The 57,671-nt window shown below is 61.1% G+C and carries 47 protein-coding genes (2 of these 47 cut by a window edge); 23 read left to right on the top strand and 24 right to left on the bottom strand.

Translation table 11 applies throughout. The features are described from left to right. Positions 1 to 1,282: the 5' portion of a 1-deoxy-D-xylulose-5-phosphate synthase gene (dxs, locus tag AC1Q6J_RS10005; RefSeq protein WP_492279165.1), read on the bottom strand. 635 nt of this gene lie to the left of the window's left edge; only the first 1,282 of its 1,917 coding nucleotides appear in the window; it begins with the start codon at positions 1,280 to 1,282; its stop codon lies beyond the left edge, outside the window. A 213-nt stretch (positions 1,283 to 1,495) separates the two neighbouring features. Here dxs and hpnN point away from each other — a divergent pair, with 213 nt between their 5' ends. Beyond that, entirely contained in the window at positions 1,496 to 4,081 is a 2,586-nt protein-coding gene (gene hpnN, locus AC1Q6J_RS10000) for a hopanoid transporter HpnN (protein WP_492279164.1), read from the top strand. Between the two features lie 16 nt (positions 4,082 to 4,097). On the opposite strand, the gene AC1Q6J_RS09995 is transcribed toward hpnN, so the two are convergent. Continuing rightward, positions 4,098 to 4,781 (bottom strand): DUF2147 domain-containing protein, encoded by a 684-nt coding sequence (locus AC1Q6J_RS09995; protein WP_492279163.1) that lies wholly within the window; start codon positions 4,779 to 4,781, stop codon positions 4,098 to 4,100. Between the two features lie 48 nt (positions 4,782 to 4,829). On the opposite strand from AC1Q6J_RS09995, the gene hpnO reads away from it, so the two are divergent. Further along, positions 4,830 to 6,221 (top strand): aminobacteriohopanetriol synthase HpnO, encoded by a 1,392-nt coding sequence (gene hpnO / locus AC1Q6J_RS09990; RefSeq protein WP_492279219.1) that lies wholly within the window; start codon positions 4,830 to 4,832, stop codon positions 6,219 to 6,221. A gap of 48 nt (positions 6,222 to 6,269) precedes the next feature. Here the strand turns inward: hpnO and AC1Q6J_RS09985 are convergent, their stop codons facing one another. From AC1Q6J_RS09985 to AC1Q6J_RS09970, 4 genes are all read right to left on the bottom strand, one after another. Further along, positions 6,270 to 6,512 (bottom strand): hypothetical protein, encoded by a 243-nt coding sequence (locus AC1Q6J_RS09985; protein ID WP_492279162.1) that lies wholly within the window; start codon positions 6,510 to 6,512, stop codon positions 6,270 to 6,272. Positions 6,513 to 6,720: 208 nt separating this feature from the next. Next, a complete protein-coding gene (locus AC1Q6J_RS09980; RefSeq protein ID WP_492279161.1) occupies positions 6,721 to 8,829 on the bottom strand; it encodes a TRAP transporter permease in 2,109 nt (702 codons plus the stop codon). A gap of 54 nt (positions 8,830 to 8,883) precedes the next feature. Beyond that, on the bottom strand, positions 8,884 to 10,041 hold the full coding sequence (locus tag AC1Q6J_RS09975; RefSeq protein WP_492279160.1) for a TAXI family TRAP transporter solute-binding subunit: 1,158 nt from the start codon (positions 10,039 to 10,041) through the stop codon (positions 8,884 to 8,886). Between the two features lie 146 nt (positions 10,042 to 10,187). Then, positions 10,188 to 10,409: an acyl-CoA carboxylase biotin carboxyl carrier protein subunit gene (locus tag AC1Q6J_RS09970; RefSeq protein ID WP_492279159.1), complete on the bottom strand. Its 222-nt coding sequence runs from the start codon at positions 10,407 to 10,409 to the stop codon at positions 10,188 to 10,190. Positions 10,410 to 10,568: 159 nt separating this feature from the next. Between AC1Q6J_RS09970 and AC1Q6J_RS09965 the strand changes: the two genes are divergently transcribed. Further along, positions 10,569 to 12,125, top strand: coding sequence for an acyl-CoA carboxylase subunit beta (locus AC1Q6J_RS09965; protein WP_492279158.1), 1,557 nt, complete (start codon positions 10,569 to 10,571; stop codon positions 12,123 to 12,125). Between the two features lie 149 nt (positions 12,126 to 12,274). Here the strand turns inward: AC1Q6J_RS09965 and AC1Q6J_RS09960 are convergent, their stop codons facing one another. After that, positions 12,275 to 13,894: a GMC family oxidoreductase gene (locus AC1Q6J_RS09960; RefSeq protein WP_492279157.1), complete on the bottom strand. Its 1,620-nt coding sequence runs from the start codon at positions 13,892 to 13,894 to the stop codon at positions 12,275 to 12,277. 166 nt (positions 13,895 to 14,060) lie between these two features. On the opposite strand from AC1Q6J_RS09960, the gene AC1Q6J_RS09955 reads away from it, so the two are divergent. Continuing rightward, positions 14,061 to 15,236 (top strand): M20 aminoacylase family protein, encoded by a 1,176-nt coding sequence (locus AC1Q6J_RS09955; RefSeq protein ID WP_492279156.1) that lies wholly within the window; start codon positions 14,061 to 14,063, stop codon positions 15,234 to 15,236. Positions 15,237 to 15,351: 115 nt separating this feature from the next. After that, a complete protein-coding gene (locus AC1Q6J_RS09950; protein WP_492279155.1) occupies positions 15,352 to 15,855 on the top strand; it encodes a YciE/YciF ferroxidase family protein in 504 nt (167 codons plus the stop codon). Between the two features lie 65 nt (positions 15,856 to 15,920). Here the strand turns inward: AC1Q6J_RS09950 and AC1Q6J_RS09945 are convergent, their stop codons facing one another. Further along, entirely contained in the window at positions 15,921 to 16,574 is a 654-nt protein-coding gene (locus AC1Q6J_RS09945) for a flavin reductase family protein (protein ID WP_492279154.1), read from the bottom strand. A 331-nt stretch (positions 16,575 to 16,905) separates the two neighbouring features. Between AC1Q6J_RS09945 and AC1Q6J_RS09940 the strand changes: the two genes are divergently transcribed. The 6 genes from AC1Q6J_RS09940 (at position 16,906) to AC1Q6J_RS09915 (ending at position 28,571) form a co-directional block, all read left to right on the top strand. After that, positions 16,906 to 17,691 (top strand): ImuA family protein, encoded by a 786-nt coding sequence (locus tag AC1Q6J_RS09940; RefSeq protein ID WP_492279153.1) that lies wholly within the window; start codon positions 16,906 to 16,908, stop codon positions 17,689 to 17,691. Then, the gene (locus AC1Q6J_RS09935) at positions 17,582 to 19,177 is read left to right on the top strand and encodes a Y-family DNA polymerase (protein ID WP_492279152.1); all 1,596 of its coding nucleotides are present in this window, start codon (positions 17,582 to 17,584) and stop codon (positions 19,175 to 19,177) included. Before AC1Q6J_RS09940 ends, AC1Q6J_RS09935 begins: the two co-directional genes overlap by 110 nt. Then, positions 19,174 to 22,554: an error-prone DNA polymerase gene (locus AC1Q6J_RS09930; RefSeq protein ID WP_492279151.1), complete on the top strand. Its 3,381-nt coding sequence runs from the start codon at positions 19,174 to 19,176 to the stop codon at positions 22,552 to 22,554. Before AC1Q6J_RS09935 ends, AC1Q6J_RS09930 begins: the two co-directional genes overlap by 4 nt. Before the next feature lie 69 nt (positions 22,555 to 22,623). Then, positions 22,624 to 24,027 carry a CoA transferase gene (locus tag AC1Q6J_RS09925; protein ID WP_492279150.1) on the top strand — a complete coding sequence of 468 codons (1,404 nt, stop codon included), beginning with the start codon at positions 22,624 to 22,626 and terminating at the stop codon, positions 24,025 to 24,027. A 106-nt stretch (positions 24,028 to 24,133) separates the two neighbouring features. After that, the gene (locus tag AC1Q6J_RS09920) at positions 24,134 to 25,396 is read left to right on the top strand and encodes an efflux RND transporter periplasmic adaptor subunit (RefSeq protein ID WP_492279149.1); all 1,263 of its coding nucleotides are present in this window, start codon (positions 24,134 to 24,136) and stop codon (positions 25,394 to 25,396) included. A gap of 55 nt (positions 25,397 to 25,451) precedes the next feature. Next, positions 25,452 to 28,571: an efflux RND transporter permease subunit gene (locus AC1Q6J_RS09915; RefSeq protein WP_492279148.1), complete on the top strand. Its 3,120-nt coding sequence runs from the start codon at positions 25,452 to 25,454 to the stop codon at positions 28,569 to 28,571. A 5-nt stretch (positions 28,572 to 28,576) separates the two neighbouring features. On the opposite strand, the gene AC1Q6J_RS09910 is transcribed toward AC1Q6J_RS09915, so the two are convergent. Next, positions 28,577 to 29,992 (bottom strand): TolC family outer membrane protein, encoded by a 1,416-nt coding sequence (locus tag AC1Q6J_RS09910; RefSeq protein WP_492279147.1) that lies wholly within the window; start codon positions 29,990 to 29,992, stop codon positions 28,577 to 28,579. Positions 29,993 to 30,284: 292 nt separating this feature from the next. On the opposite strand from AC1Q6J_RS09910, the gene AC1Q6J_RS09905 reads away from it, so the two are divergent. Continuing rightward, positions 30,285 to 32,141: an acetyl-CoA hydrolase/transferase C-terminal domain-containing protein gene (locus AC1Q6J_RS09905; RefSeq protein WP_492279146.1), complete on the top strand. Its 1,857-nt coding sequence runs from the start codon at positions 30,285 to 30,287 to the stop codon at positions 32,139 to 32,141. A 121-nt stretch (positions 32,142 to 32,262) separates the two neighbouring features. On the opposite strand, the gene AC1Q6J_RS09900 is transcribed toward AC1Q6J_RS09905, so the two are convergent. Continuing rightward, positions 32,263 to 33,042 carry an enoyl-CoA hydratase gene (locus tag AC1Q6J_RS09900; protein WP_492279145.1) on the bottom strand — a complete coding sequence of 260 codons (780 nt, stop codon included), beginning with the start codon at positions 33,040 to 33,042 and terminating at the stop codon, positions 32,263 to 32,265. A gap of 181 nt (positions 33,043 to 33,223) precedes the next feature. Further along, positions 33,224 to 33,922, bottom strand: coding sequence for a hypothetical protein (locus AC1Q6J_RS09895; RefSeq protein ID WP_492279144.1), 699 nt, complete (start codon positions 33,920 to 33,922; stop codon positions 33,224 to 33,226). Between the two features lie 232 nt (positions 33,923 to 34,154). On the opposite strand from AC1Q6J_RS09895, the gene AC1Q6J_RS09890 reads away from it, so the two are divergent. Together AC1Q6J_RS09890 and AC1Q6J_RS09885 are read left to right on the top strand one after the other, a co-directional pair. After that, positions 34,155 to 34,700: a sigma-70 family RNA polymerase sigma factor gene (locus AC1Q6J_RS09890; RefSeq protein WP_492279143.1), complete on the top strand. Its 546-nt coding sequence runs from the start codon at positions 34,155 to 34,157 to the stop codon at positions 34,698 to 34,700. Between the two features lie 2 nt (positions 34,701 to 34,702). After that, positions 34,703 to 35,344 carry an NrsF family protein gene (locus AC1Q6J_RS09885; protein ID WP_492279142.1) on the top strand — a complete coding sequence of 214 codons (642 nt, stop codon included), beginning with the start codon at positions 34,703 to 34,705 and terminating at the stop codon, positions 35,342 to 35,344. A gap of 41 nt (positions 35,345 to 35,385) precedes the next feature. Here AC1Q6J_RS09885 and AC1Q6J_RS09880 read toward each other — a convergent pair whose 3' ends face one another. Then, positions 35,386 to 36,501, bottom strand: coding sequence for a DUF2336 domain-containing protein (locus AC1Q6J_RS09880; RefSeq protein ID WP_492279141.1), 1,116 nt, complete (start codon positions 36,499 to 36,501; stop codon positions 35,386 to 35,388). Positions 36,502 to 36,567: 66 nt separating this feature from the next. After that, positions 36,568 to 37,728: a GGDEF domain-containing protein gene (locus tag AC1Q6J_RS09875; RefSeq protein WP_492279140.1), complete on the bottom strand. Its 1,161-nt coding sequence runs from the start codon at positions 37,726 to 37,728 to the stop codon at positions 36,568 to 36,570. A 307-nt stretch (positions 37,729 to 38,035) separates the two neighbouring features. Between AC1Q6J_RS09875 and AC1Q6J_RS09870 the strand changes: the two genes are divergently transcribed. The 6 genes from AC1Q6J_RS09870 to AC1Q6J_RS09845 all read left to right on the top strand — a co-directional run bounded on the left by AC1Q6J_RS09870 (position 38,036) and on the right by AC1Q6J_RS09845 (position 44,583). Continuing rightward, complete coding sequence (locus AC1Q6J_RS09870) at positions 38,036 to 38,605, top strand: sigma-70 family RNA polymerase sigma factor (RefSeq protein WP_492279218.1); 570 nt, start codon at positions 38,036 to 38,038, stop codon at positions 38,603 to 38,605. Beyond that, positions 38,602 to 39,276: a hypothetical protein gene (locus AC1Q6J_RS09865; protein ID WP_492279139.1), complete on the top strand. Its 675-nt coding sequence runs from the start codon at positions 38,602 to 38,604 to the stop codon at positions 39,274 to 39,276. The genes AC1Q6J_RS09870 and AC1Q6J_RS09865 overlap by 4 nt, the downstream gene beginning before the upstream one ends. Positions 39,277 to 39,418: 142 nt before the next feature. Continuing rightward, positions 39,419 to 40,912 carry a S8 family serine peptidase gene (locus AC1Q6J_RS09860; protein WP_492279138.1) on the top strand — a complete coding sequence of 498 codons (1,494 nt, stop codon included), beginning with the start codon at positions 39,419 to 39,421 and terminating at the stop codon, positions 40,910 to 40,912. Positions 40,913 to 41,105: 193 nt separating this feature from the next. Beyond that, the gene (locus tag AC1Q6J_RS09855; RefSeq protein WP_492279137.1) at positions 41,106 to 41,729 is read left to right on the top strand and encodes an OmpA family protein; all 624 of its coding nucleotides are present in this window, start codon (positions 41,106 to 41,108) and stop codon (positions 41,727 to 41,729) included. 70 nt (positions 41,730 to 41,799) lie between these two features. Further along, positions 41,800 to 44,094, top strand: coding sequence for a DUF4384 domain-containing protein (locus tag AC1Q6J_RS09850; RefSeq protein WP_492279136.1), 2,295 nt, complete (start codon positions 41,800 to 41,802; stop codon positions 44,092 to 44,094). 159 nt (positions 44,095 to 44,253) lie between these two features. After that, entirely contained in the window at positions 44,254 to 44,583 is a 330-nt protein-coding gene (locus AC1Q6J_RS09845; RefSeq protein WP_492279135.1) for a TIGR03809 family protein, read from the top strand. Here the strand turns inward: AC1Q6J_RS09845 and AC1Q6J_RS09840 are convergent. Together AC1Q6J_RS09840 and AC1Q6J_RS09835 are read right to left on the bottom strand one after the other, a co-directional pair. Continuing rightward, positions 44,539 to 45,909 (bottom strand): TIGR03808 family TAT-translocated repetitive protein, encoded by a 1,371-nt coding sequence (locus AC1Q6J_RS09840; RefSeq protein ID WP_492279134.1) that lies wholly within the window; start codon positions 45,907 to 45,909, stop codon positions 44,539 to 44,541. The two genes, AC1Q6J_RS09845 and AC1Q6J_RS09840, sit on opposite strands and share 45 nt — an antisense overlap. Positions 45,910 to 46,067: 158 nt before the next feature. Further along, positions 46,068 to 47,315: a multidrug effflux MFS transporter gene (locus tag AC1Q6J_RS09835; RefSeq protein ID WP_492279133.1), complete on the bottom strand. Its 1,248-nt coding sequence runs from the start codon at positions 47,313 to 47,315 to the stop codon at positions 46,068 to 46,070. A 239-nt stretch (positions 47,316 to 47,554) separates the two neighbouring features. Between AC1Q6J_RS09835 and AC1Q6J_RS09830 the strand changes: the two genes are divergently transcribed. The 3 genes from AC1Q6J_RS09830 to AC1Q6J_RS09820 all read left to right on the top strand — a co-directional run bounded on the left by AC1Q6J_RS09830 (position 47,555) and on the right by AC1Q6J_RS09820 (position 49,017). Beyond that, a complete protein-coding gene (locus AC1Q6J_RS09830) occupies positions 47,555 to 48,136 on the top strand; it encodes a hypothetical protein (RefSeq protein ID WP_492279132.1) in 582 nt (193 codons plus the stop codon). 13 nt (positions 48,137 to 48,149) lie between these two features. Then, complete coding sequence (locus tag AC1Q6J_RS09825) at positions 48,150 to 48,548, top strand: hypothetical protein (protein WP_492279131.1); 399 nt, start codon at positions 48,150 to 48,152, stop codon at positions 48,546 to 48,548. Positions 48,549 to 48,618: 70 nt separating this feature from the next. After that, a complete protein-coding gene (locus AC1Q6J_RS09820; protein ID WP_492279130.1) occupies positions 48,619 to 49,017 on the top strand; it encodes a hypothetical protein in 399 nt (132 codons plus the stop codon). Here AC1Q6J_RS09820 and AC1Q6J_RS09815 read toward each other — a convergent pair. From AC1Q6J_RS09815 to AC1Q6J_RS09775, 9 genes are all read right to left on the bottom strand, one after another. Then, positions 49,014 to 49,667 carry a pyroglutamyl-peptidase I gene (locus AC1Q6J_RS09815; protein WP_492279129.1) on the bottom strand — a complete coding sequence of 218 codons (654 nt, stop codon included), beginning with the start codon at positions 49,665 to 49,667 and terminating at the stop codon, positions 49,014 to 49,016. The two genes, AC1Q6J_RS09820 and AC1Q6J_RS09815, sit on opposite strands and share 4 nt — an antisense overlap. A 162-nt stretch (positions 49,668 to 49,829) precedes the next feature. Beyond that, positions 49,830 to 50,813: a methylmalonyl Co-A mutase-associated GTPase MeaB gene (meaB, locus tag AC1Q6J_RS09810; protein WP_492279128.1), complete on the bottom strand. Its 984-nt coding sequence runs from the start codon at positions 50,811 to 50,813 to the stop codon at positions 49,830 to 49,832. 36 nt (positions 50,814 to 50,849) lie between these two features. Beyond that, the gene (gene scpA / locus AC1Q6J_RS09805) at positions 50,850 to 53,009 is read right to left on the bottom strand and encodes a methylmalonyl-CoA mutase (protein WP_492279127.1); all 2,160 of its coding nucleotides are present in this window, start codon (positions 53,007 to 53,009) and stop codon (positions 50,850 to 50,852) included. 41 nt (positions 53,010 to 53,050) lie between these two features. Beyond that, positions 53,051 to 53,515: a GFA family protein gene (locus tag AC1Q6J_RS09800; RefSeq protein WP_492279126.1), complete on the bottom strand. Its 465-nt coding sequence runs from the start codon at positions 53,513 to 53,515 to the stop codon at positions 53,051 to 53,053. 4 nt (positions 53,516 to 53,519) lie between these two features. Then, positions 53,520 to 55,385, bottom strand: coding sequence for a methylmalonyl-CoA mutase family protein (locus AC1Q6J_RS09795; protein ID WP_492279125.1), 1,866 nt, complete (start codon positions 55,383 to 55,385; stop codon positions 53,520 to 53,522). Between the two features lie 141 nt (positions 55,386 to 55,526). Continuing rightward, positions 55,527 to 56,018 (bottom strand): 2-amino-4-hydroxy-6-hydroxymethyldihydropteridine diphosphokinase, encoded by a 492-nt coding sequence (folK, locus tag AC1Q6J_RS09790; RefSeq protein ID WP_492279124.1) that lies wholly within the window; start codon positions 56,016 to 56,018, stop codon positions 55,527 to 55,529. Positions 56,019 to 56,025: 7 nt separating this feature from the next. Further along, positions 56,026 to 56,391 carry a dihydroneopterin aldolase gene (gene folB, locus AC1Q6J_RS09785; RefSeq protein WP_492279123.1) on the bottom strand — a complete coding sequence of 122 codons (366 nt, stop codon included), beginning with the start codon at positions 56,389 to 56,391 and terminating at the stop codon, positions 56,026 to 56,028. Next, on the bottom strand, positions 56,388 to 57,242 hold the full coding sequence (folP, locus tag AC1Q6J_RS09780; protein ID WP_492279122.1) for a dihydropteroate synthase: 855 nt from the start codon (positions 57,240 to 57,242) through the stop codon (positions 56,388 to 56,390). The genes folB and folP overlap by 4 nt, the downstream gene beginning before the upstream one ends. 106 nt (positions 57,243 to 57,348) lie before the next feature. Beyond that, positions 57,349 to 57,671, bottom strand: the 3' portion of a protein-coding gene (locus AC1Q6J_RS09775) for a DUF4332 domain-containing protein (RefSeq protein WP_492279121.1). The gene runs 100 nt beyond the window's last position; only the last 323 of its 423 coding nucleotides appear in the window; the start codon falls outside the window, past its right edge — the gene reads right to left on this strand; it ends in the stop codon at positions 57,349 to 57,351.

Raw genomic sequence — 57,671 nt, 5'->3', positions numbered from 1 at the left:
GTCCATCCGCGCCGACGAGACCCGCGCGGTCGATGATGAACCGAACCGGCAGACCTTGAATGGCGACGTCATGCACCACCTGGTCGTAGGCGCGTTGCAGGAACGTGGAGTAGATAGCAACGAACGGCTTCAGGCCCTCGGAAGCAAGACCGGCGGCGAAGGTCACGCCATGCTGCTCGGCGATACCCACGTCGAAGGTCCGCTCGGGGAAAGCCTTGCCGAAGATGTCGACGCCGGTGCCGGACGGCATGGCGGCGGTGATCGCGACGATCTTGTCGTCTTTCTCGGCTTCCTGGACCAGGCTCTGGCCGAACACCTTGGTGTAGGCGGGGGCATTGGCCTGAGCCTTCGCCTGCTTGCCGGTGGCGACATCGAACTTGACTACGCCGTGATACTTGTCGGCGGAGGTCTCGGCCGGGGTATAGCCCTTGCCCTTTTCGGTGACGACGTGGATCAGGGTCGGGCCGACCTTCGAATCCCGCACGTTCTTGAGGACGGGAAGCAGATGGTCGAGGTTGTGACCGTCGATCGGGCCGACGTAGAAGAAGCCGAGTTCCTCGAACAGGGTTCCGCCGGACAGGAAGCCGCGGGCGTATTCCTCGGCGCGCTGCGCGCCCTTTTCGATGAACTTCGGAAGACGCTTGGCGACCTGCTTGCCGATCTCGCGCAGTGAGCGGTAAGTGTTGCTGGACGTCAGGCGTGACAGGTAAGCAGACATGGCGCCAACCGGCGGCGCGATCGACATTTCGTTATCATTGAGAATGACAATCAGGCGCGAATCCATCGCCCCTGCATTGTTCATCGCCTCGTAGGCCATGCCGGCTGACATCGCGCCATCGCCGATGACAGCGACGATATTTCGCTCTTCGCCGGCGAGATCCCGCGCGACGGCCATGCCGAGGCCTGCTGAAATGGACGTCGACGAGTGCGCGGCGCCGAAACAGTCGTATTCGCTCTCCGCGCGCTTGGTGAAGCCGGACAAGCCGCCACCCTGACGCAGGGTGCGAATCCGGTCGCGCCGTTCCGTCAGGATCTTGTGGGGATAGGCCTGATGCCCGACGTCCCAGATGACGCGGTCGGAAGGCGTATTAAAAACATGATGTATTGCAACCGTCAGTTCAACGACACCAAGACCGGAGCCGAGATGCCCACCAGTAACCGCAACCGCGCTGATCGTTTCGGCGCGAAGTTCTGCCGCAACTTGAGGCAGATCGCTTTCCTTCATCTTCCGAAGGTCAGCGGGCGACTTGATTGCGTCGAGCAATGGGGTTGAAGAGGTCATACCAAGGCTTCCAATGCGACTGTGGAACAAGACGAGAACATTTTGCAGTGTAGCATTATTGCAGCTATGCAGCAGTAGTTCTGAGGAACTGCTGGTTAAAAGCCACTATTGTGTGACTTAAGGGCATCGTTTGAGGCATCAGTAAGTTAACGGCTTGCCTCCCCGGCAGTTGCCTTTACCCCAAGCTGGCCGCCAGAAATAGAAAGAAAACCTGTGCTGACAAGGACTATTGTATCGCTTGTTCGTTTTTGCACGCGCCATGCATGGCTGGTCCTCGTGGCCGGCTTGGCTCTGGCAGCCGCGGCAGGCGTCTATTCCCACCGGAACTTTGCCATCAATACCGATGTTGCAACGCTAATCTCCCCTAATCTGGACTGGCGAAAGCGCGAAATCGACTTCGAAAAGGCCTTTCCGGGCCGAAACGACTCGATTCTGGCCGTTGTAGAGGCGCCGACACCGGAACTTGCCCGGCAGGCCGGCGACGCCCTTGAGAAGAAGTTGCGGCCACAGACCGAAAGGTTCATTTCGATCCGGCGGCCGGGCGGCGGGGCCTTTTTTGACAATAACGGTCTTTTGTTCCTGCCCACCCCGGAGGTGGCCAAACAGACCGGGCAACTGGCCTCGGCAGCCCCGCTTTTCGAGATTCTGGTGGATGACCCAAGCCTGCGGGGCCTGACCGGCGTCCTGGAATTCGGTCTGGCCGGTTCCCAGCGGGGACAGTATTCGCGCGATTCCATGGCCCGGCCGCTGAACCTCGTGGCCGATACCGTCGAGAAAGTCGTGGCGAACAAGCCGGCGGCCTTCTCCTGGAAGGAACTCTCCAGCAACGAGCCGCTGACGCCTTCCGACACCCGCGCGCTGCTCCAGATACGGCCTGTACTCGACTTCAAGGCGCTGGAGCCGGGCGGAGCGGCCACCGACGCTATTCGTGCCGCAGCCAAGGATCTTCATCTTGCCGATACCTACGGTGCCCGCGTTCGCCTGACCGGGCCCGTTCCCATCGCGAACGACGAATTCGCGACAGTGCAGGAGGGGGCGCTCGTTACCCACACGGGTACGGTCCTGATCGTGCTGTTCATCCTGTGGTGCGCGCTGAAGTCATCCAAGATCATCGGCGCGGTTTTCATCACGCTCATCATCGGTCTGTCGATCACCACAGCCGTCGGTCTTATGCTCGTCGGTGCGTTCAATCTGATTTCGATTGCGTTCTTCGTGCTGTTTGTCGGTCTCGGGGTGGATTTCGGCATTCAGTACAGCGTGCGCTATCGCGCTGAACGTCACGAAATCGGTCAGCTCGATCCCGCGCTGGAGAAAGCCGCGGAGTATTCCGCCGTTCCGCTCACGCTTGCGGCGGTGGCTACCGCTGCCGGCTTCCTCTCATTTTTGCCAACCGACTACAAAGGCGTGTCGGAACTCGGAAAAATTGCCGGCGCGGGCATGATTATCGCATTCATCGCCGCCATCACCGTGCTGCCCGCGTTACTCAAGATTCTGAATCCTCCGGGCGAGGCCGAGCCGCTCGGCTTCAAGTTTCTGGCGCCGGTCGATCGTTTTCTGGAACGGCACCGTGTCGGCGTTGTTGCGGCGACACTCGGCGTCGCCGTTCTGGGCTTGCCGTTGCTGTACTTCCTGCAATTCGACTTCAATCCGATGAATCTGCGCAGCGCGAAGGTTGAGTCGGTTGCGACGTATCTGGATCTTCGACGCGATCCCAATACCGGCACCAATGCGGTCGAGGTCCTGGCTCCTTCCGCGACAGCGGCCAGGCAAATTCAGGAACGGCTTGCGAAGCTTCCCGAAGTCTCCCGGACGATCTCGCTGGATACCTTCATTCCTGACGACCAGCCGGCCAAGCTCGCGATCATTCGCAAGGCTGCCGCGTCGCTCAACCCGATTCTGAATGAGACATCGCGCGGCACGGCGCCGTCCGACGAGGAAAATATCGCTGCGCTGAAGGGTTCGGTGGAGAGTCTGCGCAAGACCGCGGGCGACGACAAGGGCCCGGGGGCGGTGGCTGCACGGCGGCTCGCGGATGCGCTGGACAAGCTTGCGCAGGCTGAGAAAGCCACGCGCGAGAAGGCGACCGTGACTTTCATCTCGCCGTTGAACGTGGCGCTGGATCAGGTTCGCGGTCTGCTCAAGGCTCAACCTGTGAGCGTGAAGACCCTTCCGCCGGACATCCTGCACGACTGGACGTCCGCCGACGGCAGAACGCGCGTCGAAGCGCAGCCGAAGGGCGATCCCAACGACAACGATACCTTGCGCGCTTTCGCAGGTGCTGTTCTGAAAGTTCAACCCGACGCCATCGGCGGCCCGATCTCGATTCTGAAATCCGGCGATACTATCGTCAGGGCGTTCATCCATGCCGGTTTCTGGGCGCTGCTGTCGATTGCGATCCTGCTCTGGATCGTACTCAAGCGGATCGGCGATGTGCTGTTGACGCTGGTCCCATTGGTTCTGGCAGGAGTGGTGACGCTCGAGATATGCGTCCTGATCGGACTGCCGATGAACTTCGCCAACATCATCGCGCTGCCGCTGCTGCTTGGCATCGGCGTCGCGTTCAAAATCTACTATGTGACGGCATGGCGGGCCGGACAGACCGATCTGCTGCAATCAAGCCTGACGCGCGCGATCTTCTTCAGCGCAATGACGACCGCGACGGCGTTCGGCAGCCTCTGGCTGTCGAGCCACCCCGGTACGTCGAGCATGGGAAAATTGCTGGCGCTGTCGCTGGTGACCACGCTCGCGGCGGCAGTGCTGTTTCAGCCGGCACTCATGGGCAAGCCGCGCGATCAATAGCGAGGCTCAACCCATTTCACTGGCGAGGCGCGTTCGCGATCTCAGGGAGGAGGCAGACTTCGGAAGTCGCTGGATCTGCTGATCCCGCCTTCGCCGTACCGCCCTTTGGCGCAGCCGGTTTCGGTGTGCCGATCGGCGTCGGGAATGGCTGCGCGGTTTTTGGGACACCGGCACTTGTAGCGCCAGTTTTGGCGCCGCCTGGGGCTGGTGCGCTTTCAACGACGCGGGTCCAGGTCTGGCCGCCGCACAGAATCATGGCCACGCAGCCCTCGATACGCAGCGCGTTGGCCGATTTGAGCTGGATCGAGGAGTCATAGGTTTTGCCGCTGGTGGCGTCGTAAACCTTGCCTTCCCACTTGTCCTTCTCGTCTTCGGCCTTCTTCATGTTCAGGAGAATCGGCATGCCCAGCAGGGGACGCGTCCGTTTCGCCTTGTCGGGATTGTTTTTGTCCAGGCCGCCGGGGATGGATTCAGAGGCAACGACACCCCACAGCCTCGAATTGCAATCGACGATTCGAATCGTTGCCTTGCCGTCTTCGTCGCGCCACTCGCCCAGCGGTTCGGCAGCAGAGGCAGCACCGGCAGCAGCGAGCAAGAACATTCCACTAAAGGCTAGTTTCTTCATGAATCCTCGCGTGCATTGCAACCAATTTAAACACAAACACGGTGCATTGTTCCAGAGATTGACAAAACGACGCATATACTAATTTCAGTTGACTAGAAGCCTGGCAAACGAAGTATGTATGACATCATGCAGCCAAATCTAGACATTTCAGAGATGTTCGCGGATCGTCAATTCCAGCGCAATGCTCTGCATACGCGATATCTCAACGAGCAACTCGTCCGGGTTCTCAAGACCATCGGTTACGACGTCGGCTTTCAGCGCGGACAGGGACAGTATCTGTTCGACCGCGATGGCGATCGTTATCTCGACCTGTTGAGCGGGTTCGGTGTCTTCGCACTTGGCCGCAATCATCCAACCGTCAAGGACGCCCTCAAGAGTGTCCTGGACAGCGATCTTCCAAATCTCGTTCAACTCGATCTGTCCACGCTGGCCGGCATTCTGGCCGAGCGCCTGATCGCGCATGTGCCATATCTGGACAAGGTATTTTTTGCCAATTCAGGGACGGAATGTGTCGAAGCTGCGATCAAGTTCGCGCGCGGTGCGACCGGCCGAACCGGCATCGTTTATTGCGACCATGCCTATCACGGCCTGTCCTACGGCTCGTTGTCGCTGACCGGGGACAAGAATTTCCGCGACGGTTTCGGCCCGCTGCTGCCGGACTGTTTCTCGATTCCGTTCAATGACCTTGCCGCGCTGGAAAAAGCGCTGGTGTCCCGCCAGATCGCGGCCTTTATCGTCGAGCCGATCCAGGGCAAGGGCGTTAACATGCCCGACGACGGATATCTCGCAGCGGCCGCGGCATTGTGCAAACGGTACGGCACGCTATTCGTGGCGGATGAGATCCAGACCGGCATGGGACGCACCGGACGTTTCCTCGCTGTCGAACACTGGAATGTCGAACCCGACATGGTGCTGCTGTCGAAATCGCTCTCCGGTGGTCATATCCCGGTCGGGGCTGTGCTCACGCGCAAGGCGATTTTCGACAAGATTTTCGATCGCATGGATCGCGCGGTGGTCCATGGCTCGACGTTCTCCAAGAACGATCTCGCCATGGCCGCAGGCATTGCGACGCTGGAGGTCCTCAAGCAGGAGAAGGTGATCGAGAACGCAGCGGCGCGGGGCGCTGAACTGCTTGCGGCGCTGTCAGCAATGATTCCGCGTTATGAACTCTTGAAGGACGTGCGCGGCAAGGGATTGATGATCGGTGTCGAATTCGGTCCGCCGAAATCGCTGGCGCTCAAGGCGTCCTGGACCATGCTGGAAACGGCGAGCAAGGGCCTGTTCTGTCAATTGATTACCATCCCGCTGTTCAAGGATCACAAGATCCTCAGCCAGGTGTCTGGCCATGCCAGCCACACGATCAAGCTGCTGCCGACGCTTACGATCACGCAGGAAGATTGCAACTGGATCACCGGCGCTTTCGATACAGTGATTGAAAGCAGCCATCGCGTGCCGGGTGCGATCTGGTCGCTTGGCAAAACGCTGGTCGATAACGCAGCAAGAAAATCAGCCTGACAAAGCAGGCTGATCCGTCTCAGTCATCATGTGGGGAAGCGTGGCCGTTTACTGACCGTGGCTACGCAGAACGGTGTCGCACTTCTTGCTGATCTTCGGACGATTGGCCTGAAGACAGCCCAGAACCACGAAGTCGCCATCGTTCATCACGGTGCGGCAATGACGCGAGACGTCGGGCGCGCAGGCTTTCTGTTCTTCCGGTGTGCCGCCGCGCTGAGGAGCAGGTGCCTGCGCAAAAGCGCCAACGGTTGCCGAGACAAGCAAGGTGGTCGCGAGAAGTACTTTGAACATCGTTATCCCTTATGAAGGTCTAGCGTTCGATTGACCTGACTATAGGTCGAACACATCGGAATGCCAGATACAAGCCTTCACGCAGCGACACCGGCATCGTATTTCGCCGGGTGTGGCGTGGATGCACGGCTTTTTCGCGCCACAGCATTGTGCCAGCTGAGAATGCCAACTATCGCCACAATTCGTCTTGGGGTTTAGCCTTCCCGATCTAGCGTGCCGAAAGTTTCGACGGTGTGCCGGGGTTCCGTTGCACAAGAGTGAACGCGACGATCAGCGTTGGAACCAGGATTGCCATTGCCAGCGAGATGATCTGCCATTGCGAGATCGGCAGGATGCCGCCACCCGGCGTTGCGAGAACAAACCCTCCAAGCACCAACAGTACGCGAAGCGGCCATTCCAGAACTCCCGTGCGCCGCAAGTCTCCGACGAAGGCCTGATAACCTTGAATGCCGCCGCAGATGAACAGCGTGCCGGTCCCGGCCAGCGCCATCAGGCCGACGGCCGTGAGATAGGGCGCATCGCCCTGCAGCACGAGCGCGGGGTTGAGTACGAAGAAGAACGGAATGAAGTAGATGATGCTGCCGACCCACATCGATTCCCAGCCGGTTTTCATCGCGGGCGCGCCGGCGATGCCGGCGGCCGCGAACGAAGCGATAGCCACGGGCGGCGTGATCGATGACAGCATGCCCCAGTAGAAGATGAACATATGCACGGCCATTTTGTTGAGGCCGACTTTCTCAAGCGCTGGCGCGACAAGAATGGCGAGAAAGATGTAGCAAGCCGTCGTGGTCAGGCCGAGCCCCAGCACCAGGCTGGTGAAAGCGCACATCACCAGCAGCAGGAATGCGTTGTCGCCGGCGATCGTCAGCAGATCGTTGGCGAGGCTGGAGATAACGCCGGTCATCGAAAATGCGCCGATCAGCAGGCCGCATCCTGCCAGAATGCCCACCAGTTCGACAAACGTGCGTCCGTTCACTTCCAGGAATTTGCCGATCGTCGTAAGCGTCCAGCGGGTGTCTTTCGAGAACAACTGGTTCAATACGAGCAGAAGGGCCGTCGCATAGAACGGTGCGTGGCTTTCGCGCTTGAAATGCAGCAGCATCACGATCAGCAACGCGATGACGAAGATATAGTACCAGCCTTCCTTGACAGTGTCCCATACGCGCGGCAGTTCCGAGCGTGGAATGCCGGCGAGGCCGTGACGCGCAGCGTAAGAGTCCACCTGCAAGAACAGGCCGAGGTAGTAAAGGGCCGCCGGAATGACCGCGGCGAGGGCCACATCGGCGTAGCTGACATTCAGGAATTGCGCGATGACGAACGCGGTCGCTCCCATCACCGGCGGCGCGAGCACCGCGCCCGTTGAAGCGCACGCCTCGATGGCTCCGGCGTATGACGCGCGGAAACCGCTCTTTTTCATAACGGGAATAGTCATTGTGCCGGCGGTCAGCACGTTGGAAATGATGGAGCCCGACATCATTCCCAGAAGACCGCTGGCGAAGATGCAGACCTTGGCCGCGCCGCCGCGGAATGTTCCGCACAGGGCGAATGCGATGTTGATGAAGAATTTTCCAGCGCCGGTCATCATCAGCGCCGTGCCGAACACCAGGAAGCCGATTACCGTGTCGGCGAACGCCTGGATCGGAATGCCGAGCAGGCTCTCGCCGGAGAGGGCATGATAGGCCGTTGCCTGCTCGATGGTGGACTGGGTGCCGCGAAATGGGCCCAGCCAGCTTGATTCCGCAAACAGCGGATAAACGGTGAATGGAAAGACACACAGCAACAGGCTCCAGCCTCCGGTGCGGCGCAGGGCTTCCATCAGCACGGCCCACATAATCAAGCCGCCTGCGATGACAGGTGCCGGTGCGCCTGCGAATTCCCACCCGAGCGCCGCGGCTGCGCGAATGTTCATCATCAGCCAGATGGCCGCGCCAAAGGTCGCGGTGAAAAGCACAAGATCGTACCAAGGGATGCGATCGAGCGGAGCCGTCTCGGTTCCTGGGAAGATCAGGAATGTGAAAGGCAGCATCAGCGCGATCAGAAGGTAGAAGTATTCGGTATTGAGCTGGGTGTAGCCGATAAAGAAGCGCAACGTGAACTGCTGGTTGATGCAGAGCAGGATCGTTGCTGCGGTCGCGGCGATCAGCGTCCAGCGCCATCCGCCGCGAAGGGTTCGCACGCGCGTGACTTCGGCTTCCTGCAAGCCGCCGACGCCCGCATGCGGATCGTCGAATACAACTCTTTTCTGCGCTGAGGCGATGGTGGCAGCCGCAACGGGAGCGGCTGCCGTGTTTTGAGTGTTATCGGACGAGGCTGACATTTGGGATACCGAAATAGGATGTTGACGACGTCCGCTTGGCCGGGATCGAAACCGTTATTCCTCGAAGCCGTTCGGCATGTTTGCCTTCGCAAGAGCAGCCTTGCGGGCCGCCATCCATCCCGACAGGAACGCAGCCGGCTCCGCCGGTGCGCTTGCGGTGTTAAAGGCCTTCCATGCATCCGCGAGAACGCCCTGCCGCTTAATCAGATCGTTGTTGTACTTCTCATCCGCGTCGGTCCATTGGCCTGCTTCCTTCAGCGCTTTGACTGCGCCGGGGTGATACGGAATAACCCACTGTTTGGTCTGGCGCTTGACGTCGAGGCCAGATGCGCCCGGTGCGGAATCCTTATAGGCATCGTAGCCGGTGATCATCGCCTTGGTGAGCGCGTATATCTGATCGGCAGACTGTGTCGCATAGGCCGTTGCAATCGGGTAGGGATAGGTTGCCAGCTTCAGAGGCTTTGAGGCCTCGATAGCCGCGCCGCAGGTTGTGCTGTGCGGATTGAAGAATGCGCCGACCTTCCTGACGCGATCCCAGGCCGCCTTGTCATCGGCCGGAAGTTCCGGCCACACGATGCCGCGAGGCGAGCTTTCCAGTTCCTTGGCGGGGCCCGTCACCGTCGAGCCGAACGCGCCGTCCGCGTCGTTGTTGATGACGCCCTTCCACATCGCGCCGTAGCTGGCGAACTCGACGATCTTGACGTCCTTCTGCGTCAGCCCGGCATACGCGATGATGGCCAACGCGTTCTGGTTCAGCGCGGGCGAACCGACCACAAAGCCCAATCGCTTGCCGCGGAAATCCTTCCAGTCCTTGACACCGCTGTCTTTCGCGACGCCGACCGACAGTCCGTTGCAGTCGACCGTCGAGAGGGTCATCTGCAATGCCTGCGGGCCCCATTCCTTGACGCCGAATTCGAACACGCCTTCCTGGGCGAAGTAGCTTCCCGTTCCCATCCAGGCCAGCACCGCGCGATTCGTCCGCAGCGGGGCCAGGCGCGCCACGTCGTTGCCGGCCGGAAGCACGCGCACGTCGGAGCCGTACTTGTCCTTCATCATCTTGCCGACACCAACGGCGATGTTGAAGCCGGATGTGCCGGTGTCATAGGCCGTAAAGGCCATCGAGGTTGGCAGTTTGATGTCCTGCGCCAGCACTGGCGAAATCGCCGCGCTCGCAAGAATCATTGCTGCAACCGTAGTGATATGCCGCGTCATGAATAACCTCCCCAATTACTTTCGCTGTGCGAAACGTGGTTTTGATTTTGCCGGATCATGTCATCGTGCAGGAGCGAGTGCAACGCCTGCAAGCCTACTAAGGTGTACCGGACAGTTTGTCGCGGAAACGGAGCGCTTCGCGACGTTCATGTTTCGAGAACAGCGATTGTCTGTCCCTCTGCCACAACGTCATCGATGCTGACCAGGATCGATGTGATTTTCCCCGCGGCAGGCGAGGGGACGGGAATTTCCATCTTCATCGCTTCCACGAACACCACGTCGTCGCCGTTTCCGACGCTGCCGCCGAGGCTGGCCGCGACCGCACAGACGCGCCCGGCAACCTCGGTGACGATCTTGATCTGCGCCATTGGTGTCCCCCATCCGCTTTGAGCAGAGCATGCAAGCTCCACAAGCGCGGCTTCTTTGTTGTGACGGAAGATTGCGCGAGGTAGCGTGTTCCGCAAGAGGAAATTTTATTCAGCAGAATGGAATGAGCGCGCTCGCGACGCGTAGGGCAAGGAGCGATGATGAACTGGAAGCCTGAACTTGACGAACTTGCGCGGCGCGAAGCGTTTGCGAAAGAGATGGGTGGCGCGGACAAGGTCAAGCGGCAGCACGATCAGGGCAGGCTTACGGTTCGCGAGCGCATCGACAAGCTGGTCGATCCGAAAACCTTTCACGAGATGGGCGCGATTTCAGGCGCCGCGGAGTATGACGAAAAGAATGAGCTAAAGACGCTTACGCCAGCCAACTGTGTGTTCGGGCGCGGCAGGATCGGCGATCGTCCCGTCGTCGTGGTTGGCGATGACTTCACCGTGCGCGGCGGCTCCGCGGACGCATCGATCTCCGCGAAGCCGATCATGGCCGAGCAGATGGCGCACGACTTTCGGATGCCGATTATCCGTATCATCGAGGGATCCGGTGGCGGCGGCTCGGTCAAGACCATCGAGACGAAGGGCGCCGCTAATCTGCCGGGCGGCGTCGGCGGCACCACCTGGTACTGGTATACGACCACGAATATGGCGCGCGTGCCTGTCGTCGGTCTCGGCCTCGGATCGGTTGCAGGACTTGGCGCGGCGCGCCTCGCGGCCAGTCATTACTCCGTCATGACAAAAACATCCGCGATGTTCGTCGCAGGCCCTCCGGTGGTGGCGCGGCTCGGGCAATCGCTCGAGAAGCAGGAGCTCGGCGGCTGGCAAATCCAGACCAAGGCCGGCGGCATCGATCATGCGGTCGATACCGAGGAAGAGGCGTTCGAATGCGCGCGGAAATTTCTGTCGTATCTGCCGTCATCGGTGTTCGACCTGCCGCCCACGATTTCCTGCGATGACGATCCCGAGCGCGGCGACGAGGCGCTGCTCAACATCGTGCCGCGCAGCCGCAAGCAGGTCTACAAGATGCGCCCGATCATCGAATCGGTCGTGGACCGCGGCTCATTCTTCGAGATGGGGCAGAACTTCGGACGTTCGATCATCACCGGCTTCGCGCGGCTGCAGGGGCGAGCCGTTCTGGTACTCGCCAGCGATCCGTTTATTTACGGTGGATCGTGGACCGCCGACACCTGCCAGAAGGTGGTGCGGTTTGTCGATCTCGCAGAAACATTCCATCTGCCGGTGGTTTATCTGATGGATTGTCCGGGCTTCGCGATCGGACTCGAGGCTGAGAAGACGGCGACGATCCGGCATGGTGTTCGCGCGATGACAGCCGTCAATCAAACCACCGTGCCGTGGTGTACGATTATCGTGCGCAATTCGTTCGGTGTCGCGGGCGTTGTGCATCAGCCGGCGGGCCGGTTCTCGCTGCGCTATGCATGGCCGTCCGCCTACTGGGGATCGCTGCCGCTCGAGGGCGGTATCGAGGCCGCTTACCGTGCCGACATCGACGCCGCCGAGGATCCCAAGGCAAAACTGGCCGAAATTGAGGGCCGGCTGAACAAGCTGCGCTCGCCGTTCCGCTCGGCCGAGAAATTCTGGGTGGAAGAGATCATTGATCCGCGCAAGACCCGCTCGCTGCTGTGCGAGTTCGCCCGGCTGGCAGAGCCGCTGCGCACGCCGGGCGTGGCGCAGATGGCGATAAGGCCGTAGGCGCTTTTAATGGAAACCTAAGATTGTCATGGCCGGGCTTGTCCCGGCCATCCACGTCTTTGGACATTAAAGGAAGGCGTGGATCACCGGGACAAGCCCGGTGATGACGAACGTATTTGTTGCGCTCTCGGCGTTGCCGCTCGGAGGAATCACTTTCCATCCTCCACAATCATCGCCGATCCCCTTTCCGCGATCATCGCGGTCGGCGTGTTGGTGTTGCCGGACGTGATAGTCGGCATCACCGACGCATCGACAATGCGCAATCCCTTCAGGCCGTGAAGCCGTAGGCGCTCATCGACCACGGCGAGAGGGTCGCTGCTGGTGCCCATCTTCGCGGTTCCGACCGGATGGAAGATGGTGGTGCCGATGTCGCCGGCGGCTTTCGCCAGGGATGCATCGTCGTCGCCGACGGAGGGGCCGGGGAGATACTCCTGCGGATGATAATTGCTCAGCGCATGCTGCTTCATGAGCCGGCGCGTCACGCGAATGGCGTCGGCCGCGACCTGACGGTCTTCGGGCGTCGACAAATAGTTCGGCGCAATCGCCGGAGCCTGATCCGGCGTATCGGATTTGATACGGATGGTGCCGCGCGATGTCGGGCGCAGGTTGCAGGCTGCAATGGTGATGGCCGGGAAGCGGTGCAATGGCTCACCGAATTTGTCGAGCGACAGCGGCTGGACGTGAAACTGGATATTGGCGCGTTCCTGACGCGGATCGGATCGTGTGAAGATACCAAGCTGCGATGGCGCCATGGTCAGCGGTCCGCGCCGGCGCAGCAAGTAATCGACGCCCATCCAGCCGCGCCGGAACAGATTGTAATAGGTCTCGTTCAGCGTGCGCACGCCTTCGACCTTGTAGATGGCGCGTTGCTGCAAATGGTCTTGCAGGTTGCGGCCCACGCCCTGCCGGTCGAGCACGGTGTCGATGCCGAGCGGCGACAGCCACTCGCGCGGTCCTATACCGGAACGGTGCAGCACCTGCGTTGATCCGATCGAGCCTGAACAAAGGATCACTTCGCCTTGCGTTCGCGCCTCGATGGTCTCTCCATTTTGGCGGAAACGCACGCCGACGGCGCGGCCATTCTCGACGATCACCTTGTCGACCAGCACGCTGGTCTCCAGCCGCAGGTTCGGCCGCGACAGGGCGGGCTTCAGAAATCCGCGTGCCGAGGACCAGCGCCTGCCGCGCTTCTGATTGACGTGGAAGTATCCGATGCCTTCGTTGTCGCCGGTGTTGAAATCCGGCGTCTTGCGGATTCCCATTTCACTCGCGGCTTCCGCCACGGCGTCGAGTACCTTCCATGACAGGCGCGGGGCCTCGATCCGCCATCCGCCGCCGACACCATGATGTTCGCTCTCGCCGAGGAAATGATCTTCGAGTTTCTTGAAGGCGGGAAGCACATCGTCCCAGCCCCAGCCGGTCAATCCGAGCTGCCGCCAGTGGTCGTAATCCGCTGCCTGTCCGCGCATCGAGATCATGGCGTTGATCGCCGACGATCCGCCGATCACCTTGCCGCGCGGATAAGCCAGTGCGCGGCCGTTGAGGCCGGCTTCCGGTTCAGTCTTGAACATCCAGTCGGAGCGGGGATTGCCGATGGCGAACAGGTAACCGACCGGGATGTGAAACCAGATCCAGTTGTCCCTGCCGCCGGCCTCCAGGATCAGCACACGCTTGCGGGGATCGGCCGAGAGGCGGTTGGCGACGATGCAGCCGGCGGTGCCGGCGCCGACGACGATATAGTCGAAATCCCCCTCAAGACGTTTCGCCATTCCCTGTCCTGCGTTTCTCTAGCCAAATTGAAGACTTTTCTTCTTATGGCCCCGGCCGGGGTTCGCTGTACAGTAGGGTTCCGCGCAAGTCCTGTTTGCGCGGATGTTGGGTCCCCTGCGGGCTCATGCTAGCTTTTGCCGTCTTGATCCTGTGAGGTTTACCGCCGTGCCCATCCTCAACCGTGTCGCCGATCTGCAACCCGAAATCATGGGCTGGCGCCGCGATCTCCATGCGCATCCGGAGCTGATGTACGATGTGCATCGCACCGCGGCCTTCGTTGCCGACCGTCTGCGGGAATTCGGTTGCGATGAGGTCGCGACCGGTCTTGGACGTACCGGCGTGGTCGGCGTTATCAAGGGGCGAAAATCGGTCAATGGCGGCGATCTGAAGGCGATCGGGCTGCGGGCGGACATGGATGCGCTGCCGATCGAGGAAGAAACCGGCGTGGCCTATCGCTCGACGGTCCCGGGCAAGATGCACGCCTGCGGTCACGACGGCCACACCGCGATGCTGCTCGGCGCGGCGCGCTATCTCGCGGAGACGCGAAATTTCGCGGGCGATGCCGTGATGATTTTTCAGCCCGCCGAAGAGGGAGGCGCGGGCGCCGAGGCCATGATCAAGGACGGTCTGATGGACCGTTTCAGGATCGAGCAGGTCTACGGCATGCACAACTCGCCGGGCATGCCGATCGGGACGTTTGCGACGCGCGTTGGACCTGCGATGGCGGCGACGGATCATATCAATATCCATATCGAAGGCCTGGGCGGCCATGCCGCGCGTCCGCACAAGAGCATCGACTCGGTGCTGGTCGGCGCGCAGCTCATTACCGCCTTGCAATCGATCGTCTCCCGCAGCGTCGATCCGCTGGATGCCGCGGTAATTTCGATCTGCGAGTTCCATGCCGGCAACGCCCGCAATGTCATTCCGCAGACCGCGGAATTGTTCGGCACTGCGCGGACGCTGACGCCCGAGGTGCGCGATCTGATCGAGCAGCGGGTGCGCGAGGTCGTCAACGGGGTCGCGCAGCTCTCGGGCGCGAAGATCACGCTCGATTACGAGCGCAGTTACCCGGTGCTGGTCAATCACGCCGCCGAGACCGGGATCGCCGCGCGGGTCGCCGCCGATGTCGCGGGCGAGGGCAATGTCAGTTCCGAGATTCCGCCGGTCATGGGCGCCGAAGACTTCGCCTATATGCTGGAAGCGCGGCCGGGCGCCTTCATCTTTATCGGCAACGGCGACAGCGCGGGGCTGCACCATCCTGCCTACAATTTTAACGACGATGCCATCGTCTACGGCTCGTCATACTGGATCAAGCTGGTGGAATCCCAACTCGCGGGCTGACCAGGCGGCGAAGGCGGAAACCGTTTTATGCCGTTTACGCCGCAGGAACGAAGCGCATCACCTCGCGTTGAAAGACGGGAAACATCCCGTCACCGTAAAACCGAGTGAGGACGCCATGGTCGCTGCAAAAGAAAAAGACCTCAATGATCTGTTCCTTGATACCCTCAAGGACATCTATTTCGCCGAGAAACACATTCTGAAGGCGCTGCCGAAGATGGCCAAGGCCGCGCACTCCGACAAGCTGCGCGCCGCCTTCGAGAGGCATGAGAGTGAGACGGAAGGCCATGTGGAAAAGCTCGAGAAGATTTTCGACCTGCTCGACAAGCCAGCGCGCAGCAAGACCTGCGATGCCATCGTCGGCATTCTCGACGAGGGCAAGGAAATCATGGCCGAGTACAAGGGAACCGAGGCGCTCGACGCCGGACTACTGGCGGCGGCTCAGGCGGTCGAACACTACGAAATCGCGCGCTACGGAACCCTGAAGGCATGGGCGACCAAGCTCGGCATGACGGAAGCGGTACGGCTGCTTGATGAAACGCTCCAGCAGGAACACAAGGCCGATGAGGCCTTGACGATGCTTGCCCTTGGCACGGTGAATTCCGAGGCGCTGGCGGCGTGATATGTCACTGCAAATCAGCGCAACAGTCCGGCAAGATCTGGATTGCTGCGCTCCTTGCGATTGATTTATGACCCGTGGAATGCCGGGTTACTGCTTCCAGGCGGCCTTTCCATTTCAAACATCCGGTCCTGAGTGACCTCGACGTAGTCGCCGCCGCGGCCTGCGCGAAGAATTGGATTCGGGAGAGCCGTTTGATAAACGCCGTCCTTGATGAGCGACTTGTCGATATAAACGGCAACCACTTCGCCAAGGATCAGCCATCCCTGCACCGGATCGCCGGTATGGGTCTTGAACTGAACGACATCGGTGACCTTGCATTCCATCGCGGCGCGACTTTCCGCGACGCGTGGAACGTTCACGAAGCGGCTTGGTGCCTTGGTTAGTCCGGCGACTTCGAATTCATCGACGCCTCGCGCAAGTGGCGACGACGTTACGTTCATCTGGTCGCCAAGATCCTTGCTCACCAGATTCCAGACAAATTCCCTGGTCTCAGAGACATTCTGAACGGTGTCCTTCCACGAGATCGACGCAAAGCCGAGAATGGGCGGGTCATAGTTGAATGCATTGAAGAAGCTGTACGGCGCGAGATTGATTTCGCCCTTTGGTGTTCGCGACGAAATCCAGCCGATCGGCCGCGGAGCAATAATGGCGTTGAAGGGGTTATGCCGAAGTCCATGTCCTTTCGCTGGCTCGTAAACATGCATGTCGTGCAAATCCATTCGTCCGCTCCACGGGTAAGCCACCAACGCGGATGCGCACGCGGCAAGATCGATCATATGATATAAGTTCGAAAATAGAACTTAAATTGAGCGATTGGTAAAACCGCTCTGCGCGGCCATGGAAGGGGCGCTTGCTTATGAGTTCGGCGGATCGATCCCCGCACGTTTAGGACGATCCGGTATCTCATTCTTTCTGCTCAGGAAAAGTGGCCCTCAAAGTCTGATTGACTCCTCGGCCCCTCTTAGCTTTATATTAGAACATATCATGAACAAATAAGCCCGTCACTCGTTCAACCCGCGGCGACGGACCCAAAAACTCCAGGAGCGGCGCATGACCAGCGCGCGCATGAACACACTTGCGTCCCTGCGGGGGACCATTGGCCGCCTCGAGGGCGAGAGCGATGGGCTTGCGCGCGTGACGCTGGGCCATACGGATGCGGACGCCGTGTTGCAGGGCGGGCTGGTGCGCGGCGCGTTGCATGAGGTGTTCGCCGAGGGTGGCCGTCATGGCGCGGCGGCGACGGGTTTTATCGCGGGCCTTGCGCATCGCCTCGCGGGGCAGCGGCCGCTGATGTGGGTGCGGCAGGATTTCACGGAACTTGAATCCGGTGCGCTCTCGATGAGCGGCCTCAATGAGCTCGGGCTCGATCCGCGTCTCCTGGTGACGGTCCGGGCTGCGGATGCCGAGACGGCGCTGCGCGCGGCAGCCGATGCGATTGCCTGCGATGCGTTGGGTGCCGTGGTGCTGGATGTCTGGGGCGAGGTGCGTGCGCTCGATCTGGTCGCGAGCCGCAGGCTGACGCTGGCCGCGCGCGCCTCGAATGTCACGTGTCTGGTACTGCGCACGGCGGCCACGCCATCGGCCAGTACGGCGGAGACGCGGTGGGTGGTGCGTCCAGCATCTTCATCTTCCGCAATGGAGGCATGGGGCGCGCCGATGCTCGATGTACAACTTGTTCGCAATCGTCACGGCCAGACCGGACAATGGATCATGGAGTGGAAATGTGATGAGGGCCTCTTCCGTGAAGGCGCGGCGTCTTCTCAGCCTGTGGCTGCCGTGCCTGCCGACAGATCGCTTGAAGCGTCAGCTTTCGGGACAAGACGCCGCGCCGGATGATACGCGTCCGTGCGTCGTTGTCGCCAAGCTGAACAATGCGCTGCAAATTTCCGCGTTGAACGATGCCGCTGCTGGCATCGGCCTTGAGATCGGACTGCCGCTGGCGAACGCGCGCGCGGTCTGTCCCGATGTGGAGGTGTTCGACGCCGACGAGGCAGCGGATGCGAAACTGCTGGAAGCCATCGCCGATTGGTGCGACCGCTTTACGCCGCTGGTGGCGCTCGATCCGCCTCACGGGTTGCTGCTCGATATCAGCGGTTGCGCGCATCTGTTCGGCGGCGAGGCCGCGATGTTGCGTAACGTCTGCGCATCGCTGGCGCGGCAAGGTTTTATCATCAACGCGGCGATTGCCGGCACGCCGGTCTGCGCGCGCACGGTGGCGCGCGCGGCGCGAAGCTGCATCGTTCCCGATGGAGAGGAAGCCCATGCCGTCAGTTCACTCCCGGTATTCGCGCTCGGCGCTGACGATGCCATCACGCGAGGCCTGCGCCGCGCTGGTCTGAAAACGATTGGCGATGTGGCGGCGCGTGCGCCGCACGAACTTGCCGCACGCTTCGGCGCCGCGTTCGTGAACTTGTTGCAGCAGGCATTAGGGCAAGCCGATGCGCCGATTTCGCCGCGAAAGCCGCTGCCGGATTTCATGGTGGAGAAGCGTTTCCCCGAACCGGTCGCGACCGGCAACGTGATCGCGGCGATCCTCTCCGCTCTGGCGCAGATGCTGGTCGCGGCGATGGACAAGCAGGGTAAGGGTGCGCGGCGGCTGGAGGCGAGTTTCTTCCGCACTGACGGCGCGGTGCGGACCATCACAGTGGAGACCGGACAGCCCGTTAGCAGGGTCAACGTGGTCGATCGCCTGTTTCGCGAAAGGCTGGATGCGCTGGCCGATCCACTCGATCCCGGTTTCGGGTTCGATCTGATCCGGTTGTCCGCCAGCCGTGTTGAGATCGTCGTGCAGGAGCAGCGCGATTTCGATACCCGCGCGCAGGACAATGACGAGGTGGCGGCGCTGATCGACCGCATCGCCGCTCGTATCGGCGGCAAGCGTGTCGTGGTGCATCTGCCGCAGGACACGCATATTCCCGAACGCGCAGCGATCGCCGCGTCTGCGCAGCAGTATCTTGCCGCCGCCGCTGTTGCAGAATGGCCCGCGTGCGTCGAATCCGAGCCGCCGCTGCGTCCGCTGCGGCTGTTCGAGCGGCCGGAAGAAATCAAGGTCGCTGCGGCCGCCGTCCCTGACGGGCCGCCGCCCCGGTTTACATGGCGCCGCGCTACGCATGCCGTGGTGCGGGTGGAGGGGCCTGAGCGCATCGCCATGGAGTGGTGGAGACACAAGGATGAAGCGCTGACGCGTGATTATTTCCGCGTCGAGGATGCGGAAGGAATGCGCTTCTGGATCTACCGCGATGGTCTTTACGGCAGCGAACTTGTCACCGAAGAGGGCGAAGCGGTTCCTCCCAAATGGTTCGTGCATGGGCTGTTCGCATGAAAGTCACCGACTATGCGGAAATCGGGATCACGACGAATTTCTCGTTCCTGCGCGGCGGTTCGCAGCCGCAGGAATATGTGCATCAGGCCAGCGAGTTTCGCATTCCAGCCATCGGCATTGCCGACCGCAACACGCTGGCCGGCGTTGTACGCGCTTACAAGGAACTCGAGAACCCTGATGTCAAATTCAAACCCAGGCTGCTGATAGGCGCACGCCTTGTCTTCATGGACGGGACGCCGGACATCCTGATCTATCCGCGCGATCGCGCCGCCTATGGCCGACTGTGCCAGTTGCTGACGCGCGGCAAGCTCAAGGCAGAGAAGGGCGAGTGTCATCTCACGCTCGACGACCTTCTGGATTTTGCAGAAGGACAGTTGCTGGTCCTGTCGCTGCCGCATCGTTTTGAAGCCGCGACGGCTCTGAAGGTTCTCGATCAATTGAAGCGCAGCCGCGCCGTCGGCGCAAAAGATGTCTGGCTCGCGGCGAGCCTGCTGTATCGTGGCGATGACAGGCGGCGTCTTGGCAGGCTTCAGCGTTTGGCGGCGGCGGCCCGCGTACCGCTGCTGGCGATCAATGAGGTGCTTTACCATCATCCCGCGCGACGGTTGTTGCAGGATGTCCTGACCTGTATCCGGGAAAAAACGACGATCATGCGTGCCGGCAGGCGGCTCGAAGCCAATGCCGAGCGGCATCTGAAACCCGGCTTCGAGATGGCGCGGCTATTTCGCGATCTGCCGGGCGCGATTGCGGAAACCATGCGCTTCGCCGATCGCATCACCTTCACGCTCGACGAACTGAAATATCAGTATCCGGATGAGCCTGTCCCGCCGGGCAAGACCGCACAACAGCACCTTGAAGACCTGACGTGGGCAGGCGTGGTGAAATATTTCCCCGGCGGAATCGATGAAAAACTGGATGGGACTCTCAAGAAAGAACTGCGGCTGATCGAGAAGCTCGGATATGCGCATTACTTCCTGACGGTTCATGACATCGTCAATTATGCTCGCAGTCAAAACATACTTTGCCAAGGTAGAGGCTCGGCGGCGAATTCGGCTGTCTGCTATGTACTTGGCATTACCTCGGTGAATCCCGCTGAAACCGATGTGCTGTTCGAGCGGTTCATTTCCGAGGAGCGCCTTGAGCCGCCGGACATCGATGTCGATTTCGAGCATTCACGCCGCGAAGAGGTGATGCAGTATGTCTACAGGCGATATGGCCGTCACCGTGCTGCGATCGTCGCCACCGTCATTCATTACCGCCCGCGCAGCGCCATCCGCGATGTGGGCAAGGCGCTGGGACTGACTGAAGACGTCACCGCCGCGCTGGCGGATACGGTGTGGGGAAGCTGGGGCGACGGTGTCAGCGACATGCAGATCCGGCAGGCGGGATTCGATCCGGGCAACCCGATGGTTCGACGTGCCGTTGAACTGGCCACCGAACTGATCGAGTTCCCGCGTCATCTGTCGCAGCATGTCGGTGGCTATGTGCTGACGCAGGATCGGCTCGACACCTATGTCCCCATCGGCAATGCCGCGATGGACGACCGCACCTTCATCGAATGGGACAAGGACGACATCGATACCCTGAAAATGATGAAGGTCGATGTGCTGGCGCTCGGCATGCTGACTTGCATCCGGAAATGTTTCGACCTGATCGCAGATCACAAAGGGGCACGATATGAGCTCGCTGATATCAAGTCCGAAAACAATGACAGCGATAAAGTCTTCGACATGTTGTGCAAGGGGGAATCCCTTGGCGTTTTTCAGGTCGAGAGCCGGGCGCAGATGAACATGCTGCCGCGCCTGAAGCCGCGCACGTTCTACGATCTTGTGATCGAGGTTGCCATTGTGCGGCCGGGGCCGATCCAGGGCAACATGGTGCATCCTTATCTCAAGCGGCGAAACGGGGAGGTGCAGGTCAGTTATCCATCGCCGTCGCCGGAATGCGGCGGCAAGGACGAGCTTGAGAAAATTCTTCACAAGACGCTGGGAATCCCGCTGTTTCAGGAACAGGCGATGCGGATCGCCATGGCGGCGGCGGAATTCACGTCCGAAGAGGCCAACGGATTGCGCCGCGCCATGGCCACGTTCCGCAATGTCGGGACCATGCCGAAGTTCGAGAAGCGCATGGTTAGCCGGATGATCGCGCGGGGATATGATCCTCAGTTTGCGCAAAACTGTTTCAATCAGATCAAGGGTTTTGGTAGCTATGGTTTCCCGGAAAGCCACGCATCGGCCTTCGCGCAGCTTGTTTACGTGTCGTCCTGGCTCAAGTGTTATCACCCTGACGCATTCTGTTGCGGTCTGCTGAATTCGCAGCCGATGGGTTTCTATGCGCCGGCGCAGATCGTCGGCGATGCGCGCAAGAACGGCGTCGAAGTGCGCGAGATCGATGTATCGCACAGCTTCGGGCAAAACACCCTGGAAGAGCACGCCGTGAAGCATTGCGCCGTGCGGCTTGGATTCCGGCAGATCGATGGTTTCGAGGTGTACGATCCGGACGAGGAAAAACTGGACAAGGCCAGATCTGCTGTTGCGAAGAGCAGGGCAAAGCCCCGCGAAGATTACTGGGATCAGCGCATTGTCGCCGCGCGGTCACGGAAACCATTCACGTCGCTGGAAGACTTCGCGCGAGAAACGCGGTTGCCGAAGCGTGCGCTGATCCTGCTGGCGGACGCCGACGCGTTCCGCTCGCTCGGTCTCGACCGTCGCGAAGCGCTGTGGTCCGTGCGGCGGTTGCCGGACGATATTCCGTTGCCGTTGTTTTCCGCCACTGCCGCGCGCGAGCAACCCGATGAAATCGCTCAGCCGTTACCCGAGATGCCGCTGCCTGAGCAGGTGGTGGCTGATTATCAGACCATCCGGTTGTCATTGAAGGGGCATCCGATGGAATTCCTGCGGCCGAAATTTGCGGAAGAGGGCTTGGTGGCGTGCGAGGCTGTCGCTCATTCTCATGACAGACAGCGGGTGCGCTGTGCCGGGGTGGTGCTGGTCCGGCAGCGGCCCGGCAGTTCCAAGGGTGTGGTGTTCATGACGCTGGAGGACGAGACCGGCATTGCCAACATCGTGGTGTGGCCGAAGGTGATGGAAAAATTCCGCAAGGAAGTGATGGGCGCACGGCTGATCGAGGTGCGGGGTGTCATTCAGAGCAGCCCGGACAAGGTCGTTCATCTGGTAGCCGAGTGTCTGTTCGATCGCTCCCATGACTTGATGAATCTTGCCAATGACGCGCTTGGAGGGAGGCATCCGATCCCTCCCGATGCGGATGTCATCGAACCGCTGGAAGAAGAGCAGAAGGCACATTCGGGCAACCCGGTTCACAAAATCCGCCATCCGCGCAATGTCCGCATTCTTCCACGTTCGCGGGATTTCCACTGATACGATTTGTGAATTGTGCTGGTCTCCCATCATCTGCATCAATGATGATGCAGATGCCGGAGCCGCGCCATGAAGACCGTTCACGATATCCTGTCTGATCTCTGGACCCTTGGCGGCGGTGAATCTTCCGCGCTCGATGCCGTCACGCTGACGGGACGCGAGCCCATGCTGCCGTCGTCATTCCGTGTCGGCGCCGCGTCGCAGGTGACGATTGCCGCCGCCGGGCTTGCCGCCGCGGAAATATGGAAGGCGCGCGGTGGCGAGGCACAAGGTATCTCTGTCGACATGATGCATGCGGCTGCCGAGTGCCGCAGCGAGCGTTACCTGCGCGTTGACGACAAGCCGCCGCCACCGGCCTGGGACGCCATCGCCGGGGTCTACAAAACGGGCGATGGACGCTTTGTCCGTCTTCACACCAATTTTCCGCATCATCGCGACAATGTCTGCAAGGTGCTGGCCTGCAATCCGGAGCGCGACGACGTCCAGCGCGCCTTGATGCAATGGAAAGGCGAGGCATTCGAGACCGCCGCCTATGCGGGTGGATGCGTCGTCTCGATGATGCGGTCGCATGACGAATGGCTTGCAACGCCCCAGGCGCAGGCGCTTGAACAATTGCCGCTGATTCAGATCGAGAAAATCGGCGAGGCGCCGCCGAGGCCCTGGCCGGCCGGTGATCGCCCACTGACGGGATTGCGTGTCCTCGATCTGTCGCGGGTCATCGCGGGTCCGGTCGCGGGGCGCACATGGGCCGCCCACGGTGCGGACGTGATGCTGATTTCCTCGCCGAACCTGCCGTCCATTCCATGGCTGGTCATCGACACCGGGCGCGGCAAGCTGACGAGTTTCGCCGACCTCAAGACGGAGCAGGGCCGGGACGCGCTGCGCGGCCTGCTGGCATCGGCAGATATTTTCTCTCAAGGCTACCGCCCGCAATCGATCGCCGCGCTCGGCTTTTCGCCGGAAGATGCCGCGCGGATCAGTCCAGGTATCGTTTACGTGTCGATGGGTGCCTATGGCCACGCCGGTTCCTGGGCCGGTCGCCGGGGCTTCGACTCTCTGGTCCAGACCTCGACGGGTTTCAACCACGCCGAGGGCAAGGCCGCCGGTGCCGAAGGGCCGAGGGAGTTGCCGATGCAGATTCTCGACCACGCCACCGGATACTTGATGGCGTTTGGTGCCATGATGGCGCGCCTGCGGCAGGCACGGGAGGGCGGAAGCTGGCATGTGAGGGTTTCGCTGGCGCAGACCGGGCGCTGGTTGTGGAACCTCGGCCGGCTGGATGACGGTCTCGCGACGGCAGACCTGACGGCGGACGAGATTCTGCCGTTTATCGAACAAAGCCCATCGGGTTTTGGTGCATTGCGAGGTGTTCGTCACGCCGCTGTGATGTCGGCGACTCCTGCGTTCTGGCAGCGCCCGGCCATGCCGCTCGGTTCCCACGAGCCGGTGTGGCCATCACGCGGCCGACGTTAACCGAAAATAATTTCCATTCCGTCGGTTTTTGATTGTCCTGAGCATGAAAGTGGAACTATTAGCCTGACAGGCTGCGTCAGCTCGCCGCAGGACCACGGGTTTTCGAATGACCGAAAAGACAAGCGGACTGAGTGCCTTGATTGCCTGGACTCAGGCCATGCCCCGGCAACGGTTGGCTGTGGGCGCCGGTGTGGTTGTGATCGCGGGTTTGGCGGCGTTTGGCCTGACGTTTGTGGGGGCTTCGCCCAAAAACCATTCCGACGTCTCGAGCCAATCTCGAAAAGGTCTGCTGCGCTATACGCCGACGGCGGCGGAATGGGCCAGCCTGACCGTTCAGCCGGTGGTTGAACGTGCGTTCCGCGCCGAGCATGTCACAGAGGGCAAGATCGCGGTCGATGAAGATCGTTCGACGCCGGTGTTCTCGCCCTATGCCGGCCGCGTCACCAAGTTGCTGGCGCGACCTGGCGACAAGGTCACGCAGGGGCAGTCGCTGTTTGTGATCGAGGCTGCCGACAATGTTCAGGCGCAGAACGATTTTATCACGGCGGCAACCGCGCTGAACAAGGCGAAGTCGCAGCTCGAACTGGCTCAGATCCAGGACAAGCGCGCCCGCGACCTTTATGAAGGCAAGGCCGCGCCACTGAAGGACTATCAGCAATCGCAGGCGGCGCTGGTGTCGGCACAGAATGATATGCGCTCGAGCGAGACGGCGCTGGAAGCTGCGCGCAGCCGGCTGCGCATGCTGGGTCTGACCGACGATGCCATTGCCGCCTTTCAGGACAAGGGCCGCATCAATCGCGAGACGACGATCTTCTCGCCGATCGCCGGCACTGTCGTGCAGCGCAAGGTCGGCCCCGGACAATACGTCAATGCGGGTGCGAGCGATCCGGTGTTCGTTGTCGGCGATCTGTCGACTGTCTGGCTGACGGCGTTCGTGCGCGAAACCGAAGCTCCGGCTATCGAGGTCGGGCAGGAGGTCGCGTTCAGCGTGCTTGCGTTCCCGGGGCGCGTCCTGAATGCACGCATCAATTATGTCTCGGCGGCAATCGACCCGGCCTCGCGCCGGCTGATGGTGCGGGCGACAATCGACAACCCGGACGGATTGCTGAAGCCGGAAATGTTCGCCAACGTCACGATCTATTCCGCGGGAGATCGCTCCGCTGTCGGCGTGCCTAAACAGGCACTGATCTATGAAGGCGATCAGGTGCGGGTCTGGGTCGTGCGCGACGACAAGTCCATCGAGCTGCGCCAGATCAAGGTGGGGCTTGCCAACGGGGATCTCGTCGAGGTGAAGGGCAATCTGTCGCCCGGCGAGCAGATCGTCACCAAGGGCAGCCTGTTCATCGACCGCGCGGCATCCGGCAGCTAGTCCGCTCTGTGTCTTTCCCCGACGTCATCCGCTCCCGCTGAAAGACCCGGTCTCGATGGATCGTCTCGTTGCTCTCGCCGTCCACCGCCGCTTCCTCATGGTGGCGTTGTTCGTCATGACGCTCATCGGGGGCGTGATCGCTTTTCAGCAACTCAACATCGAAGCCTATCCCGATCCGACCCCGCCGATGGTCGATATCGTGACACAAAGTCCCGGCCTGTCGGCCGAGGAGATCGAGCGTTACATCACGATCCCGATTGAGACGCAGGTCGCGGGCCTCAAGAACCTGCGCACTATCCGCACGATCTCGCTCTATGGCCTTTCGGACGTCAAACTTCAGTTCTCGTTCGATTACACCTACGACGAAGCCTTGCAGCAGGTACTCAACCGTCTGTCGCAGTTGAGCCCGCTGCCGGGCAATGTGCAGCCGCAGATATCGCCGTTAAGCCCCATCGGTGAAATTTTCCGCTACCGGCTGGTGGGGCCGCCGAACTACAGCGTACTCGATCTCAAGACGTTGCAGGACTGGGTGTTGCAACGGCGCTTCCGCAGCGTGCCCGGCGTGATCGACGTCACGAGCTGGGGCGGCAAGACCAAGACCTACGAGCTTCAGGTCGATTTCAACAAGCTGATCGCCTACGGGCTGACGCTGCCGCAACTGTTGCAGGCCGTGGGCAATGCCAACATCAATGTCGGCGGCAACACGGTGAATATTGGCGCGCAGTCCGCGGTGGTGCGCGGCGTCGGTCTCATTCGTTCGATTGACGATCTCGCGACCACCATGATCGCGCAGAGCGGCGGAAACCCGGTTCTGGTGCGGGATGTCGCCAAGGTCACTGTCGGCGAGAAGCCGCGGCTCGGTATCGCCGGCATGAACATGGACGACGATATCGTTCAGGGCATCGTGCTGATGCGCCGGGGCGAGCAGAGTTCTCCGACGATCGCGCGGGTCGAACAACTGGTCAATTCGATCAACAGGTCCAGCATCCTGCCGCCCGGCGTGCGGATCGAACGCATCTACGATCGCAAGGATCTGATCGACACGACCACGCACACCGTGCTGCACAACATGGTGGTGGGCATCATTCTGATCGTGCTGTTGCAATGGCTGTTCCTGGGCAACCTGCGCAGCGCGGTGATCGTCGGTGCGACGATTCCGTTCGCGCTGTTCTTTGCCGTCATCATCATGGTGCTGCGGGGTGAATCCGCGAATCTCCTTTCGGTGGGCGCGATCGATTTCGGCCTGATCGTTGACGGCACCGTCATCATGGTCGAGGCGATTTTCCGCAGGCTTTCGCAGACCACGGCACTCTCTGCCTCGGAAGAAAGCGCGATCTCGCCCGATACCATCATGGGCATGAAGACTCACGCCATTCTCAGCGCCGCTGCCGACGTCTCTCGTTCGATCTTCTTCGCGGCCGCGATTATCATCGCGGCGTTCCTGCCGCTGTTCACGCTGAGCGGTGTGGAAGGTCACATCTTCGGGCCCATGGCGAAGACTTACGCCTATGCGCTGGCCGGCGGGCTGCTTGCGACCTTTACGGTCACTCCGGCGTTGAGTGCGATCATTCTTCCCGCGCACATCCAGGAAACCGAAACCCGCATCATGCAATGGCTGCATCACATCTATATGCCGTTGCTTCGTTGGGCGGTCGGGAACCGGCGGATTGTGATGACGGTGGCGGGGGCGCTTGTTGTCCTCACATTCGTCGCAGTGCGGATGCTCGGACTCGAATTTCTGCCGAAGCTGGAGGAAGGCAATCTGTGGATTCGCGCCACGTTGCCGCCGACCATCTCGCTGGAAGAAGGCAACTCCTACGTCAACGAGATGCGGAAGGTCATTCGCGCACGGCCGGAGGTGGAATCGGTGGTGTCGCAACACGGGCGGCCGGATGACGGAACCGATGCGGCGGGGTTGTTCAATGCGGAATTCTTTGCGCCGCTGAAGCCGGTGAGCGAATGGCCAGGCTCTCGCGACAAGGATGAACTGACAGGCGAACTGCTGGCGCAATTGCAGAAGAAGTTCCCTGGCGTCGAGTTCAATTTCTCGCAATACCTTCAGGACAATGTCGCCGAAGCGGTGTCGGGCGTGAAGGGCGAGAACTCGATCAAGCTTTACGGCAACGACCTCGTCGAGCTAACCAACACCGCCAACAAGATCAAATCCGTCCTCTCGACCGTGAAGGGCGTGACCGACCTCTCGGTGTTCACGTCGCTCGGTCAGCCGACGATTCAGATCGATATCGACCGCGCCCGGGCCGCGCGTTATGGCCTTTCGCCGGGCGATATCAACGCAACCATTCGCGTTGCGATCGGCGGCGACAGCGCCGGCGACCTGTACGAACCCGGCAGCGATCGTCATTTCCCGATCATCGTTCGTCTTGCACCTGAGTATCGAAAGAGCGCCGAGGCGATTCACAATCTTCGCATCGGTGCGCAGGGGCCGAATGGAATTCAGCAAATTCCTCTATCCGAAGTGGCATCGATCAACCTTGTGTCAGGAGCGGCCTACATCTACCGCGAGCAGCAGGAGCGCTATCTCCCGATCAAGTTCTCTGTTCGCGAGCGTGACCTCGGCGGCGCCATCAAGGAAGCACAGGACAAGGTCGCCGAGCAGGTCCAGCTTCCGGCCGGTTCGCGGATCGAATGGGTCGGTGAGTTCGGCAATCTTCAGGACGCGATCAGGCGGCTGTCGATCGTGGTGCCGATCAGCCTCGCGCTGATCGGGATATTGTTGTGGTTCAACTTCGGATCGATGACGGACACTCTGCTGGCGATGAGCGTCATTCCCATGGCTGTGCTTGGCGGCGTGCTTGGATTGCTGTTCGGCGGCATTCCTTTCAGCGTGTCGGCGGCAATCGGTTTCATCGCGCTGTTCGGCATTGCCGTGATGGACGGCATCATCATTCTGTCGCAGTACAACCAACTGATCGATGAGGGTTTTGATCGCATCAAGGCCGTGATCCGGACCGGGGAGTTGCAGTTGCGTCCCGTGCTGATGACCTGCGTCGTCGCGGGCGTTGGATTGCTTCCGGCGGCGATGTCGTCGGGCATCGGATCGCAGGTGCAGAAGCCGCTCGCGGTGGTGGTGGTGACCGGCATGATGCTTGCGCCGCTGGTCATCCTGATCACGCTGCCGGTGCTGATCTCGATCTTCGCGCGCAGGACGCGCTGAGTGCGCTATCGTCCCGATGGAATGCGCAGGCCGTGCCAGGCGTCACGGACCTGATGATAGTGAACCGCTGGCAGATAGTCCGGCGTATTGAGGCCGAGCGTTCTGACATCGAGGCGGCCGATCGCGCTCAGCAGCGTGTAGGATGCGATCACGCGGTCACGCTGCGCCAGGATCTGGCGCGACCGAGCTGCCGTGAGATCCTGCTGTGAGTTGAGGACGTCAATGGTGGTGCGCTGTCCGGCCTGCGCCTCGCGCCGCACGCCTTGCAAAGCAATGTTCGCCGATTTCACCTCGGCTTCCGCAGCGGCGAGCGCGACCTTGGTGCCTTCGCTGCTGATCCAGGCGCTGATCGCCGCGGTACGCGCCTGATTTCTCACCTGTTCCAGCACAAGCCGGCTTTGTACCGCCGTTTCCTTCGCCTGCCGTGTCTGCGAGGCGGCGGTGCCGCCGTCGTAAATCGGCAACGTGAGGGCGCCGACCACGGACGCCTGATCGGCACGCTTGGTGCCGAGGTTGGGGTCGCTGTCGGCGCTGCGGTTGACGTTGCCCTGCACATTGACTTGCGGCAGCAGGCTGCTCTCGGCAATGCTGATGGTCGTGGTCGCGACATCGACGTCGTAGGTTGCTGCGATGACCGCCGGATTTTCACGGATCGAGCTGTCGATGGCGTCTTGCCGGCTCTGCGGAACGAAGCGGTCGACCGTTTGGGCGGGTGTGAGCGTGCCCGGCATGTTGCCGATCACCTGCGCATAGATGGCGCGGCTGGTTTCCAGCGCGACTTCGGCGGCGTTGAGGTCGGCGAGGCCGCGGCTCAGCCGCGCTTCCGCCTGGGCGGTGTCCGTCGGCGTGACGTCACCGGCGTCAAGGCGCTTCCTGGTGATGCCGAGCGTTTCGCGCAGGAATGCGACGTTGCCGCGCTGGGTTTCGACCAGTGCCTGATTGGAGATCACGTTCATATAGGCGGTGACGGCATCGAGCAGGACGCCCTGACCGGTATTGCGCAAGGCCTCGCGGCCCGACAGCACCTGAAACTCCGCGACACGGACGCTGTTCGCGGTCTTGAAGCCGTTGAACAGGTTTTGCGTGACCGTGACGCCAATGGTCCATGGCTTCAGCGTCGCGGTCTGGATGGTGTTATCCAGAAGCAGATTGCGAACCGGCTGCAATCCGGCGCTCAGGCTCGCGACGATCTGCGGACGATAGCCGGCCAGCGCCTGTGGCACGTTCTCGTCAGTGGCGCGCTGCTGGGCACGGCTGGCATTGAGCTGCGGATTGGATTGATAGGCTTTGACGAGCGCCTCGCTCAGCGTCTCGGCCCGCGCCTGTGCTCCGAATCCGGCGGACAGCGCGAGACCGATAGCGACGCCCGACACTCCAAAGCGCCAGCCTACGCCACCAAACCCTGAAGCACGCCGAGCCATCGTTTTCCGCAACAATCCAAGATTCACAGCAGCGGTGGGATTGCACCATCCGGCACGCTTCATTCGTACACTGTTTAGAGGCCGATGTTGGCTCGGGCAAACCTTAGAACACAGAAAATAGCTGACTGTGACAATGTACACCGGTTTGTTATCTCGCCGGACGGTATTATCTTGACCGATCAATGCCCTACGGCGAAATTGCTGATCAATGGCCTCAATCGGGAGCGAGCAACCGCGCGCCCCTCATGCGATGACGGCGGCCTGTCCGGCGCAGTGGATCAGCAGACATCCGATGCCAAGAATCTTCTCCGACCCCGATGCGATCGCGGACGATATCATTCGCGAGGTCGGAACGAAGCTGGTGGTCGGTCTGCCGCTGGGCCTTGGCAAGGCCAATCACATCGTCAATGCGCTGTTTCGGCGCGCTTTGAGTGACCGATCGATCCATCTGACCATTTTCACGGCGCTGACCCTTGAGAAGCCGACACCATCGGCCGATCTCGAACGGCGATTTATTGGACCGGTGATAGACCGGCTGTTCGGCGGCTATCCGGATCTGGATTACGCCAAGGCGCTGCATGCCAGGACGCTGCCGCCCAATATCGAGATTGTCGAATTTTTCTTCCTGGCGGGCAAATGGCTCGGCAATGCCTATCCGCAGCAACACTACATCTCTGCGAATTATACCCACGCCTCGTCATACCTGCTGACGCGCGGCGTCAACGTCATCGCGCAACTGGTGGCCAAGCGCATCGTCGGTGGTCATGCCCGATACAGCCTGAGTGGCAACACCGACACGACGCTCGATTTGATGCGGGCACGCTCCGAAGGCCGGATTGCGTTCAAGATCGTAGGACAGGTGAATTCCGAACTTCCGTTCATGCCGGGGCAGGGCGATCTGGCCGGGGATGAATTTCATGCGGTGCTCGACAGCCCGGAGACAGACTTTCCGCTGTTCGCGCCGCCGTCGGAGCCGATCTCGGATACGAAGTATGCGATCGGGCTGCATTCCGCGGGACTGGTGCGCGATGGCGGCACCCTGCAGATCGGGATCGGGCAGGTTGGTGATGCGCTCGCGCAAGGCTTGATCGTTCGTCATCGCGACAATGCCGCCTATCGCGAAATCATGTCGCGGCTGGCCCCGGAGCAGGCGCCGCGCGAAACGGAACCATTCACGGCCGGTCTTTACGGCGTCAGTGAAATGTTTTTCGAGGCGTTTCTCGCGCTGATCGATGCCGGCGTGTTGAAGCGTAAGGTTGACGGGGCTCTGCTCCACGCAGCGTTCTTCCTCGGACCGAACTCCTTCTACCGCGCGCTGCGCGAGATGAAGCCCGAGCAGATCGAACGTATCCAGATGGTGCCGGTCTCGTTTACCAACCAGCTCTATGGCGGCGAGGATGCCAAGCGGCGGGCGCGCGTTGACGCGCGGTTCGTCAACAATGCGATGATGGCAACGCTGATGGGGGCTGTGGTCTCCGACGGTCTCGATAACGGTCAGGTCGTGAGCGGCGTCGGCGGGCAGTATAATTTCGTGGCGCAGGCATTTGCACTTGAGGGCGCGCGCTCGATGCTGACGCTGGAATCGACGCGAGGCTTCGGCAAGAAGGTCGCGTCCAATGTTCGGTGGTCCTATGGGCACACCACGATTCCGCGTCACCTGCGCGATGTCATTGTCACCGAATACGGCATCGCCGATCTGTGGGGCAAATCGGACGCCGATGTGATCGCGGCCATGCTGTGCGTGACGGATTCGCGATTTCAATCCGAACTGATGCGGCAGGCAAAGGACGCGGGCAAACTTCCAAACAGGTATGAAATCCCCGCCGCCCACCGAGAGAATTTCCCGGATCGCATCGCCGCAGCCTTGAAGCCGGCACGTGATGCCGGATTGCTGGCGGCGTTTCCGTTCGGCAGCGACTTCACGGACGTCGAGCAGCGGTTGATTCCAGCCTTGCAGATTCTCAAGGAAGCCACGGCCAGCAAGCTCAGCCTGATAGAGCTTGCGTGGCAGGGCTTTCGTATGGGTCCGCCGGACGCGGACACGGCTGCCTGTCTGGCGCGGCTCCAGCTTGACAGGCCCGGATCATTCACCGACCGGCTCTATCGCGCCTTGCTGACCGCGGCGCTGAAGCGATCATTTAAGGTATGAGTGTTCATCGTCGTAGCCGGAATTGTTCCGGCCATCCACGCCTTGTTTTGACTTGATTTTGGAAAGACGTGGATGCCCGGCACGACGGCCGGGCATGACGAAGATGGATAGCTTGTCTGCCTTAGCGGTTCTTGAAGTTCGGCTTCCGCTTCTCGATGAAAGCGGCCATGCCCTCGGAGCGGTCTTCGAGCGCAAAGGTCGCGTGGAACAGATCGCCTTCGACATTCATGCCTTCCGCGAGCGTTGTTTCCAGCGCACGGTTGACGGCGCTTTTGGCCATCGCGGTCGCAGGCTGCGACATCGATGCGATCTTCTCCGCGATCGCAAGAACTTCTTCCATCAGTTTGTCGGCCGGGAAAATACGGCTGACGAGACCTGAGCGTTCGGCTTCCGCCGCATCCATCATCCGGCCGGTGAGACACAGATCCATCGCCTTGGATTTGCCGACCGCGCGCGTCAGCCGCTGTGTGCCGCCGAGTCCCGGAATGGTGCCGAGCGTGATTTCGGGTTGACCGAACTTAGCGGTATCGGACGCGATGATGATGTCGCACATCATGGCAAGCTCGCAGCCGCCGCCGAGCGCATAGCCGCTGACCGCAGCAATTGTCGGCTTCTTGCAGGTCGCGACGCGGTCGCCGCCGATGTCCATGAAGTCCTGGTTGAACATGTCGACGAATTGCTTGGGCTGCATCTCCTTGATGTCGGCACCTGCGGCGAATGCCTTTTCGTTGCCGGTGACGACGATGCAGCCGATGGCTTCGTCTTCTTCGAGGTCGTCGATGGCCGAGGCGATTTCGCTGAAGACATCGAAGGAGAGCGCATTGAGCATTTTGGGCCGGTTGATCCGCACGATGCCGACCGCGCCCTTGTTCTCAACGATGATGTGTTCGAATGCCGTCATGTTTCGCCCCTTGGATGATGTCGGAAAATCAGCGTGTGTGACGCCGTTGGGCGGCAATGTGCCTTCCGGGACCGGGCTCTGCAAGACCGGGGATGTCGGGTTGGTCGGCGCGCGTGCAACAAAAACGCCGGTTCGCAAGGCTGCGGACCGGCGTTTGCGCCTGATGCAGACGGTGTTTGCGTCAGGTGATGAGCAGGCGGGCTGCCGATGCCAGCGTCAGCAGGCTTCCGAAGGCGATGAAGATCTTGCCGATCAGTGACGTCTTGCTCCAGGGGTCACCGTCGTCGGTCTTGAACACCGGCTTTTCCGATGACGACACCGCCCGGACGATCTTGCCGCTTTGCGCCGGCGCCGGCTCGGATATGGCGGGGGAGGCCGGAGTACTGGAGTCCTGCGCCGTCTCGGCCGTCGCAGCGCGGTCGGCATCGGTCAACTGATCGGCGGAAGCAAGCTGCACACCATCGACGACCGGAATGTCGGAGCTGTCGAGGGCGGCGAAATTCCTGGCCTGATCTTCCGCCAGTGCCTGAGCGCGTGCATTTGCGACTGTTGACGGCAGTTCGTTCTTGGCCGCGTCGGCCCCGTTCTTCTTTTCGGTTGCGGCCTGTTTTTCGGCAGGCTTTTGCGCGAAGGTTTTGGACGACTTCGGCGCGGCCTTTTTCATGTGCCGCGCCTGAGCCGTCCGGGATTTCTTCGCGGCCTGAGCCCGCCGCTTCTTGAATTTCGAGAGGACGATTGGACGATCTGCCGAGGCTACGCTGGTCTTCGCAACTGATTTGGCGGTCGATTTGGTAGCCGCCGTTGCCGGCTCGCCCGAAAAGCTCATCCAGATTCCGGCGGCAGCGACCAGCGCCGCTAATCCTGCACTCCTGATCCGCATGGCAATTTCCCCTTTTGCCAAAGCCTCCAGCAAAGGGAACAGACCGGTGCGGAATGGCCACAGGACGGCAGAAAAAGGGAATCTTGTGATCTTTTGCCCTAAAAAAGTCCCAGAACGGGAGCCTCGGGCGGGGTCTTCGGTCTTGGGACCAGGTTCGTTCACGATTGCGTGATTGCAATTTCTCCCCGTAACACTCTAGGAACGGGAGCGAATTGCCTTGATAGGAGCGCGCGTGCGCGGACGTGAGGACGAGTGGACCGATCTGATGCGATCGGCCAATGCCGGAGATAACGCCGCATATCATCGCCTCCTGAAGGCCGTGACGCCGGTCCTGAGAGCGGGCGCGCGCCGCGGTCTGGCGAGAGCCGGGCAGCCGGTCGACCAATCCGAGGACATCGTGCAGGACATCTTGTTAGCGGTCCATTTGAAGCGGCACACCTGGGACGCCAACGCCCCGTTCGCGCCATGGCTGTTCGCAATTGCCCGCAACAAGCTGATCGACGCCCTGCGCCGCCGGGGCCGCCGGGTCTTCGTCAATATCGACGATTTTTCGGAAACGCTGGCGGGTGCGCCGGTCGAGGAAAGTGTTTCGCCGGGCGAAGTCACGACCCATCTCAACGGGTTGCCGAAACGGCAGCGGGACGTGTTGCAATCGATCGCCGTCGACAGTGCGTCCATCAAGGAAACGGCGGCTAAGCTTTCGATGACCGAGGGCGCCGTGCGCGTGGCGCTGCACCGGGGGCTGACGGGTCTCGCGAGCAAACTGCGGAAAGAATGACCATGGACACCAACGATCTGATCCGCACACTCGCTGCCGACAACGACACGCATGAACGCTCTGTCGGACACTTGCTGCTGGCCGCACTGGTGCTCGCGGTACCGGTCTCGACCCTTCTGTTCCTGACCAATCTGGGTGTGCGGCCTGACGTTATGACGGCCATGCGCAGTCCGTTGTTCGAGCTGAAATTCGTGGTCACGATAGCGCTGGCGGCGGCCGCCATCGCCATCAGTCTGCATCTGTCGCGGCCTGAAGCTTCGCTTGGACGCTGGGCGTGGCTGCTGGCTATTCCCGTCGGGCTGCTCGGCATCGGCATGATGGGCGAGATGATGATGATGCCGCATCGTGCGCCGATAGCGACGCGGCTGATCGGCTCCAATTCGAAGGTGTGCCTCACCGCGATTCCGTTGCTGTCGCTGCCGCTGCTGGCGGCGGCGCTGATTGCCTTGCGTCGTGGCGCGCCAGCGCGGCCTGCCGTCGCCGGTGCGTTCGCGGGATTGCTGTCAGGAGGGCTGGCCGCGACGCTCTACGCCGCGCATTGCACTGACGATTCGCCGATGTTCGTTGCAACCTGGTACTCGATTGCAATTGCTTTCGTGACGGCGGTCGGCGCGCTCGCAGGTTCACGCGTCCTGAGATTCTAGGCCCGTGTGACGGGCCGGGCTAAGCCGCGCTGTCGTCGTCTTCACATGGCCGATGCGGTCTGCGCGGTGTCCTGCCGCATTCGGTAAAAGCGCAACACCTGTTGGGCGGTTGAAGGGCGCAGCATGTCGTAGCTCGACTTGTGATCGTCGATGTTCTCGATCTCCGTTCCAGAGGTGTTGCCAGCCATCTCCAGAACAAGCTTGAGCGACATCCACGATAACCCTGCGACCTTGGCAAGGACCATCAGTCCCTCGGAGCGCGACTCGGTCATCATGTTTTCGACGGTCTCGACCGGAACATTCGCGCATACCGCGATCGCAGCACTGGTTTCCTCGAAGCGTCCGGATGCCGCGAATTCGGCGATCTGTCTTTCGTCGAGACGTCCGTCGTCGAAGAGGGATTTGACAAGACGCATCGCCGGGGATGTTTCGCCCTGCCCGGATGTTCCGTGGCCTGCTTTGAATGCAGCCTCCCTGACGGCGGCCGAGATATCGTCCGCGGCACGGGGGTTTGCGGCCTGGAGGCGCGCTCGTACAGCGTCAGACGCTCTCGCAATCAGCTTGCGATAGTGAGGTCTTGGAATTCCTCGCCGTGCTCCGAGACAGGTGGCGAGATTGTCATTGCCTTCGGCGCGGGAGACCAGCTGTGTAAAACCCTTGTCGGAAAACTCCGCGCCCGGATTGTTGACAGTGCTCTCCACGACATCGTTGTTGCCGCGCTCGACCAGAACGTCGGTGACGGCGTTGCTCAGGACCTTTCGCTTCGATATTGCGAGCAAATGACCCTGGCTTTTGCTGCGGGCGTTTTTGATCAGCATATCGTCGTTCAGCCGCTCCGACAGTGACAGCACGGGCGCGGCGACCTCGATCTCGTCGTCGAAGGCAAGCGTGTAGATCAGGCGCGGCGGAGCTTTCGGCACGGGCGCCAGACGCTTCGCCAGCAAGGATTTGGCGGACGTCTCGATTTCATCGATCAGACAGTGAAAGACGTCATCGAAAACATTGATCTGCTCGTCGGAGTAATCCGCCACACTGTGCAGAAAGAGATCGGTGACCCGGCGCAGCGTTTCCACGCGGCGTGCCACGGTGCCGTGTGCGAGAGTATTCTCCAGTTCATTGAGAAGATTGGCCGGCCGTGCTGTCGATCTCGAACTCATGACTTTCTGTCCTGGAAACACCGAAGCGGGAAATACCAGCCAGGTTCTTGGCCGGTGTAATGGAAGTTAGGCCGAGACAACCCGATTTCGCCCCAGGTCCTTGGCTTGATAAAGAAGCTGATCGGCGCGGGCGAGAATGCTGTCCGCGGTATCGTCCGCTTCTAACATCGCCAGACCGGCCGACATCGTGACACGCATGTCCTGCGAAATCGCGCTCCAGTCGAGAGCGGCTACGATCGCGCGTAACCGATCAACGGTGCGCAGTGCCGCGCCATCGGACGTTTCAGGGAGAATGAGCAGAAATTCCTCACCGCCATAGCGGCCAAACTTGTCGATGCTGCGGATATTGGCGAACACGGTGATCGCAAAAGCGCGCAGCGCTTCGTCGCCGACGGGATGACCGAACCGGTCGTTGATGCGCTTGAACCAGTCAAGGTCGATCAACGCGACAGCACAGGGCGTCTTGCTTTGCCGGGAGCGGACGATCTCTTCGTCGAGCGTCTGCATGATGCTGCGCCGGTTGAGCGATCCGGTGAGTTCGTCGAGCTCAGCGAGTTCCTCGATGCGCTTGTAAGCCCGTTTCAACTCGACGCCGCGCCGGTAAAGAGATTCGTGCAGCGAACTGCTGAACAATCCAACGACCATGCCGCGGCCAAGCACCAGAATGAAAACCAGCATGGTCGCGAAGCGTTCCAGTGGCGTGGTGGCCGGCATTCCGATGGGGCGATCCGAAAGAAGAAACAGAACCGTGAGACCTGCGGCGGCCATCGTCCAGCCGATGATGGTCTGGCGGGGTGTGGATCGCAATGAGGCGAAGGTAAAGACGAGGAAGATGGAGCAAAGGAACAGGCAGCCGACTTCGGGCGCCAGGTAGATGAACAGCAGCATGATCCCCAGGCTGATGCCGGTTTGCTGCGAGACGAAGTAGTGATCTCTGAACCTGTCGTTGACCTTGGCTTCCGAGATCGCAATGTAGCCTGCCACGGACAACAGCCCGCAGGCGCCATAGGCCGGTGCGACCATAAAGCTGGTGGCGCCAGCGTAGGCATAGAGCAGCAAGATCGCGGCGTCGATCATGTAGCTGACGCCGATCATGTCGAGCATCTGCCGACGCTGTTTTGCGCGGCGTTCGAGAACCTCCGGTGACAATTCGCTCTCGACGGCGGAATGCCTCCGGCCGAGTGTGTCTGTCAGGGATCCGGAGGCCGATGAAGCTGCGCCGCGCATGAACTCGCCGTTGAGGAAAGGCTATGCGGGAACTGTAGGCGGGAAAGCCTTTAGGTTTGGTATCATTGGAAGGGTTCACGGGACTGGATAAGCTCCGAAACACCGCGGCTTGTCGCGACTCGCCGGGATTACGATTAGGTAATTAAATACCTCTTTGGTATCTATAAGTCTCATCACTTGCCCTTGTTCGTGATTCAGGGGCATTTTGCGCTTCGCCTATCCGGCAATTTCGGGAAATCGCGAAGATTTTCACCGATTTGATCGAACCCCTTTCCAGTCGCGTGCGACCAACCTTGCGAGACGGCCATTGAGTGCAACCCACGCGACATCGGACGAGGTTCTGATCGGTCGCATCGCCCAAGGTGACCGGCTCGCCATGCAGGTGCTTTACGGAAGGCACCATGTACGGGTGTTTCGCTTCTCGCTGCGGCTCGTGAGGAACGAGTCCATCGCGGAAGATCTCATCAGCGAGGTTTTCCTCGATGTGTGGCGTCAGGCCGGCAAGTTTGAAGGCCGGTCTGCTGTCTCCACGTGGCTGCTGGCGATCGCCCGGTTCAAGGCCCTGTCCGCCCTCCGCAAGAGGAAGGACGCGGAACTGGACGACGAAGCGGCTGCCGCGATCGAGGATACGTCCGACAATCCGGAAGTTGCCGTCGCCAAGAAAGACACGGGTAACGCGTTGCGAAATTGCCTGACCGCACTTTCGCCGGAACATCGGGAGATTGTCGATCTCGTCTACTACCACGAGAAGTCCGTGGAAGAGGTGGCCGAAATCGTGGGCATCCCGGAGAATACCGTGAAGACGCGCCTGTTTTACGCGCGGAAGAAATTAGCCGAACTGCTGAAGGCAGCCGGCATAGAGCGAGGTTGGCCATGACTGCCACGAGCAAGCAAACTGCCGATCGGGAGCCTACCGAGCTTGAGGCGCTGTTGCCGTTCCATGCGGCGGGCACGCTCAGCCTGCGTGACGCCCGCCGCGTCGATGAGGCGCTCGCCAGCGATCCCGATCTGGCGCGCCAGTACGCGGCGATCCAGGATGAATATGCCGAAACGATTCTGCTGAACGAGAGTCTCGGCGCGCCATCGTCGCGGGCCATGCAGAAACTGTTCGCGGCCATCGACGCCGAGCCTGTGCGCAAGGGCGCGTCTTTCAATCCCGCGATGCGGATCGTCGGATTCTTTTCCAGTCTGTCACCGCGCACGCTGGCTTATGCGGGTGTTGCCGGCGCGGTGCTGGTCCTGCTGCAAGCGGGTGTGATCGGAACCGTGCTGGTCAAGGATCGCGCGGGCGGCAATTTCCAGACGGCTGCGTTCCCGGCTCAGTCGACCGCGGGCACGTTTGGCTTGCTTCGGTTTACGCCGGACGCGAAGGCCGACGAGATCACGCAGTTGCTTGGCAATTACAACGCGTCCATCGTTTCGGGGCCGAAGGCCGGTATGTTCCGCGTTCAGTTCGGTGACAAGGCTTTGTCGAAGCAGGATGCGGCGCAGCTTATGACGCGCCTTCAGGCTGAAAAGATCGTCAGCCTCGTGGTGAGCGCCGACTAACAGTTGACCTGGGCATCCCGTTCGGATGCCGCGACGAGGTGCCTCCAGGGCTTAACTGTCAACCACGGCGTCAGGCCTTGGGCGGAGAGGGACATCACCCGCGCGCCGCGCTGGCGCACCCATGAATTCGCGAGGACGTCAGATGACCGAGACACGCAAAAGCAAGCGGGGCTTCATCCGAAGGGCACGTCTGACCCGGCCCGCGCGGTTGGTCGCCATCTTCGCAGCCTCCTTCTATCTCATATCTCCGCAGGCATTCGCGCAGTACAACGGTATGAGCATGCGGACAGGCCCCAGCATGAATGTGGGGCCGCGCATCAACATCAATCCGACGATCCGCTACTCGCCGAACCTCCGGTACGACGGATACGACGATCCGAGACCGCGTCCCCGTATCATGCAGGACCTGAATCAAGGTCCTCCGGACGACGACTACACGCCCCGTCGCCGCGCCAAGCCGAAGCCTGCGAAATCTGCACCGGCTGTCACCGACAACACTTATGTCGCGAAGGAAGTGCTGATCGAGATCGCGGGCAGTCCGACCGACGCACAGGCCGACGAACTCGCGCGGCGCCATCGCCTGACGCGCGTTCAGTCGCAGAGTTTCGCGCTGACCAACAGCACGTTTTTCCGCTGGCGGATAACCGACGGACGCTCGGTCGATGCCGTGGTGCGCGAGCTGGTTGCCGGCGGCAACGTCAAGGCGGCCCAGCGCAACAACATCTTCAAGCTGCAACAGAATGCAGCTCCGGGAGCCGCAAGGCCCGAGGGCGATCCCGTGCAATATGCCCTCGCCAAGATGCGGCTGCCCGAGGCGCATGCGCTTTCGGTCGGCGCGGATGTGACGGTTGCCGTGATCGATTCGGGGATCGACGTGACCCATCCCGAACTGGCCGGTGTGATTACAGGCACGTTTGACGCGCTCAACAATGGCGAAGGACCGCATCCCCACGGCACCAGCATCGCCGGCGTCATCGCCGCTCACGCGCGTCTGATGGGAACAGCGCCGTCCTCGCATCTGCTGGCGATCCGGGCGTTCGGCAATCAGAAGAGCGGTGCGGAAAGTACTTCTTTCCTCATTCTCAAGAGCCTCGACTATGCGCTCGCGAAGAATGCGCAGATCATCAATATGAGCTTTGCGGGTCCGCACGATCCCGCCATGGAGCGTGGTCTTGCTGCCGCCGCGGCCAAGGGCATCGTTCTGGTGGCTGCTGCCGGCAATGCCGGCGCGAAGTCTCCGCCGCTCTATCCGGCAGCCGATCGCAACGTGATCGCGGTGACGGCTATCGACCAGTCAGACAAGCTGTTTGCGCAATCGAATCGCGGCAGTTATGTCGCCATCTCCGCACCTGGCGTGGATATTCTGTCGCCGGCCCCTGACGGCAAATATCAGATGTCGTCTGGTACCTCGCTGTCCGCCGCTTATGTCAGCGGCGTGGCGGCGCTGATGATCGCGCGCAATCCCGGAATTTCTTCTGCCGACGTTCGCGCCACGCTGATATCGACCGCGCGCGATCTCGGACCCAAGGGCCGCGACGATCAGTTCGGGGCAGGGCAGGCCGATGCTTTCAGCGCAGTTTCGGCGGTCGCACCGGCTCCAATGGCCGCGGCATCCGATAACGGCGACAAACGCTGACAGCGCGCCCGGCTAGACCCGGCACATCTCCTGCGGCCAATTCTTGCCGGTGATGAATCCGTTGTTTCCTGCTGCCTGAATGGCGCGGTCCTTTCATTCGGGCAACCGGATGAAGTTCATACGAATTTTGCTGCGCAAAGTATTTTTGTGAAAGACACTGCGGCATGCAGAATCAATGTGCGGGAATGGGATTGTGACGCGAACGGGCCTGATATTGGCGTTGGGTTTTTGTTTCTGCCCCGCGCTCCTTCACGCTCAATCGCTGGAGGACAAGATCGGCTCGGCGCTGCAACTGAAGCAGCCGCTGACCCGTAGCCTTACGCCTGTGCCCGATCCAAAAACCGTCGCGGAGAAGCAAGTCGTTGATCGGTTAAGAACGCGCTCCATCAGTGTCGAACCTGCTCAGGCGCCGACCGCGGACGAACGGGCGCAGATCGCGGACATCGCGCGCGACAAGCCGGCGATCGATCTAGATATCCTGTTTGAATACAATTCGGCTGATATCGGTTCGAAGGCGATACCAGCGCTGGCCGCGCTCGGAAATGCGTTGTCGCGGCCGGATCTGAGGGGATCTGTGTTCTTTATCAATGGTCACACCGACGCGGCAGGCGGCGCGGACCACAACCAGTTGCTGTCGCAACGCCGTGCCAATTCAGTGCGACGTATTTTGATTGAACAATACAAGCTGGCGCCCGACACCTTGATTGCCGCCGGCTTTGGCAAGGAACAATTGAAAAACCCCGCCAACCCGCTTGGCGAGGAAAATCGGCGCGTGCAGATTGTTAACACCACCGTTCAGACGGCTGCGGGACGATGATCGCCTGAACGCACCGGTATGTTGATGCGACCAATACACGACGTTTGCCAGTCTTGAGGGGACGATATCCATGAACGGGTTTCCGGTGTTTGGTCCGCGCGCGATCGGTCTGATGATCGCCGCGGGGCTCGCGTTTGGCGTGACCGACGCATCGCTGGCGCAGGATGCGAAGGCGCCGGGTCCGGTACCCGTGGAAGCGATCATCCCGCCATCGGACCCGGTCGCGAAGGCAGCGTTCGACGTTCTCGACAAGCATTGCGCGCGTTGCCATCAGACCGGCAAGCTCGTGGATCGCGAACGGCCCGCGAAGAACTTCGGCAACATCCTCAAGCTCGATGAAATCGCCGCCAATCCGCACTACGTCTTGCCGGGCAATCCGCTCGGCTCAAAACTGTTCCGGCAGATTGCCGACAAGGAGATGCCTTACGACATCTATTACGAAGGCTCATCGCATGCGCCGCCTTCGGAAGCCGATCTCAAGGCACTTGAAAACTGGGTCGCCGCGCGCGGCGCGAAGACGGCCGCCAGTTGCGAAACCCACAAGTTCGTCGGGCCGGAGGACATGGTGTCCTTGATGGTGTCGGACCTCGACAAACAGCGGCCGCAGCGCCGCGCGACAACCCGCTATCTGACGCTGACGCATCTCACCAACATCTGTGCCGATCCGGCGGCAATGAAGGTTTATCAACAGGGAGCGGTGAAGTTTCTCAATTCGCTGAGCCGTTCGTCCGATGTTGTGAAACTCGAGACCGTCGATCCCGAAGGAAGCATCCTGCGCTTCAATCTGCTCGACCTTGGTTGGAAAGCGACCGACTGGGACAACGTGATCGCAGTGTACCCCTACAATGCTGTGCCGGATAACGAGTTCAGCCGCACGCTCGCGTCCGGTGCGGCCACGCCGATGCCGTATGTGCGCGCCGACTGGTTCGTGTTCACCGCGTCGCAGCCGCCGCTTTACGACGTGTTGCTGCGGCTGCCGAACACCTTCCAGCAGCTTGCGCGGGAGCAAGGCATCGATGTCGAAGGAAATATCCGCAACTTCGTTGCGCAGCGTGCGGCATTCCAGCGCTCAGGCGTCAGCCAGAACAATCGCCTGATCGAGCGGCATCCCTCGCGCAGCGGCTTTTTCTGGACGTCGTATGACTTCGCCGGTAACCGCGACCGCCAGAGCCTGTTCAGTTTTCCGTTGGGCCCGACGGGCTCGAATGCCTTTCATCATGACGGCGGCGAGACCATCTTCAGCCTGCCGAATGGTTTCCAGGCGTATTACCTGAATACGGCCAAGGGCGATCGGCTCGACAAGGGACCGACCGCTATCGTCCGCGATCCGTCGCGCAAGGATTTTGCGGTGACCAACGGCATCTCCTGCATGGGATGCCACGATCAGGGCATGCGCAAGGCCAAAGACGAAGTCCGCGAGTTGGCGCTCAACGGGCGAACCTTTCCGAAGGACGTGCGCGACGCGGTCGAAGGGCTGTATCCGCCGCACGACAAGATGGATGCGCTGATCGAGGATGATGCGAAGCGGTTCGCGGACGCGATGAAGCGGGCCGGGCTCGATCCAGCGCTGAAGCTGAACGGCATCGAGATGATCAACGCCCTTGCCAAGCGTTACGAGGACGACCTCGACCTGACGCTCGCCGCCTCCGAATTCGGTCTCAAAAAGTCCGAATTCAACGAGGGCGTCGCCGATGTGGATCAGAAGTTCCGGCCGCTCGTCCGGCGCCTCGCGCAGGGCGCTGTTCCACGCGACCAGTTTGAAGCGGCGTTTCATGAAATCGCCCCGGATCTTACCGACCTGAAGGTCGTCGCGATCAGGAACGCACGCCAGCCAGAACAGATGACGAGACCGGTCATCGCCAACAGGGACGATCTGTCCCTGACCTCGGATCAGGACAGCTATCGTCTCGGCGATATGCCGGTCTTCACCATCGTGTCGCCGCGCGACTGCTTCCTGACCCTGACCGATATCGATGAACGGGGCGAGGGCACCGTGTTGCTGCCGAACACCTTCCAACGCGACAATTTCATCAGGGCAGGAGTGCCTGTCCGCTTTCCAGGCACCGGTGCGCCGTTCCAGTTCCGCATGAAAGACAAGGGCATCGAGACGGTGACAGCGGTATGCGCGACGCAGGCTGGTGGCGGTGACCGCATCCAGCACGACTTCCAGAAGAACCAGTTTACGCCGGTACCGAATTACACCTCGGCCCTGGCCCGCTCGATTGCCGTGGAGGCGGTCAGGCCCGGTACGCCTTCGGTTGCTGGTACGACGAATACCGGTGCGACCGCTGTTTCCGGCCGCGAACCGCCGCCGGCCGGATCGCGGCAGTCGCTTCGGGCCGCGATCAGGCTGCAGGTGCGCTAGTGCTTGCGTGTTCGCGATTTAAGAAACGTCTGTCACGAAAGTTGCATGTATGTGTGGCACGGGTTGGGTTATCTCTTGCCCGTTGTTTGGGTGCTGCGTGAGTCGTGGCGTTGCTTGATGTTTGCTCAGAAATGATTTTCAGAATTTTCCGGATTCGAAATGACCACCCCTGGCAATGCCCAACAAGGGCGAAGTGTCGTAACGCGCTGGCGCATGCTCGCGGAGCGGCGGCTCAACTACCTGGTTGAACTTTACGAAACCGGCCGCTGGAAGGCCTATTACAGCGAGCCGGAATTTCTGAAGGTCATCCAGGAGGCGCGTGCAGCGCTGAAGACGTGGGAGCAGCTTGCGCCGCCAGATCCGGTTCAGGACAAGCCGGTCGAGGTGGCGATGGCGCAAGCTGTGAATTCAGCCATTCCCGCATCGCCTTTCGCAGACATTGCGTCAGCGCACAGCGTTAAGGCCAAGGACGATCTGCGCAAAGCGTGATGTCCCGTCGGCGCCGAGATCGGTTGTTACCGTCCTGGCATGATCCAGTCCGACGATCGCGCCGCCCCTCGATCCTGAAATCAGGTTGTTGCTGACCAGCGCGGTGCCGGCTCCCGGCACCACCGACACCCCGATGCCGACGAAGGAATTGCGCAGGACGTTGCCGGTAATGGTCACGTCGCGGAGGTATTTGCCCCAGCCGGCCATGATCCCGAATGAGGGGGCGTTTTCGATCACATTTCCGGTGACCGCGGCGTCAGCCTCGACCACGATGCCGATACCGGCGTCATCGTCGGGCGCCGTCCCGATCGGGCGCTTCGGCAGGATGTTCCGGATGACATTGCCGTGGACGGTCACCATGCGGCCGCCCTCGTTGAAATTCGCCACCGACACACCGACCGCGCAGATATCGACGGTATTGTTGGCGATCACCGCGCCTTCGAATGCGAACTCCGAATAAAGCGCGACTTCGCGGACATTGCTGACGCTGTTGCCGGTGATCTGGATGTTCGAAGCGGAGTTGCCGCGCACGGCGGAATAATCGCAATTGCGGATGCGGTTGCCGCTCACAATGACATTGCCGGCGCGGAAGGCGTTGATGGCGTTGCCGTGCTGGCCGGAGCCGCCGGGACCGGCCTTGATATCGTCGATGCGGTTGTTGACGACGATAGTGCCGTCATCGCCCATCGTATGGCGGAGGATTTCGATGCCGTTGTCGGACGCGTCCTGAATCGTGTTTTGAGCGACGAGGAGTCCGAGCGCATCGAACGAGGTGAACGCCGTGTTCGCGGTCTTGCGGATGGTGTTGCCGCTCACTTCGCCCGCGATGCTTTCGAACCAGATGCCGTATCCGCCGCTGCCGACGATATCGCAATCCTGCACGCGGACATCGAGCCCGTTCTGGAAATGCACAAGTCCGCGCCGTTCAGTAAGCCTGATGCCGGCGCCGTCAAGTGTGAGACCGGTGAGACTGATGCCGCTCGCACCCTCGCTGCCGATGAGCGATGTGCCGCCGGTAAACTTGAGGATCGTCGCACCGCGTATGCCGACGAGCTGGCCGCCGTTCGGTAATCTCAATGCGCCGGTGCGGTAGATGCCTGGCGGCAGCGCCAGCGGCATCTGTGCATTTGCTGCCGCATCGATCGCGCGCTGGAGAGCCTTCGTTTGGTCGTCGGGACTGTTTGGCCGGACGCCATACTGCGTGGCATCGCGTCCGAGCGCCGATGTGAGGGGAGCCGCGCGCGCTGGCTCAGGCGTCGCCGCCAACGCACCTGCCGCCGCTCCGGCGATGGTGGCGTTCATAAGGCTGCGGCGGCTGATGTCCATGCGATCCCGATCCGGCCGCGTTTCGAAAGCGTTGCCATTCAGGCTCGCCCGAAACGCACAATAAGACCTAATGCAGGAATGCAGCGAACGCGTGCTTGCACGCACGTGTTTGCGCGAGATTGTCGCTGGTAGGGTTAATGGATTGAGCTTTGAGCCCGTTAGACCGGCGTGTTGTGCGGCCTGAAGAGGCGGCCTTTTTCCACGACGAACACGACGGCAAGCGCCACCGCCGAACTCAACAACGCGCCGGTTGCGAGCGGGATCAGTGTGCCGTCATAGTATTGGCCGATTGCGGAACCGACCCCGATTCCGATCAGCGTTGTGATCGATCCGAACAGCGACGAGGCGGTCCCCGCGATGTGTCCCTGAGGCTCCATCGCCAGCGCGGAAAAATTGGAAAACATCAATCCGAACGTAAAAAGGCTTGCGGTGGCGAGGGTCATGAACACGGCAAGCGGAAGCCATCCGGCGAGAGCCGCGCCCAGCATCGCGGCGGCAACAGCCAACTGGGCCGCAAGGGCGACGTGCGAGATCATGCGCATGCCGTACCGGCCAACAATGCGCGAATTCAGAAATCCAGCGACAGCGATGCCAATAGCGATCGCAGCGAAGGCTAGCGGGAAGTAGTGGCCGAGCCCGTAGATGCCAGTGAAGATCTGCTGCGACGACAGAACATAGCCGAACAGGATTCCCTGCACGCTGCCTGCGGCGAGCGCGTATCCGAATGTTTGCCGGTTACGGATCGTTTGAAGGAAATTCTTCGCCACTTCGCCCACAGCGAGGGATTTGCGCTCGCTGACGGGCAGCGTTTCCGGAAGGCGGATAACGATCCAGCTCAATGTCAGCACGCCATAGACAAGCAGGACAATGAAGATGCCGTGCCATTCCGCTGCCAGCATGATGGCCTGTCCGAACGACGGCGCAATCACCGGCACTGAAATGAAGATCATCATCGCGAGCGACATCACGCTCGCCATCCGGCGGCCGCTGTAGCAGTCCCGCACGATGGAGGTAGCGATCACGCGCGCTGTTGCCGTGCTGAGCCCCTGCAACGCGCGCGCAAGCAGCAGCGTCTCAAAGGATGGCGCGACGATCGCGAGCAGACTGGCGATGCCATAGACGATCAGTCCGCCAAGCAGGACCGGCCGCCGCCCGAAACGATCCGCCAGCGGCCCGATGATGAACTGGCCGGCGCCAAAGCCGGTGAGGAATACAGACAGGACGGCCTGCGCGTGATTGACGTTGCTGATGTGGAACGCCTTGGCCACCTCGGGGAGGCCGGGCAGCATCAGGTCCATCGCCAGCGGATTGAGCGCCATGATCGCGGCCACGATGGCGACGAACTCACGGAAGCCCATCGGGCGATGGGTCGAGGAAACCCAGGCGTTGGCGCTGGTATCGGTCATGGGACGTGTCTCGTGAAACTGAGACGATTACTTAGGCCGGGATGTTGCGCCGCACAATGTCAGTTCGCGTATGGCTGCCAGCCGGAAGCGGATGCCGATCCCATCGCGGTGCCAATTTCTGCCTATGAAACTGCCCTTCGGCGAATTTTTTAAGCGCTCGTTCGATTAGGTCACAAGTCAGCCCGACGTGCTTGACAGTCCTATAGGACTATATTCCGAATTCGGGCGGAAGGCTGGCAATGGAATTGAACAAAGAAAGGGTGCTTCTTGCTGGGTTGAAATTTCAGCTCTCCAGCATTGCAGTGGAACTGAAATTCCACAGACTGATGCGAGCGTTGAAGGCCAACTTCAATCCGGCTCAGCCTCGCGACGAACGTGGCAGATGGACCGATGAAAGCGGAGGCATCAATGATCCCCGCGTCATATCGGACGCGACACCCGACGGTTGGGTGGTTGGTGCGGAATATGCGGCGGCGGATGGACATCACTTTGTGCCACGGGGTATTTTTGGAAAGGAGAAGCATGATTTCCCGGCGGATACGCTCAAGGCTCTTGAAGCTGAAACAACCGGACGTTTGAAAGATCCAAGCAGCAATTTCTTCGATAAAATGCATCGCGAATATAACGATGCTGTCGAGGAGGCGCTCGATCGCTTCATTAGAAGGAACAACATTGGAAAAGGTCAAATGACGCCGGATGAGGCAAGAATTTTTGCCTCCGAAATCAGGAAGTCGGAAGAACCCAGGATTCGTCAATTTAACAAGCGAGTATGCATGCGCGAGATCATGCGCAGTCTTCGATATTTTCGCGGCCGGGAATAAGGAGAGGAAGGCTATGACCGCTGAAGATAACAGAAGAGACAAAATCTGGAGCCGACTCTATCGGCAGTTGGTCGATTTTTTTGAACATTATGGCACTGAAGACGCATGCGGCCGAGGCGACTTCTGGGTCGTCGATGACAACTATGGCTGGCGGCGACATTTTGTGTATCTTTTCAATCTCGATTTATTGACTCCTTCTATCACCAAAGCTGTTCAGCGCTTTCTCGATGACTATCCAGGTTGGGATATCGTGTTCGTTGTAGATGTTGTCGGCAAGGAAAAGGAATGGCCACCCATGGGCATTACGATTCGGAGGCACGAGATCATCGACGGGCTACAGCGCCAGTATCTGCCTGTGCGATTCCAGGATTTCAAAATTCCCGGAAGCAGGCCGGGTACCGGCTACGATTAAGTGCAAGCCGCGGGCGCGAGATCATGCGCAGCCTTCGTCTCTTTCGTGGCCGGGAATAGGGGTGCAAGACATGGCAACAGATGAAGAAATTCAGGATCAAATCTGGGACTGTCTTTATCGCGCGATAGTGGAGCTTATGAAGCTGTATGGAAAAGAAGATGCGTGTGGTGATGGAGATTATTGGGTTGTCGATGACAACTATGGTTGGCGGCGTCACACGATTGATGTGTTCGATCTCAAGATGTTCGACGTCGTCATTGTAAAAGGTCTTCGGCGACTTCTGCAAAACATTCCAAACTGGGATATCGTTCTTGTTCTCGATACGCCAGGTGTTGGAGAAACTATTCCACCCATGGGCGTCACGATCCGCAGGCACGAGATCATCGACGGGTTGCAGCGGCAATATCTGCCTGCGCGATTCCAGAATTTCAAAGTTCCCGGCAGCCGGCCTGGAACGGGCTACGACTAGCCGCGAAGCCGTGAGTGCCTTATGAGCGTCGCCATTGTGACGAGCATCGCTTCGCCGGCATCCACCAGTTGCTCGAATGTCGTCCTGTTTGGCTCGCGCTTGTGTGCCGCATCGCGCGGAACCAGCGGGACATGGACGAAGGCGGCGAGGTGAGGGCCGCCGCTTGAACGAGTAGCCTCGATGGCGCGCCAGCTCAGATAGTTGCAGAGATAATATCCCGCACTCAGCGAGGCGCGGGCGTCTACGCCGGTCTGCTGTGCTGCTCGCAGCAGCTTGAGTGGGTGCGGGCCGAAGCGGCGGGTTGAATCTGCGCCACCAACGATGGTCCGGCTGCTGACCATTGCATGCTCGGCATCAGGCCAGATTTGTGTGACGGTGTTGCGTGCCCGGGTCTCGATGCGCACGAATGGCGTGCGGATGGCGAGGCCGAACATCAGCAGCGCATCGGGATGATAAGTGGCGATCAAGGCTGGGAGTTCCCGATCGATCGCACTGTATGTCACCGGGAAAATGTGTCCGATCCGCTCGATATCATCGAGCATGGGGCGGCGCAGGCGAAGCAGCCGATCGACAAGCTTTTCAGTTGGATTGTAGGGCGCGCCCGGGAAGGGCCGGAAGCCGGTCACGAGGATACGCGGCTTATCGCCCATCACTAATGTCCTGAATCCGAAGTTCGCCTCATTTGCAGCGTGTTCCATAGCGATCTTCGGATTCAAAAGGACACTAGAGAATAACGATTCTAGTGTGGTTTTGGTTCGCAAGTCCGTAAATGGGCGTGCTGAGTAAATACTACGGACTTGCGAACCACCACACTAGTCCAGCAGCGCCGCGACCGTATCGGCCGCGATAGCAGGTGTCATGCGGCCGCCTGCAACGGCGGCTTCGGTTTGCTTCACCTTGGCGCGGATGGCGGGATCGGAACGCAACCGCGCGTGCAGCCGGTCTTCGAGGATGGTCCACATCCATTTGACCTGCTGGTGACGCCGCCGGGCCTCGAAGTCGCCGGACGCGATCATCGCAGTGCGATGCGCGAGAATTTTCTCCCACAGCGCGCCGATGCCGTCGCCGGTCAGAGCGGAGTAGGTAAGGACCGGCGGAAACCAGTGCTCCGAGCGGGGCGCGAGGATATGGAGCGCGGCATTGTACTCGGCGGCGGCCGCTTTCGCGCGCTTCAGATTGTCACCATCGGCCTTGTTGACGGCGATCATGTCGGCAAGCTCGACAAGGCCTTTCTTGATGCCCTGCAACTCGTCGCCTGCGCCGGGCAGCATCAGCGCCAGGAAGAAATCCGTCATGTCGCAGACGGCGGTTTCCGACTGACCGATGCCGACCGTCTCGACCAGCACAACGTCGAAACCGGCGGCTTCGCACAACAGCATCGCCTCGCGCGTTTTCGCAGCGACGCCGCCGAGCGTGCCCGACGACGGGGAAGGGCGGATGAAGGCATTGTCCTCTGCGGAAAGCCTCGCCATCCGTGTCTTGTCGCCGAGGATCGAGCCTCCGGTGCGCGCCGATGACGGATCGACCGCCAGCACTGCGACCTTGTGGCCCTTGGCAATCAGCGCCATCCCGAGCGCATCGATGGTGGTGGACTTGCCGACGCCCGGCGAGCCGGTGATGCCGACGCGAACTGCCTTTCCGGTGAGTGGAAGAAGCTCCTGCACCAGTTCGCGCGCCTGCGCCTGATGGTCGGCGCGGCGGCTTTCAATCAGCGTGATCGCGCGCGCCAGCGCGGCGCGGTCACCGGCGCGAAGGGCATCCGCGAGCGGGAGCGAGGCTTTCTCGGAAGCTGTCACCGGGGCCGCCCTACGCGGTGCTGTTTCAATCGTCGCTCACTCCGCCGCTTCGCTCGAATGGCCGAGCCGCACGTTGAGCTTGCGGATCAGTTCTTCCGCGGCATCGGCGATCACCGTACCGGGCGGGAAGATCGCTTCCGCGCCTGCTTTATACAGCGCGTCGTAATCCTGCGGCGGGATCACGCCGCCGACAATAATCATAATATCCTCGCGGCCGCGCTTCCTGAGCGCTTCCTTCAATTCCGGAACGGCGGTGAGATGCGCTGCCGCCAGTGACGACAGACCGAGCATGTGAACGTCGTTCTCAACCGCCTGCCGTGCAGCTTCGTCGGCGGTCGCGAACAGCGGTCCGATATCGACGTCGAAGCCGACATCGGCGAAGGCCGAGGCAATCACCTTCTGGCCGCGGTCGTGGCCGTCCTGACCAATTTTCGCGACCAGAATGCGCGGGCGGCGTCCTTCCGCGTCCTCGAAGGCATCGATGAGAACCTGAAGTTTCTCGACCCGGTCGGACATGGTGGCGGCCTCGCGCTTGTAGACGCCGGTGATGGATTTGATTTCGGCGCGGTGACGGCCGAACACCTTCTCCATGGCGTCGGAAATTTCGCCGACCGTGGCCTTGGCGCGCGCCGCATCGATGGCAAGCGCCAGCAGGTTGCCATTGCCGTCGCCTGCGCTGCGGGTCAGCGCTGCGAGCGCTGCGTCGACGTCTGCCTGTTTGCGCTCGGAGCGAAGGCGCGCCAGCTTGTCGATCTGCAAGCGGCGCACAGTGGAATTTTCCACCTTCAACACGTCGATCGTGGCTTCGTTCTCGGGCCTGTACTTGTTGACGCCGATCACGGATTGCTTGCCCGCGTCAATGCGGGCCTGCGTCTTGGCGGAGGCTTCCTCGATCCGCAGCTTCGGTACACCGGCTTCGATGGCCTTCGCCATGCCGCCGAGTTCTTCAACTTCCTGGATATGCGCCCAGGCCTTGATGGCGAGATCGTGCGTCAGCCGCTCCACATAGTAGGAACCGCCCCATGGATCGATGATCCGCGTCGTGCCGCTTTCCTGTTGCAGGAACAATTGCGTGTTGCGGGCGATGCGCGCGGAGAAATCCGTCGGCAGCGCCAGCGCTTCGTCCAGCGCATTGGTGTGCAGCGACTGGGTGTGGCCTTGAGTGGCAGCCATAGCCTCGATGTTGGTGCGAACCACGTTGTTGAATACGTCCTGTGCTGTGAGCGACCAGCCGGAGGTCTGCGAATGAGTGCGCAAGGATAGCGAGCGCGAATCCTTCGGATTGAACGGCTTCAGCAGCTTAGCCCACAGCAGCCGGGCCGCGCGCATCTTGGCGACTTCCATGAAGAAATTCATGCCGATCGCCCAGAAGAACGACAGCCGCGGCGCGAACTTGTCGATGTCGAGCCCGGCCGCCATCCCGGCGCGGACGTATTCGACACCGTCGGCCAACGTATAGGCGAGTTCGAGATCCTGCGTCGCTCCGGCTTCCTGCATGTGGTAGCCGGAAATCGAAATCGAGTTGTACTTCGGCATCTTCTGCGACGTGTATGCGAAGATATCGGAGATGATCCGCATCGATGGTGTCGGCGGATAGATGTAGGTGTTGCGCACCATGAATTCTTTGAGAATGTCGTTCTGAATGGTGCCCGAAAGTTTTTCCGGCGGAACGCCCTGTTCCTCGGCGGCGGCCACAAACAGCGCGAGGATCGGCAGCACCGCGCCGTTCATGGTCATCGATACGCTCATCTGATCAAGCGGGATGCCGGCGAACAGCGTGCGCATGTCGTAGATGGAATCGATGGCCACACCCGCCATGCCGACGTCGCCCGAGACCCGCGGATGATCGGAGTCATAGCCGCGATGGGTGGCGAGATCGAACGCGACCGAGAGACCCTTCTGGCCGGCTGCGAGGTTGCGGCGATAGAAGGCGTTGGAATCCTCCGCTGTCGAGAAGCCGGCATACTGGCGCACGGTCCATGGCTGGTTGACATACATGGTCGGGTAGGGGCCGCGCAGATAGGGCGCGATGCCGGGCCACGTGTCGAGAAAGTCGATCCCCTTGAGGTCGGCTTCGCCATAGCTCGGCTTGACGAGAAGACCCTCGGGTGTGAGCCACGGCGCGGCGTTGCTCTCGCCGCCGGTCACGGCAGCCTGCTCGAATGCAACGTCGGCGAAATTCGGAATGCGGGTCATTCTGTTGTCTCGGGTTTTGCGCGGTATCGGGCAGCGCGCATCTATGTATTATGATCCGGATGCTGATAGCTGACAATGCTGCCGGCTTCGGCAGAACCGGCGGCTTCCGCGGTGGTCTTGCCCGGAAGATTGTGCAGATGGCTGATCCAGGCGAGCTTCGATTCAACGCCGATTTGATAGGTCGGAATGACGTGGTCGGGCCGGTCGAAGGCGCCGGTCAGCAACTCGATCACCGTACCGTCGATCTTGCGATAACTCAGCGGTGTTCCGCAGGCCGAGCAAAAATCTCGCGCCGCCAGTGATGACGAGCGAAACGTCCCTGGCGTGCCACGTGTCCACGCGAAGTCGCCGTGGGGAATCTCGACGAAACAGGCGAATGGGCCCGCCACGGCCTTCTGGCACATCCGGCAGTGGCAGACGCTGATCCGTCCCGGTTTGGTGTAGGAGGCAAAGCGCACCGCGCCACATTGGCAACCGCCGGTCAGAACGGGAACTCGCTCCTTCATGGCTTCACCCAATACGTTCGTAGGCCGCCCCAAGCATCGCGAGGGCATCGCCTCCCGCAAAGATGAATTCACCGACCCCCGCAGCCCGTAGCGCTGCTTCGAATTCGCCGGGCCGGCCTGCCAGATAGATATGCTTTGCGCCGGCGTCATGAAGGGCCTTTGCGGCGGCCTCGGCCCGCGCGGCATAGACCTTGTCGGAGGAACAGAGGCAGGCGAGGGCCGCGCCGGACGATTTGAAAGCCGCGGCGAGCGCCGCCGGATCGGAGAATCCTTCAGTGTCGATGGCCTCGATGCCGCCGGTCTCAAAAAAGCTTTTTGCGAAGGTCGCACGCGCGGTGAAATCGGCAGCGGTGCCAAGATTGGCGAGGAACACCGCCGGGCGTTTGCCGGACGTCTTCAACATCTGATCGGAACGATCACGCAGCGCCTCGAAAGGTGCGGCAAGCCGGATGGGTGCTAGCGCATCGAACCGGATCACGATTTCCTCGGGCGACAGCCCCGTCACCGGCTTTGCGTCAAGCACGGCTGGCGTCTTCTCATGAAGGTTCGGAAACTCGCTGGCTCCGGTCAGCACATCCCTGCGCCTGGCGATATTGACGTCGCGCGCCGCGCGCACGGCGGCCACCTTGGTCTGAATGATGTTCTTTTCCAGCGCGGCGAAAGGCCCGCCGGCTTTTTCGATATCCTGAAACTGCGCCCATGCGGCTTCGCAAAGCTGCTTGGTGAGCGTTTCGATGCCGCCCGATCCTGCGGCAGGATCGGAGACCTTGTCGAGATTGGATTCTTCCAGCAGCACGAGCTGGGTGTTTCGGGCGACACGGCGCGCGAATGCATCCGGCAGTCCGAGCGCCAGCGTGTGCGGCAGGACATTGATGCTGTTCGCGCCGCCAAGGCCCGCCGAAAACGCCGCAATGGTCGCGCGCAATATGTTCACGTCAGGATCGCGCTGGGTCAGCATTCGCCACGCGGTATCCGCCGCAACGAACAGCGGCTGCGGTGCAAGCCCGCAGCTTTGCTCAACCCGCGCCCAGAGCAGACGCAGCGCGCGGAATTTTGCCATGGTGAGAAACTGATCGGCGTCGGCGCTGAGACGCGCGTAGATCATTTTCCGCGCATCGTCGAGTGCAATGCCGGCAGCCTCCAGCGCCCGCAGATAGGTAACACCAACGGCGAGGACGTAAGCCAGTTCCTGTGCTTCCGAGCCGCCCGCATCATGGATCACCCGGCCATCGGCAGGCGCGAAGGGGCCGCGAAAGCCGAGCTTTGCAAGCTGCGCGATTTTGCCGCCAAAAACCTTGGCAATGGATTCCCACGGACCGTGACTGCTGCCACGGACGGCGCCCCCCCCGATAGGATCGAGACCGAAGCGGACGTTCACGGCCGCGGGGGCGATCTTGCGTGCGGCAAGCAGCTCGGCGAGGTGTTGTCCCATGTCGCGCGACTGCGGGCCGATCTCGAACTCAACACCGATGCCGGCGTCGAGATACACGCCGTCGAGGACTCGGGCCAGCGCCTCCTTGGTCGGAGGCAGACCGTAACCGCGGGCGCCGTTGGCCCCGGCGAACACCAGCGTCAGACCGGTCGCGCCGTTCTCGAGATCATGCAGCGCCTGCGCGTTCGCGATGGCTGCGTCGGGATGATCCACCCGCTGCATGATCTGCCAGGGGCTGCCTGCGGCGCGCGCGGAAATGGCGATCGCATCGCGGACGCGCTCATAGATCGGATCGATCCGCAGCCCGTCGTAGGTTTTGCCCACCAGCTTGTCGAATGGAGCGCCTTTAAGAACCCCGTCAGCCAGCTTCCGCCAGTCGTCACGAGTGGCAGGGGGAAATTCGGCCGCCAGCGGCAGGTCATCGGTTTCAGTGGACATTCAGAAGGTTAACTCCCGGAAACACATCATTTTAGACGCGTTTTCTTCACGCGAACCGGTATCCACTTCGCTCGAAAACGCTATTGGTTGCCCGGAAAATGCCACGCGGCGGGGCGCAAGCCAAATGGTTGTTTCAGGCGTTTACTGCAAATCAGGCAGGCGTTCGATGCCATCGGCCGAAAGCCTTGCAAGGGCTTGGCGCGGGGTCTGCCCCGCGATCGGGCGATCCGGTGCGATCTCGGCCAGCGGCACCAGCACGAAGGCCCGTTCGAACAGGCGAGGGTGCGGTAGCGTCAGTTCTGGCTTGTCGAGGTGGACATCGTCATAGGCGATGATGTCGAGATCCAGCGTGCGCGGCCCCCAGCGCCGCTCGTTGGCCCGGTCGCGGCCGAATTTCTTCTCGATCTTGTGCAGTGTGAACAGCAGCGCATGGGGATCGAGGCTGGTCTCGATTTCGATGCAGGCATTGACGAAGGGCTCTTGCTGCGCGTCGCCCCAGGGGGGCGTTGTATAGTCCGATGAACGCGCGATGAGAGCGGCCTGCGTCATGCCGCAGATGTTGGCGATCGCCTTGACGAAGGTGGCGCGGACATCACCAACATTGCCGCCGAGGGCGATCAGGACGTTCGCCATTTTTATTTTAAGCCCGCGAGCGTGTGATGATAACGCCGACATCGTCGAAGATCGCGGCGATCGGCGCGTGCGGCTTGTGGACGGTCACCTTCACCGCGCTGACGCGGGTGAACGCGGCAAGAACAGCTTCAGCAACCGCACCCGCTGCGCGCTCCAGCAGATAGTAGTTGTGGCCCTTGAAGGCCGCGCTCGCGGTCGCGACCACGTCTGAATAGGATACCGTGTCGGCGAGCTTGTCGGTGCGGGAGGACTCCGCCAGATCGATCGACAGCTCAAGGTCGATCACGAACCGCTGGCCGACTTCGGCCTCGTGGTCCATAACGCCATGCCGGGCGTGGATCAAAAGTCCCTTGATGAAAATCACGTCGCTCATCGCTTGTCCTCGATTGCCGATGCCACGCGCAGGGCCTGTACCGTTTCCGCCACATCGTGAGCGCGGATGATTTTGGCGCCGCGCTGTGCCGCCAGCAGATGCGCGGCGATGGATCCGCCGAGCCGCTGATCCGGTTCGGACGGGATGACTGACGCGATGAACCTCTTTCGCGACGCACCGACCAGCAATGGGAGGCCGAACTGGCTTAAATCATTGAGGTGCGCCAGCGCAATCATGCTTTGCTCCGGCGCTTTGCCGAAGCCGATGCCGGGGTCGAGCACGATATTCCCCAGCGGAATATTCGCACTGGCGGCGATGTCGAGCGATCGCGCGAAAAACGCCACCATGTCGGCGACAATATCGATGGCGGGATCGACGCTGTCGCGATTGTGCATGACGATCACCGGCGCGCCATGATCGGCGATCACCCGCGCCATGTCGGGATCGCGTTGCAGACCCCATACGTCGTTGGCGATGACCGCACCGTTGCCGAGCGCCCATGCGGCCACCGACGCCTTCATGGTGTCGATGGAGACGGGACTCCCCAGGCGGGCGACCGCGGGCAGGATATTATGTAACCGCTGCAATTCCTCGTCGGCCGTGACCGGCTTCGAGCCATAGGGGCGGGTGGATTCCGCGCCGATGTCGAGGATATCCGCGCCCTCGGCGATCATGCGCTTCGCCTGTACGAGGGCCTGTTCCGGCTCGATGAACCGGCCGCCGTCGGAGAAGGAGTCCGGGGTGACGTTGAGTACGCCCATTACCGCCGGATAGCGGCGCACGAAGAGAGCCCGCAGCACCGGATGATACTGCGTGGCAGCCGGATTTGATCGGGACGAGGCGGCCATCATGCGATGGCTTTGCGCGGTCCCCGGTGGCGAGTCAAGCGATGGCGGACGGGATATAGCCCAAGGAATTTCGGGTGGCTGGCCCAGCCGTAACTGTGGGCAGGTCGTTTCAGTAGGAAATCTTCAGCGGCAGCTTGCGGGCACGCTGGATCAGCTCCGCGACGGATTTGTCTGATGGGAGGACCTGAACCAGCTTGCGCTTGTCGTTGGCTTCTTTCATGGCCTGCGCGAGGCGCTGAGGGTTGCGCTGCACGAATTCGCGCACAGTGACGACGCCCGCCGCCCGCAGCAGTTCAGCCTTGGCCTTGCCCATCCCCTTGATCCGCATGCAGTCGGCGATATTCGCCCAAGCCAGCAATTGCTGCTCGCTGAGGCCGGTCTTGGTCGCGAGTGCCTTCCGGCCCTTCGGCGTGCTGGCGCAGTCGAGCAGCG

It is taken from the genome of Afipia sp. MLSD5-FHT05B12, from assembly GCF_058793355.1.
Note: the sequence above shows the minus strand (reverse complement) of the source record. Positions and strands in the feature narration are given on the sequence as shown.

Coding starts and splice junctions, on each gene's coding strand:
- folK (WP_492279124.1), bottom strand. CDS start 56,018: ATGGCGAACGTCCTGATCGCCCTCGGCGGCAATGTTGGTGATGTCCGC.
- AC1Q6J_RS09935 (WP_492279152.1), top strand. CDS start 17,582: ATGAGGGCCTCTTCCGTGAAGGCGCGGCGTCTTCTCAGCCTGTGGCTG.
- AC1Q6J_RS09910 (WP_492279147.1), bottom strand. CDS start 29,992: ATGGCTCGGCGTGCTTCAGGGTTTGGTGGCGTAGGCTGGCGCTTTGGA.
- AC1Q6J_RS09970 (WP_492279159.1), bottom strand. CDS start 10,409: ATGGCGCAGATCAAGATCGTCACCGAGGTTGCCGGGCGCGTCTGTGCG.
- AC1Q6J_RS09840 (WP_492279134.1), bottom strand. CDS start 45,909: ATGGACATCAGCCGCCGCAGCCTTATGAACGCCACCATCGCCGGAGCG.
- folB (WP_492279123.1), bottom strand. CDS start 56,391: ATGAGCGACGTGATTTTCATCAAGGGACTTTTGATCCACGCCCGGCAT.
- AC1Q6J_RS09880 (WP_492279141.1), bottom strand. CDS start 36,501: ATGAGTTCGAGATCGACAGCACGGCCGGCCAATCTTCTCAATGAACTG.
- AC1Q6J_RS09925 (WP_492279150.1), top strand. CDS start 22,624: ATGAAGACCGTTCACGATATCCTGTCTGATCTCTGGACCCTTGGCGGC.
- AC1Q6J_RS09830 (WP_492279132.1), top strand. CDS start 47,555: ATGGAATTGAACAAAGAAAGGGTGCTTCTTGCTGGGTTGAAATTTCAG.
- AC1Q6J_RS09915 (WP_492279148.1), top strand. CDS start 25,452: ATGGATCGTCTCGTTGCTCTCGCCGTCCACCGCCGCTTCCTCATGGTG.
- AC1Q6J_RS09885 (WP_492279142.1), top strand. CDS start 34,703: ATGGACACCAACGATCTGATCCGCACACTCGCTGCCGACAACGACACG.
- folP (WP_492279122.1), bottom strand. CDS start 57,242: ATGATGGCCGCCTCGTCCCGATCAAATCCGGCTGCCACGCAGTATCAT.
- AC1Q6J_RS09940 (WP_492279153.1), top strand. CDS start 16,906: ATGACCAGCGCGCGCATGAACACACTTGCGTCCCTGCGGGGGACCATT.
- AC1Q6J_RS09960 (WP_492279157.1), bottom strand. CDS start 13,894: ATGGCGAAACGTCTTGAGGGGGATTTCGACTATATCGTCGTCGGCGCC.
- AC1Q6J_RS09995 (WP_492279163.1), bottom strand. CDS start 4,781: ATGCGTCGTTTTGTCAATCTCTGGAACAATGCACCGTGTTTGTGTTTA.
- AC1Q6J_RS09985 (WP_492279162.1), bottom strand. CDS start 6,512: ATGTTCAAAGTACTTCTCGCGACCACCTTGCTTGTCTCGGCAACCGTT.
- AC1Q6J_RS09820 (WP_492279130.1), top strand. CDS start 48,619: ATGGCAACAGATGAAGAAATTCAGGATCAAATCTGGGACTGTCTTTAT.
- AC1Q6J_RS09895 (WP_492279144.1), bottom strand. CDS start 33,922: ATGCGGATCAGGAGTGCAGGATTAGCGGCGCTGGTCGCTGCCGCCGGA.
- AC1Q6J_RS09965 (WP_492279158.1), top strand. CDS start 10,569: ATGAACTGGAAGCCTGAACTTGACGAACTTGCGCGGCGCGAAGCGTTT.
- AC1Q6J_RS09945 (WP_492279154.1), bottom strand. CDS start 16,574: ATGGATTTGCACGACATGCATGTTTACGAGCCAGCGAAAGGACATGGA.
- AC1Q6J_RS09980 (WP_492279161.1), bottom strand. CDS start 8,829: ATGTCAGCCTCGTCCGATAACACTCAAAACACGGCAGCCGCTCCCGTT.
- AC1Q6J_RS09845 (WP_492279135.1), top strand. CDS start 44,254: ATGACCACCCCTGGCAATGCCCAACAAGGGCGAAGTGTCGTAACGCGC.
- AC1Q6J_RS09825 (WP_492279131.1), top strand. CDS start 48,150: ATGACCGCTGAAGATAACAGAAGAGACAAAATCTGGAGCCGACTCTAT.
- AC1Q6J_RS09860 (WP_492279138.1), top strand. CDS start 39,419: ATGACCGAGACACGCAAAAGCAAGCGGGGCTTCATCCGAAGGGCACGT.
- AC1Q6J_RS09930 (WP_492279151.1), top strand. CDS start 19,174: ATGAAAGTCACCGACTATGCGGAAATCGGGATCACGACGAATTTCTCG.
- scpA (WP_492279127.1), bottom strand. CDS start 53,009: ATGACCCGCATTCCGAATTTCGCCGACGTTGCATTCGAGCAGGCTGCC.
- AC1Q6J_RS09835 (WP_492279133.1), bottom strand. CDS start 47,315: ATGACCGATACCAGCGCCAACGCCTGGGTTTCCTCGACCCATCGCCCG.
- AC1Q6J_RS09950 (WP_492279155.1), top strand. CDS start 15,352: ATGGTCGCTGCAAAAGAAAAAGACCTCAATGATCTGTTCCTTGATACC.
- AC1Q6J_RS09795 (WP_492279125.1), bottom strand. CDS start 55,385: ATGTCCACTGAAACCGATGACCTGCCGCTGGCGGCCGAATTTCCCCCT.
- AC1Q6J_RS09815 (WP_492279129.1), bottom strand. CDS start 49,667: ATGGGCGATAAGCCGCGTATCCTCGTGACCGGCTTCCGGCCCTTCCCG.
- AC1Q6J_RS09900 (WP_492279145.1), bottom strand. CDS start 33,042: ATGACGGCATTCGAACACATCATCGTTGAGAACAAGGGCGCGGTCGGC.
- AC1Q6J_RS09865 (WP_492279139.1), top strand. CDS start 38,602: ATGACTGCCACGAGCAAGCAAACTGCCGATCGGGAGCCTACCGAGCTT.
- AC1Q6J_RS09850 (WP_492279136.1), top strand. CDS start 41,800: ATGAACGGGTTTCCGGTGTTTGGTCCGCGCGCGATCGGTCTGATGATC.
- AC1Q6J_RS09905 (WP_492279146.1), top strand. CDS start 30,285: ATGCCAAGAATCTTCTCCGACCCCGATGCGATCGCGGACGATATCATT.
- AC1Q6J_RS09975 (WP_492279160.1), bottom strand. CDS start 10,041: ATGACGCGGCATATCACTACGGTTGCAGCAATGATTCTTGCGAGCGCG.
- AC1Q6J_RS09800 (WP_492279126.1), bottom strand. CDS start 53,515: ATGAAGGAGCGAGTTCCCGTTCTGACCGGCGGTTGCCAATGTGGCGCG.
- AC1Q6J_RS09920 (WP_492279149.1), top strand. CDS start 24,134: ATGACCGAAAAGACAAGCGGACTGAGTGCCTTGATTGCCTGGACTCAG.
- AC1Q6J_RS09875 (WP_492279140.1), bottom strand. CDS start 37,728: ATGCGCGGCGCAGCTTCATCGGCCTCCGGATCCCTGACAGACACACTC.